Here is a 47481-nt window from a genome sequence, read left to right on the forward strand (position 1 = left end):
GGGGGAGAGGGGGAGGGGGGGGGGGCAATCCGAGGATCAGAATCCATGTTCGGATTGCCCCTCACCCTCCCCACCTTACGGTGGGTCCCCTCCCTCTCCCGGGGCGGGAGAGGGCGATGACGCTTCGTTGATCAAAATCTCCCCCCCCAAGACGTAAGGGATCCATCCCATGACCGGGAAAGCCATGCGCCTGCCCATCTATCAGGTCGATGCCTTCACCGACCGCGTCTTCGCCGGCAATCCGGCGGCGGTGGTGCCGCTGGAGTCCTGGCTGTCCGACGCGCAGATGCTGGCCATCGCGGCGGAGAACAATCTGGCGGAGACCGCCTTCTTCATCCGCAATGGCGAAGGGGCGACAGGGGGATATGAACTGCGCTGGTTCACCCCGGCGGTGGAGGTCGATCTGTGCGGCCATGCCACGCTGGCGACCGCCTTCGTCATCTCCACCATCCTGGAGCCGGGCCGCGAGCGCATGGACTTCGCCACCCGGCAGGCCGGCACGCTGACGGTCACCCGCAACGGCGACCGCTACACGCTGGACTTCCCCAACCGTCCGGCCAAGCCGGCGGAGCGGGTCGATCCCAACCTGCTGGCGGCGCTGGGCGGCCCGGCGCCGGCCGCGATCCTGAGCGGGCGCGACTATCTGGTGGTCTACGAATCGGCCGACGCGGTGCGGGCGCTGGCGCCGGACATGGCGGTGCTGGCGAAGCTCGACCTGTTCGCGGTCTGCGTCACGGCACCGGGGGAGGGCGGGGTCGATTTCGTCTCGCGGCTGTTCGCCCCGGCCCAGGGCATCCCGGAGGACCCGGTCACCGGCTCCACCCACTGCATGCTGACGCCCTATTGGGCGGAGCGGCTGGGCAAGACGGTGCTGACGGCGCGTCAGGTCTCGGCCCGCGGCGGCGACCTGCTGTGCGAACTGGCCGGCGACCGGGTGAAGATCGGCGGGCAGGCGGTGCTGTATCTCGAAGGCTCGATCCTGGTGTAAGGGAGGCCGGCGATGGCTGAGGATACGGTCCTTCTGTTCTCCTACGGCACCCTGCAGCAGGAGAATGTGCAGATGGCGTCCTTCGGCCGGCTGCTAACGGGCCGTGCGGACGCCATGCCGGGATACCGCCGCGATATGCTGGAGATCACCGATCCGGAGGTGATCCGCACCAGCGGCAAGCGCTTCCACCCCGTGGTGAGCGAAAGCGGCGATCCGGCCGACGAGGTCCTCGGCACCCTGTTCGAGATTACCCCGGAAGAACTGGCCGTCGCCGATTCCTATGAGGTCGCTGATTACAGGCGCGTCATGGTCCGGCTGACGTCGGGGGCGGACGCCTGGGTCTACGTCAAGGCGTGAGGGGAGGGGGCGTTCAGGGGCGATTGTCGGCCGTCATCCCCGCGAAGGCGGGGATCCAGGCTTCCGGTTCAAGCAGCTGGAATGGCTGGATTCCCGCCTTCGCGGGAATGACGGCTCGAGAGACCTGCGTAAAGTGATTCGATGCGGTTCAAACTCTGAGTGGGCGTGAGGGGAGGGAGGCGCGCTTTAAGCCTCCGTCTCCATTTTCTGTTCGATCGCGGCGGCCTTGATCGCCTTCTGCAGCTTCTCGAAGGCGCGGACCTCGATCTGGCGGACGCGCTCGCGGCTGATGCCGTATTTCTGCGACAGGTCCTCCAGCGTCGTCGGCGCTTCGCGCAGGCGGCGTTCGGTCAGGATGTCGCGTTCGCGGTCGTTCAGCGCGGTCATGGCGTTCGCCAGCAGCTTGCGGCGCTTGCCCAATTCCTCGCGGTCGGCCAGGGTGATTTCCTGGCTGGCGGTCTCATCGACCAGGAAATCCTGCCATTCGCCCTCGCTCTCCGCCCGCAGCGGGGCGTTCAGCGAATGGTCGGGGCTGGCGAGGCGCCGGTTCATGTTGACGACGTCCTGTTCCGGAACGTCCAGCTTGGTGGCGATGGCCTGGACCTGTTCGGGCGACAGGTCGCCTTCCTCGATCGCCTGCATCTGGCCCTTCAGCCGGCGCAGGTTGAAGAACAGCTTCTTCTGGGCGGCGGTGGTGCCCATCTTCACCAGCGACCAGCTGTGCAGGATGTATTCCTGGATCGCCGCGCGAATCCACCACATGGCGTAGGTCGCCAGCCGGAAGCCGCGGTCGGGGTCGAAGCGCTTCACCGCCTGCATCATGCCGACATTGCCTTCGGAGATCAGCTCCGACAAAGGCAGGCCGTAGCCGCGATAGCCCATGGCGATCTTGGCCACCAGGCGCAGATGGCTGGTGACGAGCTGATGAGCGGCGCCGGAATCCTCATGCTGCTGCCAGCTTTTGGCGAGCATGTATTCCCGCTCCGGCTCCAGCATCGGGAACTTGCGGATCTCCTGGAGATAGCGGGACAGATTGCTCTCGGACCCGATGGCCGGAAGATTGGATGCCGTCGCCATGACCAAACCCCTCTCCTGACGGCCGGTATACCCATGAGAAGGAATTCATGGGCATGCGGCCATTCTTCAGCGCGGGTTCCAAAGGCCCCTCGCAATGAGCGGGCGGCGGAACCTCGCCATTGACCGGGAGTCTATCCAAGAAAGATTACCCGGTGTACCGTTTTAAAGCGACTCCAAGGTGACAATTAGTTCATGAATATCCGCCGGAATTGGGGAGCGGAATGCCACAATTTCGCCACTGACCGGATGACGGAAGGTCAGCGCCGCGGCATGCAGCGCCTGTCGCGGAAACCCAACAAGGGTGCCCCGAACCGGTTCCGGCAGTTGCGAGGCGAATTTGCCCCCTGGCCGCCCCGACCGGCCGCGGCCATAGAGCGGATCGCCGACCAGCGGGTGGCCGATGTGGGTCAGATGGACGCGGATCTGGTGGGTCCGCCCGGTCTCCAGCACGCATTCGACCAGCGAGGCGGCCATGCCGAAGCTCTTGACCACGCGGTACTTGGTCGCGGCCGGCTTCCCGCCCCCGGTCACCACCGCCATCTTCTTGCGGTCGGCGCTGCTGCGGCCGATGTTGCCCTCGATCCGGCCCTGCGTCGGGTTGGGCACGCCCCAGACCAGCGCCAGATAGGTGCGGCTGAGCGTGCGGTCGGAGAACTGGTCCGACAGGCCGTGGTGGGCGCGGTCGTTCTTGGCGACCACCATCAGGCCGCTGGTGTCCTTGTCCAGCCGGTGGACGATGCCCGGCCGCTTCACCCCGCCGATGCCGGACAGGCTGTCGCCGCAATGGGCCAGCAGGGCGTTGACCAGCGTGCCGTCCGGGTTGCCGGCGGCGGGATGCACGACGAGGCCGGCGGGCTTGTCGATCACCAGTACGTCGGCATCCTCGTACACCACGTCGATCGGGATGTCCTGCGCCACCGGTTCGGCGGCTTCCGCCCCCGGCACCTCGACCTCGAAGCGCTGGCCGGGTTTGACCCTCAGGGACGGGTCCGTTATCGTCCGGCCGTCGCCGCGCACGCAGCCCTGTTCCAGCAGGGCCTGGACGCGCGACCGCGACAGGTCCGGCAGGCCCGCCGCCAACGCCTTGTCCAGCCGCTGGCCCGCCGCCTCGTCGGGGATCGTGTAGGCAAGGGCACGGGCAGGCGAACCGGCGTCGTCGTCCGGATCGAGGAAATCGTCGGACAGATCGTCCGGGTTGGTGTCGTCCGGCATGTTGGCGGCCATCGGCTTTGCGTATCGCGTCCTGTTTCAATCGTCCGGGAGTGGACCCCAAACCGTGCAGATCCTCAAGGCACTCGTCGTCATCATGGGCGTTCTGATCCTCGCCGGCTTCACTTATCTGGGGGTGGAGCTGTACAAGCGGATGTCGGACCCCAACCGCGCCTCCCTGACCGGGCCCTCCACCACGACCACGGTGCTCGACCGCCCGGCCGAGGTGACGCTGGACGTCCCGGCCGGCGCCCGCATCGGCGAGATGCTGGTGGCGGGCAACCGCGTGCTGTTCAAGGTGACCCTGCCGCAGGGGCCGGACCGCCTCTATCTGATCGACCCGCGCACCGGCGCCGTCACCGCGACGGTCATTGCTGGCCCCTCTGGCGGCAAAGCCGCTCCGTAACAGACAGGTCTCGCGATCATGCATGATTTCCGCAGCGACAATGTCGCCGGTGCCGCCCCGCAGGTGATGACGGCGCTGGCGGCCGCGTCCACCGGCACCGCCTTCCCCTATGGCAACGATCCCTGGACCGCGCGGGTGACCGAGCGGCTGTGCGCGATCTTCGAGACCGACGTCGCGGTCTTCCCCGTCGCCACCGGCACCGCCGCCAACTCGCTGGCGCTGTCGGCGCTGGTGCCGCCCTTTGGCGCGGTGCTGTGCCATGAGGACGCGCACATCACCATCGACGAATGCGGCGCGCCGGAATTCTTCACCGGCGGCGCCAAGCTGGTGCCGCTGGCCGGCGAGCATGGCAAGCTGACGCCGGACGTGGTGTCGCGCCACATCGCCAAGGCCGGCGTCGGCGTCGTCCACCGCGTCCAGCCCGCCGCCCTCAGCCTGACCCAGGCGACGGAGGCCGGCACCGTCTATACCCCGGCGGAGGTCGAGGCGCTGGTCGAGACCGCCCATTCCAACGGCATGGCCGTGCATATGGACGGCGCCCGCTTCGCCAACGCCATCGCCCGGCTGGGCTGCGCCCCGGCCGACGTGACGTGGCGCGCCGGGGTCGACGTGCTGACGCTGGGCGGCACCAAGGGCGGCTGCCTCGCCGCCGAGGCGGTGGTGTTCTTCAATCCGGCGATGGCCGAGGATTTCGGCTTCGGCCGCAAGCGCGGCGGCCATCTGGTTTCGAAGATGCGCTTCCTGTCGGCGCAGCTGGACGCCTGGCTGGACGACGGCCTGTGGCTGCGCCTGGCCGCCCACGCCAACGCCATGGCCGACCGTCTGGCCGCCGGCCTGACCGCGCTGCCCGGCGTCGAGCTGGCCCACCCGGTGGAGGCGAATGAGCTGTTCGTCCGCCTGCCGGACGCCTATGCCGAGGCGCTGGAGGGGGCCGGCTACGGCTTCTACCGCTGGGACGACGGCACCGCGCGCTTCGTCACGGCGTTCGACACGCCGGCGGCGGCGGTGGACGGTTTGCTGGATATTTTGCGCAGTCTGCAAGAAAAGGCTTGATCGGCGGAGCGGGCTTGGTTAGAAACCCGCCCACGCCGATGACGTCCCCATCGTCTAGAGGCCTAGGACACCGCCCTCTCACGGCGGTAACAGGGGTTCGACTCCCCTTGGGGACGCCAACCTTCCAAGGTTGGGTCGCGCGGCCGGTGGCAGCCTCCACCGTCGCGAGCCACGCATCGGGACCAGACGTCCCCTTCGTCTAGAGGCCTAGGACACCGCCCTCTCACGGCGGTAACAGGGGTTCGACTCCCCTAGGGGACGCCATCCACGCGCTGGATGCGTTTTTTGAGCGCGGGCTTGAAGATACAACGTCCCCGTCGTCTAGAGGCCTAGGACACCGCCCTTTCACGGCGGCGACACGGGTTCGACTCCCGTCGGGGACGCCATTTTCCTGATAAGCGCTCAAAAATCCACTGATTTGAGTAAAGATGGCGCTGCTGTCTTGCCGATCCTCCAAAGAAAATATCCAGCACTGTAAACAAAATCTCTCGTGAATGTTCGTGTATGTTGCCGCGCGCGCTCAGGAATCATGCTTCAGATTAACTGCGTACACTGGTTCACTGAAGTCCGAAAGCGCCCTTTAAGAAACCCGTATGGGTTGTCAATGTGTGGCGCCTAATGTACAATGGGCGGTGTTTCAGATAGTCACTATAACAGAGCCGACTAAAATGCCGACGTGTAGCACGCAAGATGTGAACCGTATTTTAGTTAAAATCCGTACCCGAGCGGAGCGACTCGATCAAAACCAAATTGTGTCCACGTTTGTAAACGTCGGACCGATGATGGACATTCTTAACACAGACGATCACCAAATTATTTTCGGGCGACGTGGAACTGGCAAAACTCATGCTCTGCGGTATTTATACGACGTCGTTGCAGAAGAGGGGCAGATACCGATTTACGTCGATATGACGAAGTTAGGATCGGATGTTTCCATATATAATAACCAGTCCCTGCCCGTTGGTGAGAGAGCAACGCGGCTTCTTATTGATGTTCTTCGGACATTGCATGATTCTTTTCTTGAGCATGCGCTTTCCAAAGATGTTGATCTGAGAAAATTTACTCGCGTGATCGATAACTTTGGAGAAGCGATATCGAAAGTCCGGATCGTTGGCACGGTCGAGACGGAAATTACTGAAACGGAAGCTGCGAGTTCCGAAGCACAAATTGGGGCGTCTGCCGACGCCAAGAAGGAGGGAATAGTTGCTTCATTGACGGCGTCTTGGAAGCGGATGGGCCGTTCTGAGCAGAAGACGCAGCGTAAGTCGCAAGGTCGTGAAGTATATCATCTCCGTTTTGCAGAGGTTGGGGCGACATTCGGTGATATCTGTGGTTTTTTTGGCCGAACAAGAGTTTGGGTTCTTTTAGATGAATGGAGTTCCATTCCGGAGGATTTGCAGCCTTTTTTGGCAGACTTGCTGCGCAGATCATTCTTCAACGTGAGTGAGGCAACTGTAAAGATTGCTGCAATTGAACACCGATCCCGTTTTAAAATTGATCAGGAAGGTGGTCAATACATCGGGCTAGAGTTGACATCAGATATTCGGTCTAATTTGAACTTAGATGACTTTCTTGTTTTTGATAATGACAGAGAGCGGTCTATTACTTTCTTTACTCACTTCCTCTATCGCCATGCGGTGGCAATGGCAAACGAACGGAATATACCGGCTCCAAAATCGGCTGATGAATTAGTTTCTCTTGCTTTCACGCGCCGTGACGTTCTTGAGGAATTTGTGAAGGCAACGGAAGGCGTTCCGCGAGATGCCATCCATATAATTTCCATTGCTGCGCAAAAGGCATTTGGCAGTCCCATATCAATGCCCAATATCAGGCAGGCGGCTCATAGATTTTATCAGGAAGATAAAATTGGCGCCGTTGATGGAAACGAAACTCTTTCGCGTCTCCTTCGGTGGATTATTGAGGATGTAATCAAGCAAAAAAAGACAAGCGCATTTCTTTTGGAATTTGGAAGGCGCGATGGGAACGTGGATGCGCTATTCGACCGAAGAATGATTCATGTGAAAGCTAGGAATATGTCTTCACGTGATAATCCCGGTCTTCGATATTACCATTATAAACTTGACTATGGGTGCTATATCGATTTGATCGCAACGAAAAATATGCCGGCTGACCTGGAAGCACAAGAAGGTACATTTGTGGAGGATGTGTTGGTTGGGGGCATCGAAGTTCCCGAAGACGATGCACGTTCATATCGTCGTGCAATCCTCAATCTCGAAGCCTTTTACGAGAGCGAACATACATTTAGTTGCGGTGATAGGAATGAACAGGGTGAGGTAATCAACGTTGATTCAGAGTTACCTGCAACAAGCTAAATAGTAAGAGAGGCGAGCGACTTGCTTATATGGATCGCTGTAATCGTCAGGATTGAACGTTGAAAGGGAAAGCTGCGGTATCTATTTCGTCATTTGAAATATTCATGCGACGGGTGAGCGGTTAAAGGGCGAGACGACTTGAAATTAGAAATTTCTATTATTTGTCGTCCCATCCTCCCGATGCCAAGCCGCTTCACCTGTATACGTAGCTTCTACTTCTTTGTTCGCAAGCGGCTATGGCAAGGTATCCGTCTGATACAGCGTCACCCGAATCCCCCCGTTCGACACCGACACCCCGCCCTCCTGGAACGGCAACTCCGTCGCCTTCGCCAGGGCGGCCTCGTTGGTGATGATGCCCACGCGCCAGCCGGTGAAGCGGGATTTCAGCGTCTGGCCCATGGCGTGGTAGAGCGGGATCAGGGACTTGCCCTCGCCGATGCGGGCGCCGTAGGGCGGGTTGACGATGACGAGGCCGGGGGGACCCTCGGGTGGGGTCAGGTCGCTGATGGCGTGGTGGGTGAACTCGGTCCAGGCGGAGACGCCGGCACGCTCGGCGTTGGCGCGGCTCATGGCGATGGCGCCGGCGTCGCGGTCGCTGCCGTAGAAGCGGACGGTCGGCGTCGTGGTCGTGCCGCCAGTGCGCAGGCTCTGCCACAGGGCGGGGTCGAAATTGGCGAGCTGTTCGAAGGCGAAATGACGGGAACGGCCGGGCTTCAGGCCGGCGGCGATCTCGGCGGCCTCGATGACGAAGGTGCCGGAGCCGCACATCGGGTCCACCACCGGCTCGCGGCCGTCATAGCCGCACTGGCGCAGGAACAGCGCGGCCAGCGTCTCGCGCATCGGCGCCTTGTTGACCGCTTCCTTGTGGCCGCGCTTGTGCAGCGACTCGCCGGAGCTGTCGACGCTGATGGTGCAGAGGTCGTCGTCGATCCGCGCCTTGATCTGGACGGCGCGGGTGTCCTCCGCCTCCGTGTCCCCGGCGCCGTCCTTGCGGGCGTTCTTACCGGTCGGTTTGGGGGCGGCCTTGACGATGGGGGCGCCGAGTTCCTCGGCGATGGCGCGCTCGATGCGCTGGGCAGCGGCGCCGGCATGGTAGATGCGCGAGGCCTTGCAGGACGCCTCGACCCGCACCGGAACGTCGGCGCGCAGGATCTCGGCCCAGGGAACCCGGCGGGCGCGCTTGTCCAACTGCGCCAGATGCAGGGCGCGGAAGCTGGCGATGCGCGCCAGCACGCGGGTGGCGCCGCGCAGCTCCAGATTGGCCCGCCAGACCTCCGGCCAGCCGCCGGTGACCGTCACCCCGCCCTTCACGGCGGTGGGGTTGGCGAAGCCGCGGTCGCGCGCCTCGGCGCACAGCACGGATTCCAGGCCGGGGGCGGCCACCAGGAAAATCTCGAAGGGCTGCGCGGCGCCGGTCTTGTCTTGGTCGGTGTTCATCCCGCCTACATAGCCCGAAGGCCGGCCGTCTACGACAGGATTCTCGCAAATACGCGAGGGCAGCCGACCCGGCAATTGACGGCGGGCCGCCGCCCCCTATGATCGGATTGGAACACGAACAATCAAGCCGGCTTTCGATTCCGAACACAGAATCGGCCGGCAAGCAGGGGAGACCACGCGACATGACCGCAACCGACACCACCAACTGGCCCGCCGACCTGCTGGCCCAGGAGTTCCGGGACAAGCGGGTGCTGGTCACCGGCAGCAGCCGCGGCATCGGTGCCGCGGTGGCGGCGGCCTTCGCCCAGCTCGGCGCCCGCGTCGCCATCCATGGACGCGACCGGGCGGCGGTGGAGGCTGTGGCGGCCTCAATGGGGGCCGGGATGGGCAACGGCGTGGTCGGGCTGGCCGGCGATTTCGCCGACAAGGGACAGACCCGCGCGGTGGTGGAGCAGGCGGTGGACCGGCTGGGCGGGCTGGACGTGCTGATCAACAATGCCGGCACCATGCTGGGCCGGGTGGCGCTGGCCGACATCGACGACGAGTTCCTGCAACGGCAGTTCGACCTGAACGCTGCCTCGGCGATCGTCGCCAGCCGCGCCGCCCTGCCGGCGCTGATCGAGTCGAGGGGGGCCATCGTCAACACCGGCTCCATCTCCGGCCGCACCGGCGGCAGCGCCGGCTCGTCGCTCTACAGCGCCGCCAAGGCGTTCCAGGCCAGCCTCGCCCGTTCGCTGGCGACGGAGCTGGCGCCGCACGGCATCCGCGTCAACGCGGTGTCGCCCGGCACCATCGACACCGATTTCCACCAGCGCTACTCGACCGCGGACAAACTGTCGCAGACCGCGGCGCGCATCCCGCTGAAACGGCTGGGCACGGCGGAGGATTGCGTCGGCGCCTACCTGTTCCTCTCTTCCAACCGGCTGGCAGGTTATATCACTGGCCAGACGATCGAGGTGAATGGCGGTCAGTTCTATAACTAAAGGCTGAGCTTTCGCGAATGCGAAGGTCAAGCTTTGGCGAAATGCAAAGCGATCTCAATGATCTTGGCAAATTGCGAAGGGTAGGTGGCGCTGTCTATTGGAACGGGGGTGATTTCACAGGGCAGAAAAACACCGCGGCGTTAATGGTCCTTTGGCATTGTTCTTGTAGGGTACCTCGTTGATAACCGATCGCACGAAAGATCGGAGAGTTGCCAGCAGCCGGGTCAGAAGACGAGGTCCCCAATCATGAACGCCGCCCACCCAAGCCAGCAGACCGCCGCCCAACCGACCAAAGCCGGTCCATTCGCCAATCTGCGCACGGCGACCAAGATCTACACCGGCTTCGGCGTGACGCTCGCGCTGCTGGTCGGGCTGGGGGCGGTGTCCTGGACGGGCTTGCGATCGAGCGACGACGCGCTCCGCCGCTATGCCGGGCAGTCGCATGTCGCCATGGCGGTGGCGGAGGCGGACACCAACATGGCCGACGCCCTGGGGGCGGCGGAGGAGTTCGTGTCCAGCGGCTCCGCCGCGGTGGCCGGCCGCTTCCGCGCCGACGTGGACAAGTTCGCCAGGAAGCTGGACGCCGCCACCACGCGCATGACCAGCGCGACCGACCGCCAGGCGGCGCAGGAGATCGCCAGCCTGCAGAAGACGCTGACCGGCGGCTTCGACCAGCTGGTCGCCGCGCGGACGGAGCGCGACTCGATCGTCGCGTCGGTGGTGAACAAGCTGGGCGCCGACATCCGCCGCACGCTGAGCGAGACCGTCAAGGCGGAGAAGGATCTGGGCGATCTCGACCGCACGGTGCAGGCCGCCGACGTCAGCGAGCAGTACCTGCTGGTCCGCGTGCTGGTCGCCCGTTTCGTGGCGGAGACGCAGGCCGAGGATCTGGCGCGCATCCGCAAGGATCTGGCCGACGTGACCGCCAAGGCCACGGCGCTGCGCGACGGCATGGCGGACGGGCCGGTGAAAGCCAAGCTGTCCGATGCGGTCGCCAAGCTTCCGGCCTATGGCGCCGGCATCGACCGCATCGCCAGCTTGAGCGACCAGCTGAAGTCGCTGAACAATGAGACGCTGGGCAAGGCCGGCAAGGAGATCGGCGACAAGATCGGCCTGATCCGCGACCATTCCGCCGATTTCCTGTCGCAGCTGGAGACCACCGCCGCCGCCGAAGTGGCAGCGGCCGAGGGGCGCGGCACCGTGGTGACGGTCGCCGCCCTGCTGATCGGCCTGCTGCTGGCCTGGGCGATTTCGCGGGCGATCACCAGGCCGCTCGGCAACATCACGCGGGCGATGGGCCGTCTGGCCGAAGGCGACCTCAGCGTCGCCGTCACCGACGACGCGCGCCGGGACGAAATCGGCGCGCTGGCCCGTGCGCTCCAGGTCTTCAAGACCAACGCCTATGAGATGGAGCGGATGCGCAAGGCGCAGGAGGAGAGCGAGCGGCAGGCCGCCGCCCAGCGCCGCCAGACCATGATGCAGATGGCCGACACCTTCGAGAGCGCGGTGAAGGGCATCGTCGACACCGTCGCCAACGCCGCCACCGGCATGCGCGACGCCGCGACCGAACTGACCGCCACCGCGCAGGAGGCGACCGAGCGGTCGCTGCTGGTCGCCTCGGCCTCCGAACAGGCTTCGGCCAATGTGCAGACCGTCGCCACCGCGACGGAGGAGTTGTCGGCCTCCATCTCCGAGATCGGCCAGCAGGTGGAGAACTCCACCCGCATCGCCACCCAGGCGGTGGCCGACGCCGACGGCGCCGACCGCACCATGCGCGATCTGGTCTCCGCCGCCGAGCAGATCGGCGCCGTGGTCGAACTGATCAGCGGCATCGCCGCGCAGACCAACCTGCTGGCGCTGAACGCCACCATCGAGGCGGCGCGGGCCGGAGAGGCCGGCAAGGGCTTCGCCGTGGTGGCGAGCGAGGTGAAGGCGCTGGCCAGCCAGACCGCGCGCGCCACCGACGAGATCCAGGCCAAGGTGCAGGAGATTCAGCAGACCACCGGCGGCGCCCAGAAGGCCATCGGCAGCATCGGCAAGACCATCGGCCACATGAGCGAGATCACCACCGCCATCGCCGCCGCCATCGAGGAACAGGCCGCCGCCACCCGCGAGATTGCCTCCAGCGTCACCCAGGCGGCGCAGGGCACCGAGGAGGTGTCGAGCAACATCGCCGGCGTCAGCACCGCCGTCCACGAGACCGGCGACGCCGCCGGCCGCGTCCGCGGCACCTCGCAGGAACTTGCGGTCGAGGCCGAGCGGCTGCGCCGGGAGGTGGGGACCTTTATCGCGACGGTGCGGGCGGCGTAAGGGGGAAACAGCCCTCTCCCGCCCCGGGAGAGGGAGGGGACCCGCCGCGAAGCGGTGGGGAGGGTGAGGGGTAGCGCAAGAGTCCTGAACGCTTTGGTTCCTTGGATCACCCCTCACCCTTCCCATGCTTCGCATGGGCCCCTTCCCTCTCCCGGGGCGGGAGAGGGAGGATAGGGCGCCGCGTTCAACTACTGCTTCTGACGGCCTCTCGCACCCACGTCACCAGGGCCGGAAGCGGCATGGCGCCGGCGGTGCGGGCGATTTCGCGGCCGTGGTGGACCAGGACCAGCGACGGGATGCTGCGGATGCCGAAGCGGCCGGCGAGGTCGGGAGAGGCCTCGGTGTCGATCTTCGCGAGGCGGACGTGGGGCTCCAGCTGGGCCGCGGCCTGGGCGAAGACGGGGGCCATCATGCGGCAGGGGCCGCACCACTCGGCCCAGAAGTCGATCAGCAGCGGCAGGTCGCTTTTCTCGGCATGCGCGGCGAAGCGGCGGGCGTCGAGCGCCACCGGCTTTCCTTCGAACAGGGCGTTGCCGCAACGACCGCACTTGCCGCCGCCCAGACGGGCCGGAGGCACGCGGTTCAGCGTGTCGCAATGCGGGCAGGCGATGTGCAGGCTGTCGGTGCCTGTGGAAGAACCGGGGCCTGTGGAAGACTGACCGGAAGCTTGGGCGGTGGGCGGCATGGCGGGGCTCCTTCCCCTGGCAGCTTGTCCACCGTCGATGTATGGGGCCGGAGCTCCCCGCTCAAGATCCCCTCAAGGCAGGCGGGCCTACTCCTGACGGCCCATCAGGCCTTCCAGCTTTGCGAAATCCACATATTGCGCCGGCCGGTCCTTCAACAGGTCCGGGGTCGCCTGGGCATTCTCCCGCGCGCATTCGGCGACGTAGCGGGCCAAGAGGTCGCGCATGACCTCGGCCAGAGGCGTCTGCCGCTGACGTGCGTAATTCTTGGCGACATCTTTGATTCTGCGGTCAACGCGCAAAGAGATCGTCGCCTTCTTTGGATGAAACGGATCTCCGATCATGACGATCCCCCACCAATCTTGCTGATCCACGTTATTTGGATATGCCGGATCGGTGGTGGATACAAGGATCCATGGGAAGGCAGGCGATAAAACTTGGGGATGATAACTTGTGAATTTGTGTGGATAAAATTTCCGCTGGTTTTCTTCTCCACAGAATCTGTGGATAGATGTGTGCGCAATCTCCGAACAGAATCATCCACACCCTTCCGGCTGGCCTGTCCGGCCTGTGGATGAGTGGGTTTGCCTATTTTTTAGGCGGATGGGACAGCTTCTCCGCCCCCGGCCCACCGACCAGCCGCAGCCGGCCGGCCGGCGACAGGTCGGGCAGGATGGACAGCACGGTTTCCTCGGTCAGTTCGCCGATCTGGCGGCGCTTGGCGCGGGCGGCGGAGGTCGCGGCGCGCAGGGAGTCAAAATCCACAGGCTCGGCCTGGAGCAGGGCGCGCACCCGCTGCCCGGCCTCGCGGTAGTCCTGGGACAGCGCATCGTAGCGCGGGCGCAGCGGCTCGAAGGCGGCGCGCAGGACGGCGGCGTCGGCGTCGGACAGGTCGGCGGCCACATGCTCGACGAAGCGGTCGGGCATCGGCCGGTAGGGCGGGGGTGGCGGGTGGCGGATCGTCGCCACCAGCATGGCGCCGAGGAACAGGTTCAGCGCCAGCGACGCCAGGGCCAGCGTGCGCAGGCTGATCCGTTGGCGGAGGCGAGTGAGGACGGACGGCTGGGGGGCGGCGAAACCGCTCATCGGGAGTCTCCGTCGAACAGGGTGACGACCTCGTCGCTCAGCAGGGCCAGTTCCTGGCTGCGCGGCGCGGTGGGGGCGGGGCTGGCAAGCTGTCCGGTCAGCCAACCTCCGGTCAGCCAGCCGAGCGCGAGCAGGGCGACGCAGAAGCCGGCCACCGTTCGCCGCGGCGTCCGGCCGAGCAGAAGCATCACGATGCTGTCCTGCGGCATGGCGCGCGCCGCCTTGCCGACGGCGGCCAGCAGGCGGTCGACGCGGGCATCCTCCACCGGCGGGGCGGGGGTGGCGAGCAGCCGGTCGAAGGACTGCGCGTCCTCCAGCGCCGTGCGCAGGGCGGGGGAGCGGGCGAGCGCGGCGTCGGCCGCGGCGCGCAGCTCCGGCGGCCAGCGCTCCGGGGCGGCGCCGTAGTCGTCCAGGTGGCGGAGGAAGTCTTCGTCGGTCATGGCATCCTCCCTCCTCATAGGGCGTCGGCGGCGGTGAGCGCGGCCTTCAGCGCGGCGCGGGCGCGGGCCAGCAGCGAGGCGAAGGCGCTTTCGCTCATGGTCAGGATTTCGGCGGCCTGCCGCAGGCTGAGCCCCTCCTGATGGAACAGCACGACGGCGGCGCGCTGGCGGTCGGGCAAGGCGGCCAGCGCCCGGTTGACCCGCTCGGCGGTCTGGCGCTCGGCGATGCGGGCCAGCGCGTCGGGCGACTCATCGGGCGGATCGCCGGCGTCTTCCAGCGGCGACCAGCCGGGGCGGCGGCCACGGTCGATGGCGAGGTTCATGACGATGCGGTAGAGCCAGGTGGTGAAGGCGGCCCGCGCCCCGTCCCAGCGGCCGGCATGCTGCCAGACCCGCAGGAACGCCTCCTGCGCGATCTCGTCGGCGTCGGACGGGTTGCCGGTCATCCGCTGGGCCAGCGCCACGGCGCGGCGCATATGGCGGGCGGCCAGACGGTCGAAGGCGGCGGCATCGCCGCCGGCCACGCGCTCCATCAACCCGTCGTCGCTGTCGGTGTCGTCGGCCACCGGGGCTCCGCTCATGCCGTGGGCGAGAACTATGCCCAAGAGGGCGGAGAGGCGCCAGCGTGGTGCGAAAACATCTCCCTCTCCCGTCCCGGGAGAGGGAAGGGACCCAAGCGCAGCTTGGGAAGGGTGAGGGGTGATCCAAGGAACCATGCGGTTCAGGAGTCTTGGGACACCCCTCACCCTCCCCACGCCTTCGGCGCGGGTCCCCTCCCTCTCCCGGGGCGGGAGAGGGCATTTACCCCCGAGGATAAGCGCACCCATCCGCCGCCCCCTATTCCGCCGGGGCGGCGATGGCGTGGCGGCGGGTGCGCCGCAGGGCCAGCCGTTCCAGGGTCAGGTAGACCACCGGCGTGGTGTAGAGAGTCAGCATCTGGCTGACCAGCAGGCCGCCGATGATGGCGATGCCGAGCGGGCGGCGGATCTCGCCGCCGGTGCCGTAATCGAAGGCGAGCGGAACCGCACCCAGCAGCGCCGCCATCGTCGTCATCATGATCGGGCGGAAGCGGACCAGTCCGGCCTCGCGGATCGCCTCCAAGGGCGACAGGCCGCGCTCGCGCTCCGCCTCCAGGGCGAAGTCGATCATCATGATGGCGTTCTTCTTGACGATGCCGATCAGCAGGATGATGCCGATCAAGGCCACGATCGACAGGTCGTAGCCGGTCAGGATCAGCGCGATCAGCGCCCCCAGACCGGCCGACGGCAGGGTCGACAGGATGGTCAGCGGGTGGATCAGGCTTTCGTACAGAACGCCCAGCACGATGTAGATGGTGATCAGCGCCGCCAGGATCAGCAGCGGCTGGCTGGAGGAGGATTGCTGGAAGGCGCGCGCGTCGCCCTGGAAGCCGGCGCGGATGCTGGCGGGCATGCCGATGTCCTCCGCCGCGCGCTGGATCAGTTCGGTCGCCTGGGACAGCGAGACGCCGGGGGCGAGGTCGAAGGTCAAATTGGCGACCGGGAAGCCGCTCTGGTGCTGGATGCTGGCGGCCTGGTTGCCGATGACGACGCGCGACACCGCCGACAGCGGCACCATGCCGTCGCGGCCGGTGACGTAGATGCGCTTCAGGTCGTCGGGGCCGAGCGCCTCGGCGGGGTCGACCTCCAGCACCACCTTGTGCTGGTTCTGCGCCAGATACATGGTCGAGACCTGCCGCTGGCCGAAGGCGTCGTAGAGCGTCGACTCCAGGCTGCTGAGCGACACGCCGAGGCGGGCGGCGGCGTCGCGGTCGACGATGACGTTGGCCTGGATGCCGCCGTTCTGGCGGTCGTTGGCGACGTCGACCAGCTCCGGCAGGGTGCGCATCTTCTCCACCAGCTTGGGCGCCCATTCGTTGAGCGCGCCGATGTCGGCGTCCTGCAGGCTGTAGCGGTACTGGCTGCGGCCCTGGAAGCCGCCGACGCGGATGTCCTGCACCGGCATCAGATAGAGCTGCACCCCCGGCACCTTGCCGGCGCGCTGGCGCAGCCGCTGGGTGACGGTGGGCAGGTCGTCGCGCTCCGCCTTCGGTTTCAGGGCGATGTAGATCTGGCCGGAATAGGTGCCGCCGGGACCGCCGCCGCCGATGGTGCCGCCGACGCTCGCCACCGCCGGGTCGCCGGAAACGGCGTCCTGCAAGGCGCGCTGGCGCGTCACCATGGCGCGGAAGGAGATGTCGGGCGGTGGGTCGCTGAAGCCGATCAGCAGGCCGGTGTCCTGCTGCGGCACGAAGCCCTTCGGCACCTGCCCGTAGAGCCAGACGCTGACGCCGATGATGGCGAAGGTCGCCGCCAGCATGGTGCGGCGGTGGGCCAGCACCCAGTCCAGCCCGCCGGCATAGAGGCCGAACAGGCGGTCGCCGATCCAGCCGAGCGCGCGGGCGAGGCGGCCGGGGGGGCTGCGCTCCGCCTCCGGCGCCAGCAGATGGGCGCACATCATCGGGGTCAGGGTCAGCGACACCACGGCCGAGACGGCGATGGCGACCGACAGCACCACGGCGAATTCGCGGAACAGCCGGCCCTGGATGCCGCCCATGAACAGGATGGGGATGAAGACGGCGACCAGCGACAGGCTGATCGACACCACGGTGAAGGCGACCTGCCGCGCCCCCTTCACCGCCGCCTCGAACGGCTTGGCGCCCTTTTCGATGTGGCGGACGATGTTCTCGATGACGACGATGGCGTCGTCCACCACGAAGCCGACCGAGATGGTCAGCGCCATCAGCGAGAAATTGTCCAGGCTGTAGCCGACGATCCACATCACGCCGAAGGTGCCGGCCAGCGACAGCGGAACCGAGGCCGCCGGGATCACCGTCGCCCACAGCCGGCGCAGGAACAGCGCCATCACCATCACCACCAGCGCCACGGTGACCGCCAGCGTCTTCTGCACATCGTCGATGGAGGCGCGGATGGTCGGCGTGCGGTCGGTGCGCACCGCGAGGCTGACCCCCGGCGGCATCCAGCCGCGCAGGGTCGGCAGCTCCGCCCGGATGCGGTCCACCGTCTCCACCACGTTGGAGCCGGGCTGCTTCTGGATGTTGATGAGCACGGCGCGCTGGCCGTCCTGCCAGGCGGCGGTGCGGCTGTTCTCCGGCGCCTCGATCACCTCGGCGACGTCGCCGAGGCGGATGGTGGCGCCGTTCTTTTCGGTCACGATCAGCTTGCGGTAGGCATCGGCGCCGAACAGTTGGTCGCTGGCGCCGATCGACCAGGATTCATGGGTGCCGTCGAAGCTGCCCTTCGGGCCGTTGGCGTTGGCCTGGGAGATGACGCTGCGGATCGATTCCAGGCTGACGCCCATGTTGGCGGCCGCGGCGGCATTGACGCGCACGCGCACCGCCGTCTTCTCCGCCCCATTGATGGAGACCTGGGCCACCCCCTCGATCTGGCTCAGGCGCTGGCCGATCACGCTGTCGGCGAGATTGTAAAGCTCGGCCGGGGCGAGCGTGGTGGAGGTCATCGCCAGCGTCATCACCGGCGCGTCGGCCGGGTTGATGCGCCGCATCTTGGGTGGGCTCGGCAGGTCGGCCGGCAGGTCGCCGCCGGCGGCGTTGATGGCGGCTTGCACGTCGCGCGAGGCCGATTCCACGTCGCGGTTCAGCTCGAACTGCACGACGACGACGGTGCTGCCGAGCTTGCTGTTGGAGGTCATCTCCGACACGCCGGCGATGCGGGCGAGGCGGCGTTCCAGCGGCGTGGCGACGGAGGCGGCCATGGTCTCCGGGCTGGCGCCGGGCAGCGAGGCGGTGACGATGATGGTGGGGAACTCCACCTGCGGCAGCGGCGCCACCGGCAGGAAACGGTAGGCCACCATGCCGAGGATCATCAGCCCGACCATCAGCAGCGACGTGCCGACCGGCCGCCGGATGAACAGGGCGGAGAGCGAAGCGCCGGAGGGCAGGAGGTTTGCGGGAAGCATGGCCGGCTACTCCGCCGCCGCCCGGCCGGGAGCGTGATCGTTGCCGGGCTCGGCCGACGGCTTGCGCCGCCATGGCCGCAGCCAGCGGCCCAGCCGGCTGCCGAGACGGTCCATGTAGAGATAGACCACCGGCGTGGTGTAGAGCGTCAGCACCTGGCTCAGCAGCAGGCCGCCGACGATGGCGATGCCCATCGGCTTGCGCAGTTCCGACCCGGTTCCGTTCTCCAGCGCCAGCGGCAGGGCGCCCAGCAGGGCGGCCATGGTCGTCATCATGATCGGGCGGAAGCGCAGGAGCGACGCCTCGTAGATCGAGCGTTCCGGCGCCATGCCCTGGTGACGTTCGGCCTCCAGCGCGAAGTCGATCATCATGATGGCGTTCTTCTTGACGATGCCGATCAGCAGCACGATGCCGACCAGCGCGATCAGCGACAGGTCGTGGCCGGTCGCCATCAGGGCCAGCAGCGCGCCGATGCCGGCGGACGGCAGGGTCGACAGGATGGTGATGGGGTGGATCGTGCTCTCGTACAGGATGCCCAGCACGATATAGACGGCGACCACAGCCGCCAGGATCAGCCAGGGCTGGGTGTCGAGCGAGGCGCGGAACTCGGCGGCCGTGCCGGCGAAGCGGGCGGTTGCGGTGTCGGGCATGCCGATGCTGGCCCGCGTCTCCTGGATCGCCGCGACAGCCGCCCCCAGCGAGACGCCGTGCGCCACGTTGAAGGACAGGGTGACCGACGGGAACTGGCCCTGGTGGGTGATGACCAGCGGCGCGGTCTTGCGTTCCACCGACACCACGGCATTCAGAGGAACGACCGTGCCGCCGCTGGCCTTCACATAGATCTTGGACAGGGACGCCGGATCCATCTGGAAGGACGGCTCGACCTCCAGGATCACGCGGTACTGGTTGGTCTGGGTGTAGATGGTCGAGACCTGACGCTGGCCGAAGGCGTCGTACAGCGTGTCGTCGATGGCCTGGGGCAGGACGTGCAGGCGGCTGGCGGCGTCGCGGTCGATAGTGAGATAGACCTGCAGGCCGTCCGGCTGCTGGTCGCTCGCCACGTCGGTCAGTTCCGGCCTTGCGCGCAAGGCGTCGAGCAGGCGCGGGGTCCAGTTCTCCAGCTCGCGCGGGTCGGCGTCCTGCAACACGTACTGGTATTGGGTGCGGCTGACGCGGCTGTCGATCTGCACGTCCTGCACCGCCTGCATGAACAGCGACACACCCTTCAGGTCGCCGGTCGCGGCGCGCAGGCGGGCGATGATCTCCTCCGCCGAGGAGCTTCGCTGGTCGCGCGGCTTCAGCGCGATGGTCAGGTTGCCGGTGTTGGTGGTGGCGTTCACCGTGCCGGTGCCGACGAAGCTCGCCACGCCGGCCACGTCGGGATCGCGCCGCACGATGTCGGCGACCTCGCGCTGGCGCTCCGCCATCGCCTTGACCGAGATGGACGGGGCGGCGTCGGTGACGCCGATGATGACGCCGGTGTCCTGCTGCGGCAGGAAGCCCTTGGGCACCACGTCGTAGAGGTAGAGGGTGGCGGCCAGCGTCGCGATGGTGACCAGCAGCGTCGCCGGCTGGTGGCGCAGCACGAAGCGGAGCGAGGCTGCATAGCCGTTCAGCAGCGCGTCGAAGCCACGTTCGGTCCAGCGGAACAGGCCGTTGGGCTTGCTCTCGGTTTCCGGTTTCAGCAGGCGGGCGCACATCATCGGGGTCAGCGTCAGCGAGATCACCGCCGACACCAGCACGGCGATGGACAGCGTGATGGCGAACTCGCGGAACAGCCGGCCGACCACCCCGCCCATGAACAGCAGCGGGATGAACACGGCGATCAGCGACAGGGTCAGCGAAACGACGGTGAAGCCGATCTGGCGCGCCCCTTTGAGGGCGGCCTGCATCGGCTTCTCGCCCTGCTCGATGTAGCGGACGATGTTCTCGATCATCACGATGGCGTCGTCGACGACGAAGCCGGACGCGATGGTCAGCGCCATCAGCGACAGGTTGTCCAGGCTGAAGCCGCACAGAGCCATGATGCCGAAGGTGCCGATCAGCGACAGCGGCAGGGCCGCCGCCGGGATCACCGTCGCCCAGGCCTTGCGCAGGAACAGGAAGATCACCAGAACCACCAGCCCGGCGGTCAGCACCAGCGTCTTCTGCACGTCCACCACCGAGGCGCGGATGGTCTCCGTCCGGTCGGTCAGCACCGCCATGTGGATCTGCGGCGGCAGGCTGGCCTGGAGCGACGGCAGAAGCTTGCGGATGCGGTCCACCGTGTCGATGATGTTGGCGCCGGGCTGGCGCAGCACGTTCAGCAGGACCGCCGGCTTGCCGTCATGCCACGCCGCCAGCCGGGTGTTCTCCACCGAATCGACCACGGTGCCGATGTCGGTCAGCCGCACCGGACCGCCGTTCTTGTAGGCGACGATGATCGGGCGGTAGGCGGCGGCATTCTCGATCTGGTCGTTGACGCCGATCGACCAGGACTGGCGCGGGCCGTCGAAGCTGCCCTTCGGCGCGTTGACGTTGGCCTGGGTGATGGTGGTCCGCACATCCTCCAGCGTCAGGCCGAGACCGGCGACGGCGGCGGGATTGACCTGCACGCGGACGGCCGGGCGCAGGCCGCCCTCGATCCCGACATAGCCGACGCCGTCGACCTGGGACAGCTTCTGCGCCAGCAGCGTGTCGGCGGCGTCACTGACGGTCTCCAGCCGCAAGCTGTCCGAACTCAGCGCCAGCACCATGACCGGCGTGTCGGCCGGGTTCACCTTGTCGTAGACCGGCGGGTTCGGCAGCCCCTTGGGCAGCGTGCCCGACGCGGCGCTGATCGCCGACTGCACGTCCTGCGAGGCGGCGTCGATGTCGCGGGTCAGGTCGAATTGCAGGGTGATGACCGACAGCCCGAAGGAGCTGGTCGACACCATGGAGGAGATACCGGCGATCTGTCCAAGCTGGCGTTCCAGAGGCGCGGTGACCGACGACGCCATCACCTCGGGTGCTGCGCCCGGCAGCTGGGTGGTGACGCGCACCGTCGGGAAATCGACCGTCGGCAGCGAGGAGATCGGCAGCGCGCTGTAGCCCAGCAGGCCCAGCAGCACCACCGCCAGCATCAGCAGCCCGGTGGCGACCGGCCGCAGGATGAAGGGGGCGGAGATGTTCATGAGGGCTGCCGTCCCTCACGCTGCTGCCGGTCGCGCCGCCGTTCCTCCTGCGGCGCCGGGGTGGTGCCCGTCGCCGGCGCCGGCGCCGAAGCGATGGGCTCGACGATGCGGATCTTGGAGCCGGGCTGCAAACGGTACTGACCGTCCACCACCACGCGCTCGCCGGGGGTCAGGCCCTCCTCGATGATGGCCTTGGTCTCCTCCTGGCGGGCGACCTTGATCGGGCGCTGCTCCACCGTCAGGTCGTCCTTGATGACGTAGGCGTAGGTGCCCTGGGGGCCGCGCTGCACCACGGTCGCCGGCACGGTGGTGGCGCCGCGGCGGATGGTGGAGAGCAGGCGGACATTGACGAACTGGCCGGGCCACAGCTTCTGCGGATCATTCGGCATCTGCGCCTTCAGGCGGATGGTGCCGGTGCCGCTGTCGATCAGGTTGTCCACCACCGCCAGCGCGCCGGTGTCGAGCACGCGGCGGCCTTCGCGGTCCTGCGCCTCGACCGTCACCGGCCCTTGCGCCTGGGCGGCGAGCACGGCCTGAAGCTGCTTTTCCGGCAGGGTGAAGAGGACGGCGATGGGCTGGATTTGCGTGATGGTGGCGATGCCGCTCTGGTCGCTCGCCCGCACGACATTGCCTTGGTCGACGTTGCGCAGGCCGATGCGGCCGCTGATCGGGGCGGTGATGGTGGTGTAGTTCAACTGGACCCGCACCGCCTCGATCGCCGCCTCGTCGGCGCGGATTTGTGCCTCGTACTGGGCGACCAGCGCGCGCTGGGTGTCGACGGTCTGGCGCGAAGCGAATTCCTTCAGGTTCATGTTGCGGTCGAGGTCGCGGCGGGCGTTGGCCAACTGCGCCTCGTCCTGCGCCTTCTTCGCCTCGGCCTGGGCGAGCTGGGCCTGGAGCGGGCGGGAATCGATGGTCGCCAGCAGGTCGCCGGCCTTGACCAGCTGGCCTTCCTGCAGCGAGACGCGCTGAAGCTCGCCATCGACGCGGGCGCGCACGGTGACGCTGTTGAAGGCCTGGACCGTACCGATACCGTCGAACCAGATCGGCACATCCTCGCGCGCCACGGTGCCGGCCTGCACCGCCACCACGTTGCTGCGCGCGCCGGCCGGGGGACGGCCCGGCTGCGCCGTCGCCGGGGATGCCAGCTTCTGCTGAACCGCGTAGCCGACGCCGCCGACCAGACCGGCGAGAACCACACCGGTGACCACCGGCTTCCAACGAATCGTCATGACCTGTTCCGACGCTTGCCCTAGCGCTTGACCGGACGGCGTTTTCGGCCGCCTCGGTCTTGCTGTTCCTTTCTGATACGCGGCGGCGGGAGGGATTCGTCGGGGACGGCGGAGATTTTTTACGGCGAAACGGAATTGACCCAAGTCGGAGGGGAACCCATAATCGGGATGTGTCGAGGTAAGCGCCGAAAGGCTGCGCTCGCTGCCCGTCCAGGAGGGGCCGTTTGGCACCGTCAGTCACTTAGACGGGGATGTAGGCGAAGCGCCGACACACAAACCAAAGCCGCCTCCGGGCGGCTTTCGGCTTTTTAGCGCTAATGGTAGGCCGTATCCAGCCAAGCCGGACGGCACTCGGCCATGTCCACCATCGAGATTTTGAATTGGCCAGCGGCCTCGGCTGCGGCAAGAAGCCGTCGGCATGCCTCGGCATCCGGATAGTCACTGATGGCACGATGTACGGTGTTGGAGATCACGTCGGCGATCTGAATGCCTGGTGTTGCAACGCTGTTGGCGCATCCGACCGGAACCCGCGGCAGGGACGTGCGGCGCGAAACCGATGCGGCGATCTCCGCCTCAATGGCGCGGAGTATCGCCTTTTTGTATCGCCCACCGTCCGGAACAATACCTTGCACGCCTTGCCGATGGAGCGGCAGACAGCATTCCACGATCAACTCACGCCAAATCTGATGCTCTTCCAGTGTGCCGGCGGCCCATCCGCCAACAGGATCATCGCGGCGGCAGACCACGGACACCGCGACGGCTTCGGGATGCCGCTGGATGACGCTGAAAACGGTCTCGATCTGCCGGATGTCCAGCGCGTTGCCTTTCAACTCGGAGCCGGAGATGCCGGTCAGCTTCCGGATCGTCTTGAGCATTCGGAGCGCTTGGCCACCGTCAATCCGGACGGCCGACACGAGGAAATGCCCCTGTTCGATGCCGCCGCTTTCGTCACAGAAGATCTGCATGCCGTGTCGTCATAGCCTTGGAATGAATTGTACCAAGAAAGATCGGGGGCGGCCAAGCCGCCTGCGCCGAAGATCGCACGGCTGACCTTGGTATGGCTTCGCGCCACGGGTGTCATGGCGAGGGGCCGCCGACGATGCCGATATCGTCGCCGGGTGCCCGATAAGGCAGCCCCGCGTGGTTCACCGCCAGCAGGATGCGATTGTCGCGGCACATACGTGAATAGGCGTTGAATTTGAGAATGAGTTGCATTATGAGGGCTCTCAACTGCGAATGATTCTTATTCGTGTTGGGGGCAAGCAAGTGAAGAAACGGGTTGAGGGCGGCCGGGTGTCGCGTGGGGCGGCGTTCGGCGCCATGGTGCTGGGCGGTCTGATGGTGCCGGCGGTGGCAGGGGCCCAGAGTATTGGAGGGCAAAACGCGGGCGGGCAGGGCACCAATGGTGCCGCGATGCAGATACCGGCGGTGACGGTGACCGGGCAGGGGGAAACGGCGCTGTCGCCGGTGACCGGCTATGTCGCCAACCAGCAGGCGACCGGCACCAAGACCGACACGCCGCTGATCGAGACGCCGCAGTCGATCTCGGTCATTCCGGCCGACCAGATCCGCGACCAGAACGCCCAGACGTTGAATCAGGTGGTGCGCTACACCGCCGGCGTCACGGCGGAGACGCGCGGCGCGGTGGCGACCCGCTATGACCAGCTGAAGGTCCGCGGCTTCGACGCCGACACCTATCTGAACGGGCTGAAGCTGCAGTCGCTCTACTACGCGGCATCGCAGGTCGACCCCTATCTGCTGGAACGGGCGGAGGTGCTGAAGGGCCCGACCTCCGTGCTGTACGGGCAGTCGCCGGCCGGCGGCCTGATCAATCAGGTTTCCAAGCGCCCGACCGCCACCGCGCTGAACGAGGTCGGGGTCGAATACGGCACCGACAATCATTGGCGCGGCACCGCCGACTTTTCCGGCCCGATCGACAAGGACGGCAAGTTCCTCTACCGCCTGACCGCCGTCGGCCTCAGCGAGGACGGCCAGATCCGGATGACGGAGAACGAGCGCATCGCCGTCGCCCCGTCCTTCACCTGGAAGCCGGATGCCGAGACCAGCCTGACCCTGCTGGGCTTCTACCAGCACGACCCGAAGGGCAATTCCTATGGCGGCATCCCGCCGCAGGGCACGGTGCTGTCGAACCCGCTGGGCAAAATCCCGGTCGATTTCTATGACGGCGATCCGAATTTCGAGAAGTTCGACCGCCGTCAGGCCTCGGTCGGCTATGCCTTCGACAAGAAGCTGAGCGACGTCTGGACCGTGCGGCTGAACGGGCGCTGGCTGAACGCCAAGGTCGCCTATGACAGCCTGTACGCCAACGGCCTCGACGCCGACTACCGCACCCTCTATCGCGGCATCGCCACCTCGCGGGAGGAGATGAACGCGTATGCCTTCGACAACCAGATCGAAGGGCGATTCTCCACCGGCCCGGTCGGCCACACGCTGCTGGCCGGCGTCGATTACCAGCGGCTCGACGGCCATTACACCGCCGGCTTCGGGCTGGCGCCGTCGATCGACGTGTTCAACCCGGTCTATGGCGTCGCCGTCGCCCCGCCGGCGGTCAACCGCACCGACATCGACGGGCGCCAGACCGGCATCTATCTGCAGGACCAGATGCGGCTCGGCGGCTTCATCCTGACGGTGGCCGGACGCCGCGACTGGGCGAAGACCACCTCCAGCTCCGCCTTCGGCAGCAGCACCCAGTCCGATCAGGCCTGGACCGGCCGCGCCGGGCTGACCTATGTCTTCGAGAACGGCATCGCGCCTTACATCAGCTACGCCGAATCCTTCACGCCCAGCAGCGGCGTCGATTTCGCCGGCACGCCCTTCAAGCCGGAGGAAGGCACCCAGTACGAGGTCGGCGTGAAGTACCAGCCGCCGGGCATGAACAGCCTGTTCACCGCGGCCCTGTTCGACCTGACCCGCAGCAACCTGCTGACCAGCGATCCCGCCCACCCCGGCTTCTCCGTCCAGAGCGGCGAAGCGCGGTCGCGCGGCATCGAGCTGGAGGCCAAGGTCGGGGTGACCAAGGACCTCGACCTCATCGGCACCTACACCTACCTCGACACCAAATACACCAAGGACAATGGCGGGCTGGAGGGCAAGCGCCTGGCCGCCGTGCCGCGCCATCAGGCGTCGGCCTGGGCCATGTACCACATGCCGGAAGGCACCGCGCTGACCGGTCTCGGCGTCGGCGCCGGCGTCCGCTTCACCGGCAGCACGATGAACACGGCCAACAGCTTCAAGGTGCCGTCCTTCACCCTGGTGGACGCCACCGTGTCCTACGACCTGGGCGCCCTGTCGCCGAAGCTGCAGGGGGCGGAGGTCACCGTCAACGGCAAGAACCTGTTCAACAAGGAATATGTCGCCTCCTGCTATTACGGCGAGTGGTGCGCCTACGGCTATCAGCGGACGGTGACCGCCGGCCTGCGCTACCGCTGGTAAGTGTCCGTGCCGACCCTTCCCCTTCCCCATTGGCAAAGGAAGCCGTCATGACGCCTGCGAGCCTGCGGGGCTGGCGCCTCGTCCACCGCTGGACCAGCCTGATCTGTTCGGCGAACCTGCTGATCCTCTGCGTCACCGGGCTGATCCTGGTGTTCCACCACGAGATCCAGCATCTGATGGGGGAGGAGCTCGACAGCAGCTACACGGAGGGGCAGGCCCGCCTGCCGCTCCAGTCGCTGGTCGACATCGCGCGGAAGGCCGATCCGGCGCTGGAGCCCAAGCTGCTGTCCTTCGATCCGGAGGACAAGGCGGTCAACTACATCTATCTGAGCCCGCCCGGGGAGAGTGGCTTCGATCTGGGGCGCTGGGTGGTGCTGAACGGCTTTACCGGCGCCAACCAGATGCTGAAGCAGCCGGAGGAGACGCTGGTTGGCTTCCTGCTGAAGCTGCATGTCGACCTGTTCACCGGCTTCGCCGGGCAGATGTTCGTCGGGGTGATGGGGCTGCTGTTCGTGGTCAGCACGGTCAGCGGGCTGGTCGTCTACGGACCCTTCATGAAGAAGCTGGCCTTCGGCATCCTGCGTTTCGGGCGAGGAACCCGCATCGGCAACATCGACCTGCACAATCTGTTCGGCGTGGCGACCCTGGTCTGGGCCTTCGTCGTCGGGCTGACCGGCGCCATCCTGTCCTTCTCGCCGCTGATCACCGGCTATTGGCAGAAGACCGAACTGGCGGCGATGACCGCCCGCCATACCGAGCCGATGACCGGAAGTCCTGTGTCGATCGACCGGGTGGCCGAAGCCGGGTTGGCGGTCTTTCCCGGCAAGGATCTGGCCTTCATCGCCTATCCCGGCAACGAATATGCCGGCAGCCGCCATTTCAGCGTGATGGTGCGCGGCCACACCGAACTGACCCAGCGGCTGCTCAGCGTCGCGCTCGTCGATGCCGAGACCGGCGTGGTGGCCGAGGCGGCCGGCACGCCCTGGTACATGACGGTGCTGATGCTGTCGGGGCCGTTCCACTTCGGTGATTACGGCGGGCTGCCGCTGCAGATCGTCTGGGCGCTGTTCACCATCGTCACCGGCGCGGTGACGGTGACCGGATTCATCGTCTGGCTGAAACGGCCGCGGGCGCGGGCGGCATCCGCCGGGAGCGGCGCGTCCGGCGCCAAGCTGGGGAGCAAGGCATGACCGGCGTCTGGCGCATTCCGGCCGCGCTGGCCGTGCTCTCCGTCATCGGGCTTGCCGCCGCCATCCTGGGCGACGGGGTGTGGGACTGGCTGTGCTGGGCGACCCTGTCGGTGCCGCTGGTGGTCTGCGCCACCAAGCTGTGGCGGCAGTGGCCGTCCTGATTTGGAAATGGGTTCAGCCAAGGCCGTTGCGGCCCGGCGAAAGGACACCGGCCGGATCGCCCACCGCACGCAGTTCCGTCAGCAAGGCGGCGGCGGGTGAGCGGCGCAGCGCCTCGGGCACCGGCAAGCCGTTTGCCAGCCGGTAGGGCGCGAAGCCCCGGTCCAGCGCGGTTCCGATCAGATCCCGGTAAGCGGCGAGGGCGGCCTCGTCCGCACCCGGCATCGCCCGGTCGAACCCCAGGGTGAAATAGGTCAGCAGGCAGCGGAAGCTGTTGGACTCGATCCCGACATTGAGGTCGATTCCGGCCTGTTCCAGCCGCTCGCGCGCCCAGGTCAGGTAATCGGCCAGCGCCCCGAATTCGAAGGGGAAGGCAAGGCAGAGCCAGATCAGGCCGCAGCCGTCGCGGTCGGGATCGGCCGTCGCGAGGTCGGGGTGCCGATCCTTGCGCCAATAGACCGTTCGCAGGTTGCGTCCGTCCGGCACGCCCAGCCAATCCTCGTATCCCTCGATCCAGGCGCCGTCCCGCCGGGCGACGTCCAGTTCCACCGCTTGGGACACCGCGGCGAAGCGCCGGGACAGGCGGTCGGCGCGGGCCTCCAGCACCTCCGGCGCCTCCGCGCGGATCAGGGCGGAGGCGTGCCACTCGTTCAGGGCCGCCGGGGCGAGCCGGTCGGTCGGGACGGAGGCGCGGACATCGTCCAGCGCCAGCCATTTGATGCCGTTCCACAGGGTCAGCGAGCGGTCGGGCAGGGACTGCTCGCGTTGGCAGTCGCGCCACAGATCCAGGAAGGCGGGCAGGGCGTCGAGGCCGCCGATGTCCACCGACAGGATGGCGAGGTCGCTGGGCATCGCCTCCAGCCGGATGACGGCGCTGGTCACCACGCCAAGGTTCGACTGGCTGAACAGACCGTCGATCAGCGGCCCGGCCGGCGCCGGGTCCAGCCCGACCGTCCGCTCCGCCCCGAGCGGTCCGCAGCCGGTCCGCAGCCGCCGGCCGTCCGCCAGCGCGACCTCCAGTTCGCACAGCGAGGTCCAGCGCTCGCCCATGCTGCCGTCGCCGCGGTCGAGCGCGTTGGCGAGGGCGCTGGCCTCCGCCGGGCCGCCGATGACTGGCACGAAGAAGCGGTCGGTTCGCTCCGCCAGGAAGGCGGCCAGGGCGTGGAAGGTCACTCCGGCCTCCACCCGCACCAGCCCGCGCTCGCCATCGAAGCCGGAGATGCGGTCGAGCCGCCGGAGATCGAGCACCACCGCCCCATCCCGCGTCGGCGCCCGCGACCCCAGCCCCCAGTTGGCGCCGCGGCTGACCGGATGGACCGGCAGGCGGTGCCGGGTGGCGACGGCAAGGCAGGCGGCGGTCTGGTCGGCATCGCCCGGACTGACGACGGCCGATACCCGGACATCCGGCGCGAAGGTGCGCCGGCCCCAGCCCTGGCGCTCGGCCTCCGCGGTTCGGACATGCTCCGGCCCGACGATGCGGCGCCACTCCTCCAGCGCGTCGGCGGGCGGTTCGCTGTCGGAAAGCGAAGCGGCAAGGGGGGGGGACGGCGTGGGCATCCTGGGCATTGTGGGGCGGTCCCGGTTGCGGTCGTCGTGGCGGCGTGTGCATGGCATGCGGAGGCATGGTGACAGACTGTATACCGGGGGCGGCATCCCGTTTTCATGGGATGGCGATTTCGGGCAACGGCCCGCTATGATGAGGTTTGAATCGAAGGTTCGATCCGACAGTCCGCATGGGGTCGTCACAGTGGATCAGGCACGATCGGCCGCCGGAACCGGCGGCGTCATCTCCGTGGTCCTTGTCGAGGACGACGCGCCGACCCGTGACTTCCTGGCCGCATCGCTGGCCGCGGGCGAGGGGATCCGTCTGCAGGCTTCGGTCGGAACGCTGGCGGAGGCGCGCGCGGCGCTGGAGAGCAGCCGTCCGCGCGTGCTGGTGACCGACCTGAAGCTGCCCGACGGCCATGGCAGCGATCTGATCCGCGAGGTGCGGCAACGCATGCCGGAAACGGAGATCATGGTGATCTCCGTGCTGGGCGACGAGACGTCGGTGATGCAGGCGGTGCGGGCCGGCGCCTCCGGCTACATCCTGAAGGACGCGCGCCCGATCGACCTGATCGCGGCGGTCCACGACCTGACCAACGGCCGGTCGCCCATCTCCGCCTCCATCGCCCGCCACATCATCCGGCAGACCCAGACCGCGCCGCCCGTCATGGCGGAGGAGGCGCCGCCCGCCCTGACCCCGCGCGAGATGGACATCCTGTGGGGCATCGCCAAAGGATTCACCTACAACGACATCGCGGCCCGGCTGGGCATCAGCCGGCAGACGGTTCCCAGCCACATCAAGAACATCTACCGCAAGCTTGAGGTTAATTCCCGAAGCGAAGCGGTCTACACTGCGGTGGAGCGGAGAATCATCAAGCTGTCGGACTGACGCACTTGAGCCAACACATCGCCGGGTTGCCGGCGTCCGGTCCGTCCCTGCCGCGGCGCCTGCGGGCATGGCTGAGAGGCCGTGGCCCGCTGCTGCTGTTGTATTACGGGTTGGCCGCGCTGTTCGGTCTCGGGCTGGTGACGGCGACCCCGGAGATGCCGGACGGCGGATTGGCCGTCGCCGAGGCGACCTTCGCTCCGGTGGCGATGAACCTGGCCATGGAAACTCCGCCGCCCGAGACGATGCCGCCGGGGGCCGCCGCCGTTCCGCTGCCTTACCGCTGCAAGGCGGTTCCCGATCCGGTCGGCTGTTCCGGCCTGTTCCGCCTGACTTTTCACTATGATGCCGGCCACCATGATCCCGGCGACCATCCGGGCGACGAGGGCCGCTGGTCGATCTACGTGCCGATCCTGTCGGGGCACGCGACGCTGTGGCTGAACGGGGCGCTGCTGGTCGACAGCGTGACCATCCAGTCCGACGTGGTCGTCAACCAGTCGCTGCCGCTGATCCAGCCGATCCCCCGGCCGCTGTTGAAGGATGGCGAGAATCGGATCGACGTCCGCATCGCGGCCTGGAGCCAGTCCGGCGGCTTCCTCGACACGGTGGTGGTTGGCCCCGATCGCCTGCTTCGTCCCGCCTACAGCCAGCGCGAATGGATGATGGTCACGCTGCCGCGCCTGCTGGTGGCGTGGCAGGCGGCCTTGTGCCTGTCGCTGCTGATCGTGTGGGCCGGCCATCGCGACGAGCCGATCCATCTGGTGATGAGCCTGATCCTGGGGTTGGGCGTTCTCCAGGGCCTGCCGATGTTCAGCAGCGAGCCGAACGGCCTGGAACGGCTGTTCCGCGTCGTCAACTTCGCCGGCCAGTGGCAGGGGGCGCTGCTGCCCTTCGTGATGTCCCGTCTGGTCGGGCGTGAACTGGCGGTTCCGGTCCGGTGGCTGCTGGTGGCTCCGGCGGTGGTCGCCGGCGCGTTCCTGCTCGCCGCGGTCGACCCGGCACGGCTGCAGCCATGGTTCGCGTGGCTGTGGCTCGTCGTCGTGATCCCCTGGGCGGTGGCGATGCTGGGCTGGTCGGGCTGGATCGTGCTGTCGGCGGCGATCCGGCGGAACCATGCCGCCGCCCAGCTCGTGCTTGGCGGCCTGATCGTCATCGTGCTGATGGCCGGCCATGACATCCTGGCGGTGACCGGCGTTCTGGACCTGCGCGTGCCGTCGATGACCCGCTACATGGCGCCGCTGCTGATGACGGTGGTCAGCGCGACGCTGATGTGGCGATTCGCCCAGGCGCTGGGCGAGGTCAGCCGCTTCAACGACATCCTGCGGCGCGAGGTGGCGACGGCGGAGGCCGAACTGCGGGCCAGTTTCGCCCGCGAACAGGCGCAGACCCGCGCCGTCGCGCTGGAAAGCGAACGGCTGCGCCTGACCCGCGATCTGCATGACGGGCTGGCCGGGCAGCTGGTGTCGATCGTCGCCCAGTGCGAGCTGCCGCAGCATGACTACCGCCGCATCTCTGCGGCGGCCCGGCAGGCGCTGGACGATCTGCGGCTGGTCGTGGCGTCGCTGGACGATGTCGGCAACGACCTGGGCATGATGCTGGCGCAGTTCCACGAGCGCATCGGTCCCCAGCTCCAGGCGCAGGGGATGGAACTCGACTGGCAGATGGCGCCGTTGCCCGACATCGAGGGGCTCAGGTCGGAACATGCCCTGACGCTGTTCCGCATCCTGCAGGAGGCCGTCACCAATGCGGTGCGCCATTCCGGCTGCCGCCGGGTCAGCATCGCCATGGCGCCGGCGCCGGATGGTGGCCCCGAAGACAAGGGACGCTTCGCGGTCCGCATCGTCGTCAAAGACGAAGGCCGCGGCATTCCGGACGGAGTCGCCGCCGCAAGGCCCGGCAAGGGGCTGAACAACATGCGCCAGCGCGCGGCGTCGCTGGGCGCCGACCTGACCCTGGTCACCGGCCCGATTGGTACCCGCGTCGTCATCGATCTGCCATTCCGCCTGCCGGGTTTTTAAAGCATCCGATAGAACAGGCATCGGCGATACGCCACCATAACTTGCGAAAATCCCGGTTTCGCCAGCTCTCCCATAAACATGGGATTACCCAAAACGGTTAGTGCCCATACAAAAGATTTGGCGCAAACCTTGCGCAAATCCCGGCGGCGGTGAAAGCCGGGGCGAATGACTTCCGATCATCCAATAACCAGGGATTGCAGGCATGAGCAAGACGCAGGCGGCGATGGTCGACATTTCCGATGACGAGCTTCTGGTGGTGGTGGGCGGAACCGGCTCGACCAACGCCCAGTCCGGTCATGCGCAGGAGGATGAGAACGGGGTCAGCGTCAGCGTCGGGGTCGAGGTCGCCAGCGCTTCGGGCAGCGTCGGGGTTTCCACCTCCACCAGCCACGACATCGGCGGCGCCACCGTGACCACCGAGGTCGGGGCCGGCGCCAGCGGGTCGGCCGGCGTCACCGTCGGGTCGGGCGGCGTCACCGCGACGGCGGACGGCTTTGCCGGCAGCCACGGCAGCGTGACGGTGACCAACGGGCCGGTCACCCAGACCATCAGCTATGAGGCCGGCGCCAGCGGCAGCGCCAGCGTGTCGGTTTCCTACACCGGGGTGGAAGCCTCGGCATCCGGCTCGGTCGGCGTTTCGGTGACCACGGAAACCACGGTCGGCGGCAATGTCGGCCATGGCGTCACGGTGGAGGGCTCGGTCACCCAGACCATCGCGGTCGGCGCCGGCGCAGAGGTCAGCGGCTCCATCGGGGCGAGCGGCGTCCATGGCGACGTCAGCACCTATGCCGGCAATTACGTGGAGGTGACGGCCTCGGTCACCGCCGGCAACAACGACATCAGCAGCACCACCACGGTCGGCGTCATCGATTCCGGATCGGTCGGTGCCGGGACCGAGGTCACCGCCGGCTATTCCGACGGCCATGTCACGCTCGGGCTCGGCGCCACGGCGGCGATCGGCATCGGCGGCGTCACGGTGGGCCAGGAGGTCACGGTCAACACCGCCCCGCTCGAACATGCCGGCGCCCAGGCGGTGGCCGCGGCCACCCCCGCCGTCACCGACGCCGCCCACACGGTCGCCAACACCGCGCAGTCGGTCGCGACCACCGCGGCCCCTGCGGTGACCGATGCGGCGCACACCGTCGCCAACACGGCGCAGAACACCGCCAGCACGGTCAGCAACACCGCGCAGTCGGCCGTTCACGACGTGTCCAGCACGGCGCAGAGCACCGTCAACAGCGTGTCGAACACTGCGAAGAGCGTCACCAACTCCATCAAGAAGAAGATGAAGAAGTGGTGATGCCGGACGGAACGGCGGCATGAGCGACAGCGCGACGACGGAACGGCCGGCGGATCGGCCGGTGGCGGCGACGTCGCCGGCCGGCGGCGGTCCGGCCGCTTCCGGCGGCGAAACCGGCAAGGCCGGCTTCCGCGCGGAGGCCGCGGAGGCCGCCACCTCCGTGTCGCAGGTGGACGATGCGCTGGAGGTGGTGCGGCCGCCGGTGCTGGCCTTCTGCATCACGCTGGCCCTGCTGGTCGTCGGCGTCGTCGTGTGGGCGTCCTTCACCGACGTGCCGATCAAGATCACCGGGCAGGGCATCCTCGTCAGCCCGGGCGGCGTCATCGACGTGGTGTCGGAATCGAGCGGCCGGATCAACGACATCCGCTTCAAGCCGGGCGACCTGATCCACCCCGGCGACGTCGTCGCGCTTGTCGACCAGAGCGAGCAGAAGCTGAAGCTGGCGGAGGCCGAGGGCGAATTACAGGACGCCATCGCCGCCCGCGATGACATGCAACGCTTCCAGGAGCGCGACCTGCATGCCGACGAGGTCTGGCGGCAGGCACGAGAGCAGGCGGTCAACGGCAACATCACGTCGCTGCAGGAACGCCAGCGCATGATGACCGAGCGCGAGGAGCTGGTCCGCCAGCTCGCCGAGCGCGGGCTGATCACCCGCGACCGCGCCATCTCCGCCAAGATCGAGCTGTTCACCATCCGCTCCGACCTGGAGGCCCAGCGCAACGAGCTGCAGACCATGACGCTCGACGCCGCCCGCCGCCAGACCCAGCGCGAGAAGGACATGCTGGCCGCCGAGCAGCGGGTGGCCACCGCCTCGCGCGCGGTGGAGTCCGCCCGCGACCGGCTGAAGCGCTATGCCGCGGTGCTGTCGCCCTATGGCGGCCGCGTGGTGGAGGCGAAGGCGAATATCGGGCAGGTGGTGTCGAGCGGCGCGCCGATCGTCAGCATCGAGCGCGACGGCGCGCTGGCCGGCCAGGGGAGCAATCCTGGTGGCGATCTGGTGGCCCTGGTCTATGTCGGGGCGCAGGACGGCAAGAAGCTTCGCCATGGCATGGAGGCCGACGTGTCGCCGGCGTCGGTCCGCAAGGAGGAGCATGGGCACCTGATCGGGCGGGTCGACCGCGTGGCCGACACCCCCGCCAGCAGTGTCGGCATGCTGCGCACCCTGCAGAACGACGCGCTGGTCGGCGAATTCCAGAAGACGCTGCGCACCCCCTTCGAGATCATGATCCGGCTGGACCGCGATGCGGCCGGCGCGCTGCGCTGGTCCACCGGCAATCCGCCGAAATTCTCGATGGATGGCGGCACGCTGGTGTCGGTGGAGATCACCGTGCAGAAGGTCCGGCTGATCGCCCTGGCCCTGCCCATCCTGCAGCAATGGCTCCGGCTGGATCTGACCGACGTGGCGCCGGAGCCGGATGCGGGCAAGATGCCCGCGACCGCGCCGGCCGCATCCGGAGCCTGAGATGCGCACCCCGTCGATCCTGCAGATCGAGGCGGCGGAATGCGGCGCCGCGGCGCTCGGCATCGTCGCCGCCCATTACGGCCGCTGGCTGACGCTGGAGGATCTGCGCGAGCGCTGCGGCATCTCGCGCGACGGCAGCCGCGCCGCCAATCTGGTCCAGGCCGCGCGCGAACTGGGGCTGCAGGCCCGCGGCGTGCGCACCGAGCCGGAGGGGCTGCAGGGACAGACCGGACCGATGATCCTGCATTGGGGAATGGACCATTTCCTGGTGCTGGAGGGACGGCGCGGGCGCTGGTGGTACCTGAACGACCCGGCGCGCGGCCGGCGCCGCGTCGACGATGCCGAATTCCGCCGCCAGTTCACCGGCATCGCCCTGCTGATGGCGCCGGGACCGGAGTTCCGCAAGGGCGGGTCGGCGCCCAGCGCGCTGCGCGGCCTCGCCCGGCGGCTGCGCAAATCCTGGGGGGCGGTGTGGTTCGCCGCGGCGATCAGCCTGCTGCTGGCGATCCCCGGCATGCTGTTCCCCGCCTTCCGCCAGATCTTCATGGACAGCGTGCTGGTCGGCGGGCTGGCCGACTGGATGACGCCGCTGATCGGCGCGATGCTGATGGTCGGCGCGGTCACGCTGACCTTCACATGGTTGCAGAAAAGCGTGCTGCACCGGCTGGAGACCCGTCTGGCCCTGCTGGGCGGCATCGGCTTCATGGAGCGGGTGCTGCGGCTGCCGATGGGCTTCTTCGGCCAGCGCGGGCCGGCGGCGGTCGCCGACCGCATCATGCAGAGCGACCGTCTGGCCGAACTGCTGGCCGGCGAGATCGGCGGCTGCCTGTTCGCCATCCTGACCGCGCTGACCTATCTGGCGGCGATGGCCTTCTACCAGCCGGCGCTGGCGCTGGTCGCCGTGGCCGCCGCCGCCAGCCTGGCGCTGGCGTTGGCCCTGCTGTCGCGCCAGCTGGAGGAGGGCCAGCAGCGTCTGCTGAACGAATCGGCGCAGGAGGGCGCCGACGCCAAGCAGGGGCTGCGCATGATCGAGACCTACCGCGCCGCCGGGGCGGAGCGGCTGCTGTTCGAGCGGCTGGTCGCCCGCCATGCCCGCGTGCTGAACATCCGCCAGTCGCTGATGCTGCGCCGCGCCGTTCTGCGGCTGCTGCCGGCCTTCGTCGGCGGGGTGGCGTCGGCCGCCGTGGTCACCGTCGGCGGCGGCATCGTCGCGGAAGGCGGCATGACCATCGGCGCGATGATGGGATTCATGGTGCTGATGTCGGCCTTTTTGGCGCCAGTGTCGCGCCTCGTCCAGCTCGGCGCCCGCATCCAGGAGGCGCGGTCCTATCTGCGCCTGCTCGACGACACCATGCAGCATCCCATCGCCGAGGAGTTCCGGCAGGCGCAGCCGCAGCAGGCCCCCGCCGTGCTGCGCCGGCTGACCGGGCGGATCGAGCTGCGCGACGTGACCTTCGGCCATTCCCGCCGGGCGCCGCCGCTGATCCGCGGCCTGTCGCTGACCATCGAGCCGGGCGAGCGGGTCGGGGTGGTCGGCGGCTCCGGCTCCGGCAAATCGACGCTGGCGCTGCTGACCGCCGGGCTTTACGAGCCGTGGTCGGGCGAGGTGCTGCTCGACGGCAAGCCGCTGCGCGAGATCCCGCGCCGGGTGCTGCGCCAGAGCGTGCAGGTCGTCGATCAGAACGTGACGCTGTTCGAAGGCAGCGTGCGCGACAACATCGCCCTGTGGGACCCGACGGTGTCGGACGAGCGGCTGTTCGCCGCCGCCCGCGACGCGGTGATCCACGACATCATCATCGACCGCCGCGACGGCTATGCCTCCCCGGTCAGCGAAGGCGGGGCCAATCTGTCGGGCGGCCAGCGCGCCCGCATCGAGATGGCGCGCGCCCTGGTGCAGAACCCGCGCATCCTGGTGATGGACGAGGCGACCGCCGCGCTCGACGACCACACCCAGGCGCAGCTGCTGTCCAACCTGCGCCGCCGGGGATCCACCATGCTGGTGATCGCCCACCGGCTGACGGCGATCCGCGACTGCGACCGGGTGCTGGTGATGCAGAGCGGCGAGATCGTCGAGTCCGGCCCGCCGGCCGAGCTGGCGCGCCGCGCCGGCGCCTTTTCCTCGCTGATGCTGAGCATGGCCTGACCGGATGAGCCGCAGATGACGACCGAAGCCGCCCTGCCGGATTCCGACATCAAAGAGGTGGCCGGCGCTCCCGTCATCGCCTTCCAGCAGCCGGCCGTGGCGCTGGAACCCGCGGGATCGGTCTGGTTCCTGGAGGAGGGCGAGGCCGACATCTTCGCCGTCGCCGCCGTGGGCGCCAACGCCGGTTCGCGCCTGTTCCTCGGCCGGCTGCCGGCGGGCAGCCTGCTGGTCGGCATCGACGCCTTCATGCAGGAACTGATCGCGGTTCCGGCGGCCGGGTCGCGGCTGGAGGCCGTCGCCGACCCGCTGGAGGAGATCGAGCCCGACGCCCTGCTGGCCGGGATGGAGGCGTGGTCGTCCACCCTGATCTCCGGCATCGCCGCCATCCTCTGGCATCCCGAGCGCATCGACCGGCAGGCCCGCAGCGGCGCGGCGGTCGAGCTGGCGGACGGGCAGCTGGTGATGGTGCAGGAAGCCGGATTGTGGTGCGCGGTGCCCGCCCCCGGCGCCCTGCTGCTGGAGCAGGAGATCATCCAGGGCATCATGCCGCTGCCGCCGCGCGCGTGGCTGAAGGCGGCGGGGCCGATGCGCATCGTCTTCGGCCGCCGACCGCTGCCGCGCGACCTGCCCGCCGCGCTGACCGGCATCCATGCGCTGACCGCGGCCTGCGGTGAAATGCTGATGGGCGCCCGCGGTCTGGCCGAGGCCGACGAGGCCGGGCGGCTGTCGCTGCGCGGCGCGCGCGAGGCGGAGGAGGGCGAGCGCTTCGTCCATCTGGCCGGGCGCCTCCTCGACCATGCCCGCAAGCCGTCGGCGCCGGCGGACGGCGGCCATCACGATCCGCTGTTCACGGCGATGAGCGCGGTCGCCGCCCGCACCAACCCCCGCCTGCGGCTGCGCCGGCCGACTCTGCTGCGCGAGCGCGACCTCGACGTGCAGCCGACGATGGAGGAGATCGCCCGCGCCTCCGGCCAGCATATGCGGCCGGTGACGCTGACGGAGGGCTGGTGGCGCCGTCCGCTGGGTCCGCTGGTCGGTGCGACGCTGGAGGGCCGACCGGTGGCGCTGCTGCCGAAGGGGCGCGGCTATGAGCTGCTGGCCGGCGAGGATGCCAAGCCGGTCCGCGTCACCGCGCCGGTCGCCGCCGGGTTGTCGCCGTCGGCCTGGACCATGGTCGAACCGCTGCCGGACCGGCCGCAGACCGTCGGGTCGCTGATGCGGTTCGTCCGCACCCCGCCGGCCTTCTGGCTGCTGACGCTGGCGGTGGCGGCGCTGGGCGCGCTGCTCGGCCTCGCCAGCCCGTTCGGGATGAAGTTCGCCTTCTCGTCGCTGGTGCCGGCGCGCGACCATGGCGGCCTGCTGGAGCTTGGCATCCTGCTGGGCTGCGTCGCCGCCGTCACGCTGGTGATCCAACTGGTCGGCGAGGTGACGCGGCAGAGCATGCAGACCATGCGCGAGGCCGGGCTGCATGCCGGCCTGTGGGACCGGGTGCTGCGGCTGCCGATGCCGGTGCTGCGCCAGCATTCGGCCGGCGACATGGCGGCGCGGGTGGGAATGGCGATGGCCCTGCCGCTGGCCGCCCAGGGCTTCACCGTCGCCGGCATCGGCACCGGCGCGGTGCTGGTCGCCAGCATCTTCGCGATGGCGTCCTTCCATGGCGCCGGCGCGGTGGTGGCGGTGTTGGCGCTGGCGGTGCAGCTGGGGCTGGCGGTCCTGTCGGCGGTGCTGCGGGCGCGGGTCTACAAGGTGGGCGAGGCGCTGAGCGGGCAGGCCGATTCCCTGGCGATGCAGTTCCTGACCGGCATCGCCAAGCTGCGTCTGGCCGCCGCCGAGCATTGGGCGCTGACCCATTGGTCGGAGCGCTTCATCGGCATGCGCGAGAAGCGCATGGAGGTGCAGGAGATCGAGGGGCGGATGGCGGCGGTCAACTCCGCCCTGCCGGTGCTGGCGATGGCGGCGCTGTTCCTGGTCTTCCATTCCGCCGGGACCGACAGCGCCAGCATCGTCGCGATGATGACCGCCTATATGATCGCCAACGGGGCGGCGGCGGCGCTGGGCGACGGGTTCGGCGCCTTCTATCAGGTCTACGCCGCCCGCGCCTTCGCCGATCCGGTGCTGCGTTGCGCGCCGGAGCCGGCGCTGGGACGGATCGACCCCGGCCGGCTGTCCGGCCAGATCGCGGTCAGCGGGCTGTACTTCAATTACGCCCAGGCCGAAACCCCGGTGTTCGCCAACCTGAACCTGTCCATCGCCGCCGGCGAGTATGTGGCGATCCTCGGCCGGTCGGGCTGCGGCAAGTCCACGCTCGTCAGGATTCTGCTGGGGCTGGAGCGGCCACGGGTGGGCAGCGTCACCTATGACGGCAACGATCTGTCCTCGCTCGATCTCGGATTGTTGCGGCGGCGGGTCGGCACCGTGCTGCAGGGGGCGCAGCTGCCGCCCGGCGCGCTGATCGACGTGGTGCGCGGCCTGAGCGACGCGACCGAGGCGGAAATCTGGGACGCGCTGGCGGCGTCGGCGATCGCCGATGAAATCCGGGCGATGCCGCTGGGTGTGCGCACGCCCATCGCCGATGCGTCGCGCACGCTGTCGGGCGGGCAGGTGCAGCGGCTTCTGCTGGCCCGCGCGCTGGTGACCAAGCCCGATGTGCTGATCCTCGACGAAGCGACCAGCGCGCTGGACAACGCCACCCAGGCGGCGACCATCCGCACCCTGTCGTCGCTCGACTGCACCCGGATCGTCATCGCCCACCGGCTGGAGACCATCCGCGGCGCCGACCGAATCCTGATTCTGGACGGTGGCCGCGTCGCCCATGCCGGCCGTTTCGCCGAGCTGCAAGCCCGTGGACTGCTGGGCGCGTAGCGCATTTCCGCGTGTCGATCGGCGTCAGCCGCGCTTTCCGGCGTGGGACGCCGTCACCATGGCGAAGAACTGCGCCTCGTCGATGATGTCGGGCTTGCCGTATTTGGCGCGCCGGGCGGCGGCGGTGTCCAGCTTGGTAGCGCCGGGGGCGTGGCCGACGACGAGATAGTCGGTGTCCTTGCGGACGCTGGGATGCCAGTGTCCGCCCAGCGCCAGGATGCGGGCCATCACCGCGTCGCGCGACAGGCCGGTCAGTTCGCCGGTGACGGCGAAGGCATGACCGCCGACGCCGTGCGTGATGGGAGCGGCCGATGGCCGGACCACCGGCGGAGGGTCGATCTGGTTGGTCGGTGCCAGATGGGGAACCGCCAGCATCTCGGCGCTGCCGAGGATCATCTTCTGGAACAGACGGCTGGTGATCTCGGCATCGACGAAGGCGCCGTGGAAGCGGGCCCGGATGCCGACATCGATGCCGAACAGGGTCGCCACCGCATCGAGCGACGCGCGCCCGGCCACCTGTGCCCGCGCGTGTTGCATCGTGCAAACCGACTGGCCCGGCGTCCAGGGAAGGCCGCAGAGCCGGAATTCATGGCGCAGGAAGTCGATGTCGAAGCCGACATTGTGGCCGACCAGCACCGCGCCGTCGAGGAAGTCGCGAACGTCCTGGGCGACGCTGTGGAAGGGATCCTGGTGGCGCAGCAGGTGATCCGGCAGCCCGTGCACCCTCAGCGCATGCGGGTTCGACTTGCGGCTGGGATTGAAGATGAGGCTGAGACAGCGGCCGGTCGGCGTCGCCTCCGTCAGTTCGATGGCGGCGAAGCTGACCATGCGGTCGCCGCCGGCCGGCGACAGCCCGGTGGTCTCGCAGTCGATGACGACGAAACGGCGGGCGGAGGTCTGCGTCCGGGTGGCTTTCGCCGCCGCCGGACGGGCACGCACTGCATCGAACAAACGGCTCATGACCTCTCGTCCCGGGGGCAGGACGGCCCTGCCACGTCAAACACGCGCCGACTATAGGCGGGTGCGCCACCGCAGGTCGAGAGTCCGTGCCGTCGCAGGGCCGGCCGCCGGACGGTCGCCGATCCGCGGCCGATCCCGCCTCTTTCGCCCCCGGCGCGCCCTGCGACTTGGGGGGACGCATAGCCGATATGACGTGACGGTCGGCTGAACCGGCTCAGTGATTCGGCAGGCCGCCTGTCATGGTGGCATTTATCCGCCGGCGACGTTCGGTGGCGTCATGGTCGAATCAAACGAGGAAGGTGTCGTGTGACACGGAGCCGGTGGCATTCGCATCATACCGGGAAGGTCCTTCCAACGGCCTCCGGAACCGGACCGGGCCTGACGGTCTATGCGCAGCTTGCCGGGATCGTCCTGTTCTGGGGCGCCAACTGGCCGCTGATGAAGCTGGCGCTGGTCGACATCGGGCCGCTCGCCTTCTGCGCCGTGCGGCTGTTCGGAACCGCGCTGAGCGTCGCGGCGCTGGCGCCGATCCTGCGCTTTCCCCTGCTGCCCCAACGCGGCGAGCGGCTGATGCTCGCGGTCGTCGGCCTGCTGCAGGTCGCCGGCATGATGGGGCTGAGCAACATCGGGCTGCAGTTCGTCTCGCCGGGGCGGGCGTCGGTCCTCGCCTACACCATGCAGATGTGGGCCTTGCCGCTCGGCCTGCTGCTGCTGGGCGAGCGGATCACCGGGCGGCGCGCCGCGTCGGCGGGGCTGACCTTCGCCGGGGTGGTCGTCTTCTTCAACCCGGTGCTGGTGGATTGGAACGACGCCAACGCGCTGATCGGCAACGGCCTGCTCATCGGCTGCGCGCTCAGCTGGGCGCTGGGGGCGACCCTGTACCGCCGGCGGGTCTGGCGCACGCCCTTCTGGACCCAGACCTTTTGGCAGATCGCCGCCAGCGCGCTGGTGATGGTGCCGCTGGCGCTGTCCACCGAATACGGGCACCCGATCCACTGGTCGGGCTCCCTGCTGGCGGTCGTCGCCTACAACTGCCTGATCGCCACCGGGCTTTGCTATTGGTGGTGGGGCAAGGCGCTGTCGGTGATGCCGGCCAGCCAGGCCGGGCAGATCGTCTGTCTGGTGCCGATCACGGCGCTGCTGTTGAGCGCGATCTTCTACCACGAGCCGCTGAGCGCGGGCGTGCTGGCCAGCGTGGCGATGATCGCCGGCGGCATCGTCCTGTCGGCGCGGGCGCGCTGAGCGGACCCGGCGGCGCCGGAATAGGAATTGTGGCCGTCAGTTGGAGGCGGGATAGAGCGGCAGCAAATTCTGCTGGCGGCGCTGGTAGCGGACCAGTTCCAGCGCGCTCAGCGGACGGGCACCCTGCGCCCGGCAGGCGGCGGCGACCTCGAACATCAGCGCCTGCTGGTGGAACAGGGTGGCGTAGGCGTCGCCCAGCCGGAATTCCGGATCCCACATGTGGATGGCCTCCGCCCCGGCGCCGTTGACCTCGATGATGCGGAAATCCTCGCCCACCGCCAGCCGCTCCACCGAGGCGAAGCGCACGTCGAAGCGGCCGAAATGGAAGCCCGGCATTTCGTCGGCGATCTCGTCGAAGCGGGCGGTCAGCGTCGCCGTGACATGGCCGCAGGCGTCCTTGTAGAGGCCGCCGACCCGGCTGCTGCCGACCAGCGACAGCCGGACCGTGCGGCCCGCCTCCGGCACCTCGTCCAGCCGGTCGGCCAGCGCCTCGTGATGCAGCTCCGCCTTCCAGGAGGCGCGCGGATCGGCGGCGATCAGCTGGCGCAGGGTGGAGCGGCCGTCGCCCACCACATGCGGGTAATAGCGGAAGGTCATGGAGAAGATGCGCCCGTGCCGCTCCCCCGGCTTGCGGACGTAGAAGATGCCGGCCTCGCCGGCGTAAGGCACATGCTCCTGCAGGATCAGCCGGACGTCGGCCGGGAAGCCGCGGAGATAGGCGTGGAGATCGGCGCTGTCGCGCACCAGACGCACGCCGATGCCGCGCCAGCCGATGTCGGGCTTGGCGACCAGCGGGAAGGACAGGCCGGCGCCCGAGGCCAGCGAATCCAGCTGGGCCGGGGTCAGCGACGGGCGGTTGACCAGGGCGACGGATTGCGCGGCCCAGCGGCGCGCCGCCGGCCCGATCAGGTCCATGCAGGCGATCTTCGATTCGCCCAGCAGGCCGCCGGCCTCGATCGACGGGTTGGCGGCGGTCGGCAGGGTCAGGCTGCGGTGGCGGACGCCGAGAGCGAACCACTGCGCCACCAGCGGGATGTAGAACAGCAGCGGCGGAATGCGCTCCGCCCAGCCGATGGTGGGGGCGCCGGCGGGCACCACCGGCAGGCCGGGCAGGGCGATGGCGCGCGGGGTCGGGCTGCCGTGCAGCGCATCGCGCAGGGCGGCGGGCAGATGCGGCTCCAGCTTCGCCCGGACGCGGGCGAACAGGCTGCGGGCGATGGTCTGGGCGCGCCGCGTGCGCAGGAGCATCAGCGCCGCCGCGCAGCCGATGCCGATCACCTGCACTTGCACCGCCGCCGATTCCAGCGAGGAGGTCATCAGCGTCAGCAGCAGCCCGACATGGACGCCGGCGGTCGCCAGGGTGATGGCGACGAAGCGCAGGAACGGCACCCGCATCACGCCGCAGGCGAAATAGGTGGGGAACAAGACGCCGGGCACCAGCCGGCAAGTCACCAGCGTCGGCAGCAGGTTCTTCTGCAATGCGTTGCGGCAGCGCTCAAGCATCGGCCCTTCGGTCCGCCGCCGGATCCAGGTGACCCGCAGCGACAATAGTCCGAGGATATAAATGAACAGGTCGCCGGCAACGATCCCACACAGTAGCGTGAAGGCGGTCACGCCAATGCTGACGGTGCCGACGCTGACAAGGCTCGCACCCGCTGCAATCGCAACGTCTTCGTGCAAAAGTGTCAGCAAAGCAAGGCCCAGCAAGAGGGGAAAACCAGCGAGGGCGGTTATTGGTTGCAATGCAGCAAACACGGGCGGGCTGTCCGTTGGAATCGGGGCGGCAAGGATGCCACCGGCAAAATTGCATAGGAAAAGGTAAGCTTCACGTTAAAACTTTTGTAGAACCGTGCGACATAGAGACTGTTTCCTTTAGGCCATATCGAAACGGTATGACCATGATAGAAAATATGTGTTTGCAGCTATGGCGCCGGCGCGGCACAGTGCGTCTCAATGAAGACCGGCCAATCGGTGACCGGCGGGCGAAGCGCCAGACGACACGACCCAGACGATACGACCAGGAGACGCACCGTGCAGAGCATCCAGTGGGACGACGCCTTTCTCCTTGAAGCCCAGCTGACCGAGGATGAGAAGCTGGTGCGCGACAGCGCCCGCGCCTACTGCCAGGACCGGCTGCAGCCGCGCGTCATCTCCGCCTTCCGCGAGGAGCGGTTCGACCGCGAGATCATGACCGAGATGGGCGAACTGGGCCTGCTGGGCCCGACCATCCCGGAGGAGTACGGCGGGCCGGGCGTCAGCCATGTCGCCTACGGGCTGGTCGCCCGCGAGGTGGAGCGGGTGGACAGCGGTTATCGCTCGGCCATGTCGGTGCAGTCCTCGCTGGTCATGCACCCGATCTACGCCTATGGCAGCGAAGAGCAGAAGAAGAAGTGGCTGCCGCGTCTGGCCACCGGCGAGCTGGTCGGCTGCTTCGGCCTGACCGAGCCGGACCACGGCTCCGACCCCAACGGCATGAAGACCCGCGCCACCAAGGTCGATGGCGGCTATCTGCTGTCGGGCTCCAAGATGTGGATCACCAACTCGCCCATCGCCGATCTGGCCGTCGTCTGGGCGAAGTCGGACGCCCATGACAACAAGATCAAGGGCTTCGTGGTGGAGCGCGGGACCAAGGGCTTCTCCACGCCAAAGATCGAGGGCAAGCTGTCGCTGCGCGCCTCGGTCACCGGCGAGATCGTTCTGGACGAGGCCTTCGTGCCCGACGAGAACCTGCTGCCCAACGTGTCGGGCCTGGGCGGTCCGTTCGGCTGCCTGAACAAGGCGCGCTACGGCATCGCCTGGGGCGTGATGGGCGCGGCGGAGTTCTGCTGGCACGCCGCCCGCCAGTACACGCTGGACCGCAAGCAGTTCGGCCGCCCGCTGGCCCAGACCCAGCTGGTGCAGAAGAAGCTGGCCGACATGATGACGGAGATCACGCTGGGCCTGCAGGCCTGCCTGCGCGTCGGCCGCATGATGGACGACGGCAGCTGGTCGCCGGAGGCGATCTCGCTGATCAAGCGCAACAACTGCGGCAAGGCTCTGGACATCGCCCGCGTCGCCCGCGACATGCACGGCGGCAACGGCATCTCCGAGGAGTTCCAGGTCATCCGCCACATGGTGAACCTGGAGACGGTGAACACCTACGAAGGCACCCACGACGTCCACGCCCTGATCCTGGGCCGGGCGCAGACGGGCCTGCAGGCGTTCTCGTAAGGTCACTTTGGTAAGGTAGCGATTTCCCTCTCCCGTCCCGGAAGAGGGAGGGGGCCCGCCGTGAAGCGGTGGGAGGGTGAGGGGTGAACCGAGAATCGGTGTGGTTGCGGATTCTCGGACTACCCCTCACCCTCCCCACTCCGTGGGTCCCCTCCCTCTCCCGGGGCGGGAGAGGGCGTTTTCAGGTTCCGGTCGCCTGCTGGCGCACCTCCGTCAGGAAGCGCTCCACTTCGGCGGCCAGCGCGCGGGTCTGGCCGGACAGGCCGCGGGCGGCGTCCTGCACGCCCAGCGCGGTGCTGCCGGCGCTCTCCGCCGTGTGGGCCAGGGCGGCGATGGTCGCCGACACGTCCTGGGTGCCCAGCGCCGCCATCTCCACCGCCCGCGCGATCTCCTGGGTGGCGGAGTTCTGTTCCTGCACCGACTGGGTGATGGTGCCGGAAATGCCGTCGATCTCGGTGATGGTGCTGCCGATGGCGCCGATGGCGTCGGCGGCCTCGCGGGTCACCGACTGCATGGCGTTGACCTGGGCGGCGATCTCGTCGGTGGCCTTGGCGGTCTGGTCGGCCAGCCCCTTCACCTCGGTCGCCACCACGGCGAAGCCTTTGCCGGCCTCCCCCGCACGCGCGGCCTCGATGGTGGCGTTCAGCGCCAGGAGGTTGGTCTGCTTGGCGATGGCATGGATCAGCCCGACCACCTGACCGATGCGTTCGGCGTTGGCGATCAGCCCCTGGACGGTGGCGTTGGTGCGGTCGGCATGGGACACCGCCTCGCCGGCGATGCGGGCGGAATGGCCGACCTGTTCGGTGATGCCGCCGATGGAGCTGGCGAGTTCGGTCGCGGCGGCGGCGGCGGAGCGGACGTTGGACTGGATGTCGTCGGATTCGCGGGCGACGTTGCGGGTCTGGCTGGACGCCTCGCCCACCACCATCGCCATGCGGTCGGCGCTGTCGGCCATGCCGGACGCCGACTCGGCGATGCCCTCCACCAGACGCTTCACCGTGCCCTGGAAACGGTCGGCGAGGTCGAGCAATGCTGCACGCTTGGCCTCCTCCGCCCTGGCGTCGGCTTCGGCCTGGGCGGCGTGCATGCGGGCGATGGCGCGGGCGTTGTCGCGGAAGACGGTGACCGAGCCGGCCATGGCGCCGATCTCGTCGGAGCGGCCGTCGCCGGGCACCTCGACGGCGGTGTCGCCGTCGGCCAGCTTCGCCATCGCCGCCGACATGGCGCGCAGCGGGCGTATGACGATGCGGCCGAGCAGGACGTTCAGCAGGGCGATCTGCACCACCAGCGCGATCAGGCAGATGGCGATCTGGTTGCGCATCTGGGTGGCGATGGCGTCGATCTGCTGGTCCAGGCTCCAGGCGATCTGCAGGGCGCCGACCAGCCGGTTGCTCTTGCCGGTCACCACCGGCACCGTCACGACGATGTGGCCGTTGGCCGAGCGGGTCTGCGCGCCCTTGCCGGCCAGCACCGCCTCGACCAGATCCTTGTCGGCCTTCAGGTCGTACTTGGCGAAGCGCGGGTTGGAGAAGTCGGCCAGCGTGTCCGACGCGGTCGCGGCGCGCAGCGAGGCGAGCTGCACCTCATGGCTGTCGGCCAGCGGCATGAACTCCGTCTCGATGGAGGCGCCGTCGCTGGCGATGAAGCTGGTCTTGGTGGCGTTCGCCAGCATGTCGGTCTTGACGCGGGCGTCGTGCGTGGCGAGCCGCACCGCGTCGTCATACTGCATCTTGGCCTGCAGCCCCATGATGACGATGAAGCCGCCGACGATGGCCGCCACGAAGGCCGCCGTCACCTTCCGCCCGACGCTCCAGAACCGTCGCGGCCGGGATGCGGCCGCCTTGTCCACTGCCATGCTCTTGCCCTTCCCATGCCGCCTTCGCGTCGCATCGACCGTCAAGGCATGACGGATCAGCCGCCGGAATGACCGGCGTTCGCTGTCGAAGCGTCAACGAATTGCAAAATTTAAATGGTATTGTAACGGAACGTCATGGTCTGCGCCATGATCTTCTTCTCTGACTTTCGGATGATTGCCGACTGTCACAGCAATACTGAAGTCTCGGCCGGCGCGGCCAAAGTGAAGGCGGCGCCGTTGCCTGGACGAAACGGCGCCTTTCCATGCCGGATATATCGCTAATCCGGCTTCTGTTCTTTTGGTTGTGCGTTATGCTGGGGTGTTCCGGGTCCTCCATCGGAACCGGAACACCCCAGGTTGCGGCATCTCAGCCGCGGGCCGGCTTGCGCTCCCGCCAGCCGAACGGGCCGGCAGTCTCATAGAGCCACGGGTACTGGTTGACCATGCGCCTTGCGATGGCGATGCGGTGGGCGGTCAGCGTGATGAGGCCGAGCA

The 47481-nt window shown here is 68.0% G+C and carries 36 protein-coding genes and 3 tRNA genes; 21 read left to right on the forward strand and 18 right to left on the reverse strand.

Annotation, left to right across the window (positions count from 1 at the left end; all coding sequences use genetic code 11):
- Positions 1 to 169 precede the first annotated feature (169 nt).
- Entirely contained in the window at positions 170 to 988 is an 819-nt protein-coding gene (locus tag TSO5_RS30860) for a PhzF family phenazine biosynthesis protein (RefSeq protein ID WP_247871053.1), read from the forward strand.
- Between the two features lie 12 nt (positions 989 to 1000).
- On the forward strand, positions 1001 to 1345 hold the full coding sequence (locus TSO5_RS30865; RefSeq protein WP_109155186.1) for a gamma-glutamylcyclotransferase family protein: 345 nt from the start codon (positions 1001 to 1003) through the stop codon (positions 1343 to 1345).
- A gap of 186 nt (positions 1346 to 1531) precedes the next feature.
- Here the strand turns inward: TSO5_RS30865 and rpoH are convergent, their stop codons facing one another.
- Together rpoH and TSO5_RS30875 are read right to left on the reverse strand one after the other, a co-directional pair.
- Positions 1532 to 2422 carry an RNA polymerase sigma factor RpoH gene (gene rpoH, locus TSO5_RS30870; RefSeq protein ID WP_109155187.1) on the reverse strand — a complete coding sequence of 297 codons (891 nt, stop codon included), beginning with the start codon at positions 2420 to 2422 and terminating at the stop codon, positions 1532 to 1534.
- Between the two features lie 162 nt (positions 2423 to 2584).
- A complete protein-coding gene (locus TSO5_RS30875; RefSeq protein ID WP_109155188.1) occupies positions 2585 to 3646 on the reverse strand; it encodes an RluA family pseudouridine synthase in 1062 nt (353 codons plus the stop codon).
- A gap of 52 nt (positions 3647 to 3698) precedes the next feature.
- Here TSO5_RS30875 and TSO5_RS30880 point away from each other — a divergent pair, with 52 nt between their 5' ends.
- From TSO5_RS30880 to TSO5_RS32485, 6 genes are all read left to right on the forward strand, one after another.
- Entirely contained in the window at positions 3699 to 4037 is a 339-nt protein-coding gene (locus TSO5_RS30880; RefSeq protein WP_109155189.1) for a hypothetical protein, read from the forward strand.
- Positions 4038 to 4055: 18 nt separating this feature from the next.
- The gene (locus TSO5_RS30885) at positions 4056 to 5090 is read left to right on the forward strand and encodes a low specificity L-threonine aldolase (RefSeq protein ID WP_109155190.1); all 1035 of its coding nucleotides are present in this window, start codon (positions 4056 to 4058) and stop codon (positions 5088 to 5090) included.
- A gap of 43 nt (positions 5091 to 5133) precedes the next feature.
- A tRNA-Glu gene (locus TSO5_RS30890) sits at positions 5134 to 5209 on the forward strand.
- Positions 5210 to 5278: 69 nt separating this feature from the next.
- Positions 5279 to 5354 (forward strand) — tRNA-Glu (locus tag TSO5_RS30895).
- Between the two features lie 46 nt (positions 5355 to 5400).
- Positions 5401 to 5476, forward strand: a tRNA-Glu gene (locus TSO5_RS30900).
- A gap of 393 nt (positions 5477 to 5869) precedes the next feature.
- Positions 5870 to 7423: a hypothetical protein gene (locus TSO5_RS32485; RefSeq protein WP_146203875.1), complete on the forward strand. Its 1554-nt coding sequence runs from the start codon at positions 5870 to 5872 to the stop codon at positions 7421 to 7423.
- Positions 7424 to 7657: 234 nt separating this feature from the next.
- On the opposite strand, the gene TSO5_RS30905 is transcribed toward TSO5_RS32485, so the two are convergent.
- The gene (locus TSO5_RS30905; RefSeq protein ID WP_109155191.1) at positions 7658 to 8860 is read right to left on the reverse strand and encodes an RNA methyltransferase; all 1203 of its coding nucleotides are present in this window, start codon (positions 8858 to 8860) and stop codon (positions 7658 to 7660) included.
- A gap of 182 nt (positions 8861 to 9042) precedes the next feature.
- Between TSO5_RS30905 and TSO5_RS30910 the strand changes: the two genes are divergently transcribed.
- Both TSO5_RS30910 and TSO5_RS30915 read left to right on the forward strand, forming a co-directional pair.
- The gene (locus TSO5_RS30910; protein WP_109155192.1) at positions 9043 to 9843 is read left to right on the forward strand and encodes an SDR family NAD(P)-dependent oxidoreductase; all 801 of its coding nucleotides are present in this window, start codon (positions 9043 to 9045) and stop codon (positions 9841 to 9843) included.
- 246 nt (positions 9844 to 10089) lie between these two features.
- Positions 10090 to 12153 carry a HAMP domain-containing methyl-accepting chemotaxis protein gene (locus tag TSO5_RS30915; protein ID WP_109155193.1) on the forward strand — a complete coding sequence of 688 codons (2064 nt, stop codon included), beginning with the start codon at positions 10090 to 10092 and terminating at the stop codon, positions 12151 to 12153.
- Between the two features lie 184 nt (positions 12154 to 12337).
- Here TSO5_RS30915 and trxC read toward each other — a convergent pair whose 3' ends face one another.
- From trxC to TSO5_RS32860, 10 genes are all read right to left on the reverse strand, one after another.
- Positions 12338 to 12838 carry a thioredoxin TrxC gene (gene trxC / locus TSO5_RS30925; protein ID WP_109155194.1) on the reverse strand — a complete coding sequence of 167 codons (501 nt, stop codon included), beginning with the start codon at positions 12836 to 12838 and terminating at the stop codon, positions 12338 to 12340.
- An 87-nt stretch (positions 12839 to 12925) separates the two neighbouring features.
- On the reverse strand, positions 12926 to 13180 hold the full coding sequence (locus tag TSO5_RS30930; protein WP_246457282.1) for a hypothetical protein: 255 nt from the start codon (positions 13178 to 13180) through the stop codon (positions 12926 to 12928).
- A 244-nt stretch (positions 13181 to 13424) separates the two neighbouring features.
- Positions 13425 to 13922, reverse strand: a complete 498-nt coding sequence (locus tag TSO5_RS30935) for a periplasmic heavy metal sensor (RefSeq protein WP_109155195.1) — start codon at positions 13920 to 13922, stop codon at positions 13425 to 13427.
- Positions 13919 to 14362 (reverse strand): hypothetical protein, encoded by a 444-nt coding sequence (locus tag TSO5_RS30940; RefSeq protein ID WP_247871054.1) that lies wholly within the window; start codon positions 14360 to 14362, stop codon positions 13919 to 13921. Before TSO5_RS30940 ends, TSO5_RS30935 begins: the two co-directional genes overlap by 4 nt.
- A gap of 14 nt (positions 14363 to 14376) precedes the next feature.
- Entirely contained in the window at positions 14377 to 14928 is a 552-nt protein-coding gene (locus tag TSO5_RS30945; RefSeq protein ID WP_109155197.1) for an RNA polymerase sigma factor, read from the reverse strand.
- 271 nt (positions 14929 to 15199) lie between these two features.
- Positions 15200 to 18319 carry an efflux RND transporter permease subunit gene (locus TSO5_RS30955; protein ID WP_109155198.1) on the reverse strand — a complete coding sequence of 1040 codons (3120 nt, stop codon included), beginning with the start codon at positions 18317 to 18319 and terminating at the stop codon, positions 15200 to 15202.
- A 6-nt stretch (positions 18320 to 18325) separates the two neighbouring features.
- On the reverse strand, positions 18326 to 21469 hold the full coding sequence (locus TSO5_RS30960; protein WP_109155199.1) for a multidrug efflux RND transporter permease subunit: 3144 nt from the start codon (positions 21467 to 21469) through the stop codon (positions 18326 to 18328).
- Entirely contained in the window at positions 21466 to 22701 is a 1236-nt protein-coding gene (locus TSO5_RS30965) for an efflux RND transporter periplasmic adaptor subunit (RefSeq protein ID WP_109155200.1), read from the reverse strand. Before TSO5_RS30965 ends, TSO5_RS30960 begins: the two co-directional genes overlap by 4 nt.
- Before the next feature lie 314 nt (positions 22702 to 23015).
- Positions 23016 to 23666, reverse strand: coding sequence for a DUF3800 domain-containing protein (locus TSO5_RS30970; RefSeq protein WP_109155201.1), 651 nt, complete (start codon positions 23664 to 23666; stop codon positions 23016 to 23018).
- Between the two features lie 112 nt (positions 23667 to 23778).
- Positions 23779 to 23916 (reverse strand): hypothetical protein, encoded by a 138-nt coding sequence (locus TSO5_RS32860; RefSeq protein WP_158282516.1) that lies wholly within the window; start codon positions 23914 to 23916, stop codon positions 23779 to 23781.
- 51 nt (positions 23917 to 23967) lie between these two features.
- On the opposite strand from TSO5_RS32860, the gene TSO5_RS30975 reads away from it, so the two are divergent.
- From TSO5_RS30975 to TSO5_RS33115, 3 genes are read left to right on the forward strand one after another with little or no spacing between them, the layout of a single operon-like run.
- Positions 23968 to 26154: a TonB-dependent siderophore receptor gene (locus tag TSO5_RS30975; RefSeq protein ID WP_247871055.1), complete on the forward strand. Its 2187-nt coding sequence runs from the start codon at positions 23968 to 23970 to the stop codon at positions 26152 to 26154.
- A 47-nt stretch (positions 26155 to 26201) separates the two neighbouring features.
- Positions 26202 to 27344 (forward strand): PepSY-associated TM helix domain-containing protein, encoded by a 1143-nt coding sequence (locus TSO5_RS30980; RefSeq protein WP_109155203.1) that lies wholly within the window; start codon positions 26202 to 26204, stop codon positions 27342 to 27344.
- Positions 27341 to 27505, forward strand: coding sequence for a hypothetical protein (locus TSO5_RS33115; protein WP_199231072.1), 165 nt, complete (start codon positions 27341 to 27343; stop codon positions 27503 to 27505). The genes TSO5_RS30980 and TSO5_RS33115 overlap by 4 nt, the downstream gene beginning before the upstream one ends.
- 13 nt (positions 27506 to 27518) lie before the next feature.
- Here the strand turns inward: TSO5_RS33115 and TSO5_RS30985 are convergent, their stop codons facing one another.
- Positions 27519 to 29069 carry an FAD-binding oxidoreductase gene (locus TSO5_RS30985; protein ID WP_158282517.1) on the reverse strand — a complete coding sequence of 517 codons (1551 nt, stop codon included), beginning with the start codon at positions 29067 to 29069 and terminating at the stop codon, positions 27519 to 27521.
- Between the two features lie 181 nt (positions 29070 to 29250).
- On the opposite strand from TSO5_RS30985, the gene TSO5_RS30990 reads away from it, so the two are divergent.
- The 6 genes from TSO5_RS30990 to TSO5_RS31015 all read left to right on the forward strand — a co-directional run bounded on the left by TSO5_RS30990 (position 29251) and on the right by TSO5_RS31015 (position 39719).
- Positions 29251 to 29937, forward strand: coding sequence for a response regulator transcription factor (locus TSO5_RS30990; protein ID WP_247871056.1), 687 nt, complete (start codon positions 29251 to 29253; stop codon positions 29935 to 29937).
- 5 nt (positions 29938 to 29942) lie between these two features.
- Positions 29943 to 31952: an ATP-binding protein gene (locus TSO5_RS30995; protein WP_109155205.1), complete on the forward strand. Its 2010-nt coding sequence runs from the start codon at positions 29943 to 29945 to the stop codon at positions 31950 to 31952.
- A 202-nt stretch (positions 31953 to 32154) separates the two neighbouring features.
- Positions 32155 to 33252, forward strand: a complete 1098-nt coding sequence (locus TSO5_RS31000) for a hypothetical protein (protein WP_109155206.1) — start codon at positions 32155 to 32157, stop codon at positions 33250 to 33252.
- 19 nt (positions 33253 to 33271) lie between these two features.
- Complete coding sequence (locus TSO5_RS31005; protein ID WP_109155207.1) at positions 33272 to 34714, forward strand: NHLP bacteriocin system secretion protein; 1443 nt, start codon at positions 33272 to 33274, stop codon at positions 34712 to 34714.
- A gap of 1 nt (position 34715) precedes the next feature.
- Positions 34716 to 36857: an NHLP family bacteriocin export ABC transporter peptidase/permease/ATPase subunit gene (locus tag TSO5_RS31010; RefSeq protein WP_158282518.1), complete on the forward strand. Its 2142-nt coding sequence runs from the start codon at positions 34716 to 34718 to the stop codon at positions 36855 to 36857.
- Between the two features lie 15 nt (positions 36858 to 36872).
- Positions 36873 to 39719: an ATP-binding cassette domain-containing protein gene (locus TSO5_RS31015; RefSeq protein WP_109155209.1), complete on the forward strand. Its 2847-nt coding sequence runs from the start codon at positions 36873 to 36875 to the stop codon at positions 39717 to 39719.
- A 24-nt stretch (positions 39720 to 39743) separates the two neighbouring features.
- Here TSO5_RS31015 and TSO5_RS31020 read toward each other — a convergent pair whose 3' ends face one another.
- Complete coding sequence (locus tag TSO5_RS31020; RefSeq protein ID WP_109155210.1) at positions 39744 to 40679, reverse strand: exonuclease domain-containing protein; 936 nt, start codon at positions 40677 to 40679, stop codon at positions 39744 to 39746.
- 306 nt (positions 40680 to 40985) lie between these two features.
- Here TSO5_RS31020 and TSO5_RS31025 point away from each other — a divergent pair, with 306 nt between their 5' ends.
- Positions 40986 to 41921: a DMT family transporter gene (locus TSO5_RS31025; protein WP_109155211.1), complete on the forward strand. Its 936-nt coding sequence runs from the start codon at positions 40986 to 40988 to the stop codon at positions 41919 to 41921.
- 36 nt (positions 41922 to 41957) lie between these two features.
- On the opposite strand, the gene TSO5_RS31030 is transcribed toward TSO5_RS31025, so the two are convergent.
- The gene (locus tag TSO5_RS31030; protein ID WP_109155212.1) at positions 41958 to 43676 is read right to left on the reverse strand and encodes a VTT domain-containing protein; all 1719 of its coding nucleotides are present in this window, start codon (positions 43674 to 43676) and stop codon (positions 41958 to 41960) included.
- A 276-nt stretch (positions 43677 to 43952) separates the two neighbouring features.
- Between TSO5_RS31030 and TSO5_RS31040 the strand changes: the two genes are divergently transcribed.
- On the forward strand, positions 43953 to 45131 hold the full coding sequence (locus TSO5_RS31040; protein WP_109155213.1) for an acyl-CoA dehydrogenase: 1179 nt from the start codon (positions 43953 to 43955) through the stop codon (positions 45129 to 45131).
- Positions 45132 to 45312: 181 nt separating this feature from the next.
- Here the strand turns inward: TSO5_RS31040 and TSO5_RS31045 are convergent, their stop codons facing one another.
- Positions 45313 to 46986, reverse strand: coding sequence for a HAMP domain-containing methyl-accepting chemotaxis protein (locus TSO5_RS31045; protein WP_109155214.1), 1674 nt, complete (start codon positions 46984 to 46986; stop codon positions 45313 to 45315).
- A 367-nt stretch (positions 46987 to 47353) separates the two neighbouring features.
- On the reverse strand, positions 47354 to 47470 hold the full coding sequence (locus tag TSO5_RS33800; protein ID WP_348981071.1) for a DUF6867 family protein: 117 nt from the start codon (positions 47468 to 47470) through the stop codon (positions 47354 to 47356).
- Positions 47471 to 47481 lie beyond the last annotated feature (11 nt).

It is taken from the genome of Azospirillum sp. TSO5, assembly GCF_003116065.1.
Lineage (GTDB): Bacteria > Pseudomonadota > Alphaproteobacteria > Azospirillales > Azospirillaceae > Azospirillum.

Coding starts and splice junctions, on each gene's coding strand:
- TSO5_RS30960 (WP_109155199.1), bottom strand. CDS start 21,469: ATGAACATCTCCGCCCCCTTCATCCTGCGGCCGGTCGCCACCGGGCTG.
- TSO5_RS31005 (WP_109155207.1), top strand. CDS start 33,272: ATGAGCGACAGCGCGACGACGGAACGGCCGGCGGATCGGCCGGTGGCG.
- rpoH (WP_109155187.1), bottom strand. CDS start 2,422: ATGGCGACGGCATCCAATCTTCCGGCCATCGGGTCCGAGAGCAATCTG.
- TSO5_RS32485 (WP_146203875.1), top strand. CDS start 5,870: ATGATGGACATTCTTAACACAGACGATCACCAAATTATTTTCGGGCGA.
- TSO5_RS31010 (WP_158282518.1), top strand. CDS start 34,716: ATGCGCACCCCGTCGATCCTGCAGATCGAGGCGGCGGAATGCGGCGCC.
- TSO5_RS30865 (WP_109155186.1), top strand. CDS start 1,001: ATGGCTGAGGATACGGTCCTTCTGTTCTCCTACGGCACCCTGCAGCAG.
- TSO5_RS30885 (WP_109155190.1), top strand. CDS start 4,056: ATGCATGATTTCCGCAGCGACAATGTCGCCGGTGCCGCCCCGCAGGTG.
- TSO5_RS30875 (WP_109155188.1), bottom strand. CDS start 3,646: ATGGCCGCCAACATGCCGGACGACACCAACCCGGACGATCTGTCCGAC.
- TSO5_RS30940 (WP_247871054.1), bottom strand. CDS start 14,362: ATGACCGACGAAGACTTCCTCCGCCACCTGGACGACTACGGCGCCGCC.
- TSO5_RS30965 (WP_109155200.1), bottom strand. CDS start 22,701: ATGACGATTCGTTGGAAGCCGGTGGTCACCGGTGTGGTTCTCGCCGGT.
- TSO5_RS30955 (WP_109155198.1), bottom strand. CDS start 18,319: ATGCTTCCCGCAAACCTCCTGCCCTCCGGCGCTTCGCTCTCCGCCCTG.
- TSO5_RS31045 (WP_109155214.1), bottom strand. CDS start 46,986: ATGGCAGTGGACAAGGCGGCCGCATCCCGGCCGCGACGGTTCTGGAGC.
- TSO5_RS33115 (WP_199231072.1), top strand. CDS start 27,341: ATGACCGGCGTCTGGCGCATTCCGGCCGCGCTGGCCGTGCTCTCCGTC.
- TSO5_RS31000 (WP_109155206.1), top strand. CDS start 32,155: ATGAGCAAGACGCAGGCGGCGATGGTCGACATTTCCGATGACGAGCTT.
- TSO5_RS31020 (WP_109155210.1), bottom strand. CDS start 40,679: ATGAGCCGTTTGTTCGATGCAGTGCGTGCCCGTCCGGCGGCGGCGAAA.
- TSO5_RS30910 (WP_109155192.1), top strand. CDS start 9,043: ATGACCGCAACCGACACCACCAACTGGCCCGCCGACCTGCTGGCCCAG.
- TSO5_RS30930 (WP_246457282.1), bottom strand. CDS start 13,180: ATGATCGGAGATCCGTTTCATCCAAAGAAGGCGACGATCTCTTTGCGC.
- TSO5_RS31015 (WP_109155209.1), top strand. CDS start 36,873: ATGACGACCGAAGCCGCCCTGCCGGATTCCGACATCAAAGAGGTGGCC.
- TSO5_RS32860 (WP_158282516.1), bottom strand. CDS start 23,916: ATGCAACTCATTCTCAAATTCAACGCCTATTCACGTATGTGCCGCGAC.
- TSO5_RS30985 (WP_158282517.1), bottom strand. CDS start 29,069: ATGCCCAGGATGCCCACGCCGTCCCCCCCCCTTGCCGCTTCGCTTTCC.
- TSO5_RS30915 (WP_109155193.1), top strand. CDS start 10,090: ATGAACGCCGCCCACCCAAGCCAGCAGACCGCCGCCCAACCGACCAAA.
- TSO5_RS30860 (WP_247871053.1), top strand. CDS start 170: ATGACCGGGAAAGCCATGCGCCTGCCCATCTATCAGGTCGATGCCTTC.
- TSO5_RS30905 (WP_109155191.1), bottom strand. CDS start 8,860: ATGAACACCGACCAAGACAAGACCGGCGCCGCGCAGCCCTTCGAGATT.
- trxC (WP_109155194.1), bottom strand. CDS start 12,838: ATGCCGCCCACCGCCCAAGCTTCCGGTCAGTCTTCCACAGGCCCCGGT.
- TSO5_RS30980 (WP_109155203.1), top strand. CDS start 26,202: ATGACGCCTGCGAGCCTGCGGGGCTGGCGCCTCGTCCACCGCTGGACC.
- TSO5_RS30970 (WP_109155201.1), bottom strand. CDS start 23,666: ATGCAGATCTTCTGTGACGAAAGCGGCGGCATCGAACAGGGGCATTTC.
- TSO5_RS30935 (WP_109155195.1), bottom strand. CDS start 13,922: ATGAGCGGTTTCGCCGCCCCCCAGCCGTCCGTCCTCACTCGCCTCCGC.